Here is a 55,842-nt window from a genome sequence, read left to right on the forward strand (position 1 = left end):
CCGCCCTCCGGGGGCGCTAACGAAATCTGCATGGGTGACGGCCTCATCAGGTCACGCCGCGGTGGCCCGAGATGTTGTGCGATAGGGTAAGGCCGACAGATGGCTGAGTTTGCCCTAGATCAGGACACCTGCGAGGCAGTCCGGATGGGCTATATTGCCCCCTGGGAGGCGGGAGGGGCGTATGGCAACTATCGACAAGCGCTTCAGGCGCTGGCTGGCGGGGGCCACCGCGAGGGCCGTCGTAGATCCGCAAGCTGTCCAGAATCCAGGCCGACGCGCGGAGATGGGCACGGCAGCGGGAGCCCGGGGTGGACACCGGCTCCTGCCCCGACGTGACCGCGGGCATTTCTGCCCTCTGCGCAAGCTCAAGCAGTCGTACGAGGAGAGTCCTGGTCTAGTCCACAAGTAGAGGTATGACCAGTCAGCTCGCGACGATTAGGAGCTACAATGCGCATCCTTTTTGCCACTCACCATAAATACCCTCCTGAAATCTTCGGCGGGCTTGGCGTCAACACACACCGTCTTGCATGCGGACTTCTCGAGCGCGGGCACCACGTGGCCGTGGTCGCGGGGTTGAAAGGTGTTGGTCGCACCGGGTTAAGCGCACGACTCAGGATGAAGCTCTTACGGGACCCATCGCCTCAGGATCGACGCATGGGTTACCCCGTTTGGAGAAGTTGGAATCCTGCTACCGTGGTCGAGAAGCTTTCCGCAAAGTTCAAGCCCGACGTCGCCGTACTACAAGGCGGTGCACATTTCGCGCCCATGCTGCAATCACTGCTGTGCCTGGGGATTCCTGTGGTGGCCTATCTCCACACATCCGACCGTCTTCCAATGCAGCATGATGCCCCCAAGCCGCCACGTCTTTCCTTCTTGGCCAACTCAAGTTACACCGCGTCGCTGCACGGCGATAAATATGTGTCGAGAATCATCCCTCCCTTGGTCCATCCCGAGGACTATCAAACCGAGACGGATCGCTCCTCGGCGATCTTCGTGAACCCGGCAGGCTACAAGGGACTGGACATCGTTCTGGCGCTAGCGCGGGCACGCCCGGACGTGTCCTTCCTTTTCATCGTGAACAGCATGCGCAAGTCCCTTGACATCAGCGGGTTTCACAACATTCGCGTTATCGCCCCCGTTGAAGACATGAGAAAGGTGTATGGCAGGGCGAGAGTCGTGCTGGCGCCCAGCAAGGAGGAAACCTGGGGGCGTATTGCGACCGAAGCGCATGTCAACGGTATCCCCCTTTTAGCTAGCAATGCCGGGGGGTTGCCCGAGGCCGTTGGGCCAGGCGGGATTTGCCTACCGTTCAAGGCGCCCACGGCGGAGTGGGTGCGGGCCTTTTCCCGTCTGTGGGACGACCCGGCTACCTACGCTCATTTTTCGAGGGCTGCTCAGCGTTATTCGCAAAGGAAAGAGATACAGCCTGAATACCTCATTCGAGCCTTTGAGGCCCACTTGGATTCGCTCGTGAAGCCCAGTGATAACCATTGGCAGTGATCTCGTTGTCGATCCGTTCCGCGGTGTGGAGGTCCGTGCTGGGCAAGATCATCCCTTCTGGTGCTGACTATCGGAGTCCGCAGCGCCTGACTGAGGTTTCAGATTTCGGGGCTTCTCTACGGCCGGCAGTGCGCCCGCCGTCGCGGGCCGCTTCCCCATCCCCAGCCGCCTCGCAGCCGGCGCAGTGCGCCGCTGGGCCGAAGGCAGCGCGTCGCGTTTATAGTGTGTTGGATATTATGGACGCTACACACAACAGCGATATGGCGAGGAGGTCTTCGGCATGGCGATCACCACTGAGCAGGTCCACGCCGCCGCCGATGCCATCACCGCGCGAGGAGAGCGCCCGAAGAAGGGGGGATCACGTCCTTAAAGCCCGGCCCGTAAGGGCCGGGCTTTTTTTTACGGGTGGTGCTCGCCCAGGCCCTGACGGCCGACCCAGTCGCGGGCGAACTGCCAGGCCACCCGTCCGCTGCGCGAGCCGCGATCCAGGGCGTAGGCCAGTGCCGCCTGGCGGGTCGTCTCGGTGTCGCCATCGATCCTCCCGCCCAGATACTCGATCCAGCCACGGACGATCTCCAGGTAGCGTTCTTGGGCAAAAGGGTGGAAGGAGAGGCGTACGCCGAAGCGCTCGGACAATGAGATGCGTTCCTCGACCCCGTCGCCGTGATGGAGCTCGCCCCCGCTGAGGTGCGCCTGGCGATTGTCCGCCATGTGCTCGGGGACCAAATGCCGTCGATTGGATGTGGCGTAGAGCAGGGCGTTTTCGGCGCTGGAGGTCAGGGAGCCGTCCAGCACCGCCTTGAGGGCGCGGTAGTGCTGGTCGCTCGCGTCGAAAGAGAGATCATCGCAGAAGATGATGAACCGTTCGGGGCGTTGGCCGAGCAGCGGCAGCAAGCCGGGTAGATCGGTCAGGTGCTCGGGCTCGATCGCGATCAGGCGCAGGCCCTGCTCGGCGTAGGCGGTGTGCAGGGCCTGAATCAGTGACGATTTGCCGGTGCCGCGTGCCCCCCAGAGTAGCGCGTTGTTCGCTGGCAGCCCGGCCAGGTGCTGCCGGGTATTGCGGACCAGGGTCTCTTTCTGGCGCTCGATGCCCCGCAGGTGACGGAGTTCGACCCGCGTCGCGGCGGGGATGGGTTCCAGCCAGCCCTGGCCGGCGCGCCGGCGCCAACGAAAGGCGGTGGCCGCGTCCCAGTCTGGCGCCGCCTCGGCGGGCGGGAGAAGGGGTTCGATGCGTTCGAGGAGTTGCTCGGCGCGGTCGAGGAATTGTTCGAGGCGGTCCATGACCCTCCCTTTCTCGTTGGCGTTGCACGCTTGAGTCCTGGTTCAGTTGTTACCATGGCGATCATGATCCGCTTTCACGATATCACCCTGCGCCGCGGTCCAGAGCCCCTCCTGGAAGGGGCGAGTGCCGCCATCGACCCGGGGCACAAGATCGGGTTGATCGGTGCCAACGGCTCGGGCAAGAGCACCCTGCTGGCTCTGCTTCGCGGTGAGCTGGCCACGGATCGCGGCGAAGTCGAATACCCCGGGGGGTGGCGGATCGCCTCGATGGCACAGGAGACTCCGGCGCTCGAGCGCGCGGCGGTGGACTTTGTCCTCGATGGGGATGCGGTTCTGCGCGCGGCAGAGCAGGAGGTGGCCGCCGCCGGGCGCGCGGGGGACGGGCACCGGATCGCGTCCGCGCATGCCCGGTTCGAGGCGGCGGATGGCTACAGCGCGCGGGCGCGGGCCGAAGAATTGCTGCACGGCCTCGGGTTCGCCCCCGCAGATTCGCAGCGGCCGGTATCGGCGTTCTCCGGCGGCTGGCGGGTGCGGCTGAGCCTGGCCCAGGCACTGATGACGCCGTCGGATCTGCTGTTGCTCGACGAGCCGACCAACCACCTCGATCTGGAGGCGGTTCTTTGGCTCGAGCAATGGCTTCGCGAGTACACCGGGACGCTGTTGCTGATCTCCCACGACCGGGCGTTGCTCGATCGGGTCGTCGACGGGGTGCTGCACATCGAGCAGCGCCGACTCACCCTCTACAGCGGCGGCTACAGCGATTTCGAGCGCCAGCGGGCCGAGCGCCTCGCCCGGCAGCAGGCGCTTTACGAGAAGCAGCAGCGTGAAATCGCGCACATGCAGCGGTTTATCGATCGCTTCCGGGCCAAGGCGAGCAAGGCTCGGGCCGCCCAGAGCCGGATCAAGGCGCTGGAACGTATGGAGCGGGTTGCACCGGCATACGCAGATTCGCCCTTCGAGTTCGGGTTTAGCGACACGCCTGCCGTGGCCAACCCCTTGATCATGCTGGATGGGGTAGATCTGGGATATGCCGCCGACCCCGTCCTGCGCGGGGTGGCCCTAAGTCTGGCGAAACAGGAGCGCGTTGGCCTGCTGGGACCCAATGGCGCCGGCAAGTCGACGCTGGTGCGTGCCCTTGCCGGCGAGCTGGCCCCGCTGGCTGGCGAGATGGTGCAGGCGTCGGGCCTGCGGGTCGGCTACTTCGCCCAACATCAACTGGAGCAGCTGGATCCCGAGGCCAGTCCACTGGAGCATCTTCAGCGCCTTTCGCCGGAGGCCTCGCCCCAGCGGCTGCGGGATTTCCTGGGTGGTTTCGCCTTTGTCGGGGATCAGGCTACCGCCGCGGTGGCGCCGCTCTCCGGTGGCGAGAAGGCCCGGCTGGTGCTGGCGCTGCTGGTCTGGCAACAGCCGAACCTGCTGCTGCTCGACGAGCCGACCAACCACCTCGATCTGGAGATGCGCCACGCACTCACCCGGGCCCTGCAAGGGTTCACCGGGGCGGTGGTGGTGGTTTCCCACGATCGCAGCCTGCTGGGGGCAACGGTTGAGCGCTACTGGCTGGTCGCCGATGGCGGTGTTCGGGGCTTCGATGGCGATCTGGACGACTACCACCGCTGGCTGCTCGAGCGGCGCCGTGGGGGAGACGGACCACGACGAGGTGACGGGCGTGGTGCCCGGGAAGCCACCCCGGAAGCCGCCCATACTGCCGAGCAGCGCAAGGCGCAGCGGCGCCGGCAGGCTCAGCAGCGCGCGGCACTGAAGCCGTTGCGCGAGCGCGCCGAGCAACTGCTCGAGCGCATCGAGGCGTGCGATCAGGCGCTGGCTCGTTTGGAGGCGCAGCTTGCCGATCCGGAACTCTACAGCGGCGACAACGAGGCCCTGACCTGGCTTCTGCAGGAGCAGGGTCGGCTGCAGCGTGAGCGGGATGCGCTGGAAGCGCAGTGGATCGAGGCGGAGGAGGCGGTCGAGGCCGCTCAGGCCGCGGGTCAGTAGCTGTCGTGAAGCGGATGTCAGGCGGGGGTGCCGGCCGGGCGCTGGCTACCCGGCCGGCCAGGGGGTCAGGCGCTCAGGTCGCTACGGATCTGCTCGCGGACCCGGTGGATCCAGACCAGCGCCGCGATGATCAGCGCTGCGCCGAGGCCCAGCACGGCGGCCTGCTCCGGATTGCTGAGCAGCTCCATCTGTTTGCCCGGGGCGAGGTCCGTCAGCACCTTGCGGCTGGCGTCGTCGGCGGTGGCACAGAACTGCGCGAAGGCGAACCCGACGTAGACGACCACGGTGCCCAGAAAGCCTACTAGCGCCGCCTGCCGGATTCGTTCGGACTGCTGGTAGCCACGTTCATAGTCCCAGTAGCCCAGCGCCGTGCGCTGGAACTCGAACTCTGCGGCGCGCAGCTTGTTGCCGATCTTCTCGTAAAGGAAGAAGGCAATGCCGATCAGCACTGCGGCGATGGCCACCCACGGGCTCACCGCCAGGTGCTCGCTCCAGAACTGCTCCACCAGGTAGGCGGTGACGAAGTGCGCCACCAAGAGGATCGCCAGAACGCTGCCCCAAAGCAGCGGGATCCGGCGATTGGTGTAGATCCGTAGCGCTTCGATAATCTCTTCGTTGCGTTTCATAAGCCAATCCTTTCCGTTGTCCGCTCCGGTGCGTGGGGCGAGGGCGCCCGGGGCTTCGCGCGGAGCAATCCGCTAGCAGCGCGGCATTAACCTACTCGCCGGTGTCTGCGGCTGCAAGCAGTCGAGGCGTTTTTCTGCATCCGAGGTATCGGTTTTTCTAACAGTGTCGGTCAGCCGTGGCTGACGTTGCCGAGTCGTTCCTGGAGCGTGTTGAACAACTGGCGTGCCGGCTCGCTGGGCCGCCCGGCGCCACGGTGGAGGGCCAGCTCGATGCTGGGCAGTTCCGGTAGCCCCGTCTCCTGTCCCAGTGTGCGCAGATCCGGATCGAGCATCGAAGGGGTGAGAACCGTCACGGCCAGCCCGGAGCGGACTGCCGCGCGCAGCCCGGCCAGGCTGGTACTGGTATAGGCAATGCGCCAGGGGAAGTCGGCGGCCTCCAGGGCTTCGACGGCTTGCTCGCGGAAGGTGCACACGCCCTGGCGGGAGAGGGCGAGCGGGAGTGGTTCGCGCTCCTCGGCGGCGTACGCCGCCGCTGCCGCCCAGACGAGGGGCTCGCGGCGCAGGACCTCGCCGCCCGGGCTTTTCGGTTGCCTGGTAACGACGGCCAGGTCCAGCTGGCCCGCCTGGACCTGCTCGATCAGGTCAACGCTCAGGCCGCCACTGACTTCGAGCTCGATGCCGGGGTAGCGGGCCTCGAAATCGCTCAGGCTCTCCGGCAGGAACATGATGTAGTCGTCGGGGATTCCCAGCCGAACCCGTCCCTCCATGCGCTCCTCCTGAAGCTCCTGCCAGGCGAGGGCATTTTGCTGCAATAGCCGACGCGCGTGGGCGAGCAGTCGTTCGCCCTTGGTGGTTGTCGCCAGCTTGCGCTGGTCGCGGCGCAGAAGGCGGTGGCCGGCCAACTCCTCCAGGCGGGTAATGTGAGCGCTGACAGTGGATTGGGCAAGGTGCAGCTGTTCGCCGGCGGCCGTGAAGCCGCCTTGTTCAACGACCGCGACGAAGGTCTGGAGCAGCGTTAGATCGAGGATGCGTGTCTTCATGAGCGATCGAGCAACGTGATCGGTTGATTACGAAGATTCGTTTGGAAGATCGAATGATGAGCCCTATATTACGCGGCTCGTTCAGGTCCATCAAAAGGTTAGAGGAGGTCATGCGTTGCTGAACCGTGCGCTGCTTTCGGGTCTTGTGGCTGGTGTTTTTTCGGTAAGCCTGTGGGGCAGTCTGCCGTTGTTGCGCCAACTTACCGAGTTGCCGGCCATGATGACGACGGTAGTGGCCCTGATGGCGGCCGCTGCGGTCGCTTGGTGTTCGGCAATTTTGGTGCGTGAGCCGCACGGCCGAATGCCGGACCCGGATCTGAGCTACTGGCTCGGCGGCGTGCTCTCGCTTGTGGCAGCGCTCTACCTCTACTTCGCCGCGCTGGCCTGGGGGGAGCCAGCACGCGTGACGTTGGTCACGTACCTGTGGCCAGTGGTGTTCGTGCTTGTCGCCAATTGGTTGGCCGGGCGCGGGGTTCAGCCCCGGGTGCTCGTCGGGATGGTCGTGGCGTTTGTCGGCGTGGCGCCGCTGATCCTGGGAGACGCGCCTGCCGGGGCGGAGACTCCGTTGGTCGCTTACGTCTTCGGGGTGATCAGTGGTTGTGCTTGGGCGGCGTTCTCGGTCTACCTCACGCAGGCGGGCTCGATCCCGTTCCGCGGCTATGCGCGAATGTTCGCCCAGGCGGCGCTCATCGCCGTGGTGCTCCAGCTCCTGCTTGGTGAGAGCGTCAGTGCACCTCAGGGTACGGACTGGCTGGCGGCCGCCCTGATCGGCGTGGGTCCGTACGGGATTGCGTTCATGACCTGGGGGCTCGCCCTGCGCAAGGGTCCCACCGGGCTGCTCGGTGTGCTGACCTACATGGTCCCGGTCATCTCGGCGGTCCTGCTGGTTCTCACCGGCTTTACCGAGCCGGAGCCGGCTCTGCTGATCGCGGGCCTGGCCGTGGTCGGCGGTGCGCTGCTGGCGCAGAGCGCCGAGGGTCAGTCCGAGTCGGGTGCCGCCGAGCGGGACCCGGACGCAGTGGAAGAAGCCTCAGCCCGCCGGGCGATGGATCGGGCCAGCCCCGAGAATATGAGGGAGTGAGCTGGGGCTAGGGCGTACCAGTAGAGTAGGCCCCAGACCCCGGCCGGGTGCCAGTGGTTGGCCACCGTGATTTCGGTGCCGCCCCCGGTTCGCGGCGTGAGCTCGATCTCTAGTACGCCGGAGCCGGGGGCGCGCATGCCGAACCACAGGGTCATCCGCCGCTCCGGTTCCAGTTCGATAACCCGCCAAGAGTCGATCATGTCGCCCACGCGTAGCTCCGTCGGGTGGCGTCGGCCATAGTTCCTGCCCGGTCCGCCTACCAGCCAGTCCAGGGTCTCGCGGATTTTCCACAGCGCGTTGGCGTAGTAGTAGCGGTTCTCGCCCCCGATGGCGGTGACCACGGGCCAGACGGCATCGGGCTCCGCGGTGGTGACGGCGGAGCCGTGGGCCTTTTTGGCGTAGTAGCTGTAGTCGATCCGGTAGTTGCGGAACATGAAGGCGCCCTCGGTCCAGCGGGCCGCCACGGACCGCTCGCGCTCGGCGCGGAAGACGTCGCGCACGGCGCCGCGGAAGTCCCGCAGCTGCTGGGGTACCAGGCGGCAGATCTCGCTGTCATCGGCCCGGTAGTCCTCACGCAGCCCCTCGATCAGGGCTCTGGCGATCGGTGTGGGGACGGCGGTGACGAGGCGCAGCCAATAGGAGGAGAGCTTCGGAGTCAGCAAGGGGACCGGGATCACTTTCGGGGGGCGCCGTCCCGCCTCCTCGGCGAGGATGCGCATCATCTGGGCGTAGGTCAGGTGTTCCGGGCCGGCGACGTCCAGAATGGCTCCGGCGGTTTCCTCGCACTGCGGTGCCCGACGCAGGTACTCAAGAAGATCCTGCAGCGCAATGGGCGGCGACTGCGCAAAGACCCAGCGCGGCGTGACCATGATCGGGAGGTGGAGCACTAGGTCGCGCATGATCTCGAACGCCGCCGACCCAGGTCCAACGATGATGCCGGCCCGCAGCTCGGTCACCGGCACGGATCCTTCGCGCAGGGTATCGCCGGTCTGTCGCCGCGAAAGGATGTGCGCGGAACTCGCCGACTCGGGCACCAGTCCACCGAGGTAGACGATTCGACGCACCCCGGCCTCCGCGGCGGCAGCCGCGAAGTTGCGGGCCGCCTCGACATCCAGGGTCCCGAAGGCCTTGCCGGCGCCCATGGAGTGGACCAGGTAGTAGGCCACGTCCGCACCCTGCAGGGCCGGTACTAGGGTCTCGGGCTTGAGGGCGTCGGCAGCGACCAGTTCGGCCCCTTCCCACTCGCGGGCTTCGAGCACCTCGCGGTTGCGGGCAACCGCCCGCACCCGGCAGCCGGCTTCGAGCAGTTCGGCGACCAGGTGGGAGCCGATATAGCCGCTGGCGCCGAAAACCACGTAACGCGAGGAGTTGTTCGCCGCGGAGTCGTGCTGCGGATGGTCCGTGTCCATGATCCTGCTCTTCCCCTGCGTCTGGTCTCCTATCCAGTAGGATGACGAATCAGGGCGATAAGTTCATCGGTTGATTCCGGGCTGTGACACCATGACCCGGTGATGCGGTCGAAGGAGGGGGCGTTGATGGCAAGGGTCCTGGGGCGTTGTCTGCGTGGAGCCGGGGTGTTGCTGCTGCTTGCAGGGGCGCTTTCGATAGCCGGAGGGTGTACCGGACTGCCCGCGGGGGTGGATCCCGTCGATGGGTTCGAGGCGGAGCGGTTTACGGGGCAGTGGTATTCCATCAAACGGCTCGATCATCGCTTCGAGCGGGGCCTGACCGACGTCAGCGCGGAATACTGGATCCGCGAGGACGGGCGCCTCGGCGTACGCAACCGCGGGTACGATCCCAGCGATGAGCAGTGGCAGGAGATTGAGGGTACCGCGCGGTTCCAGGGCGAACCGGATGTGGCCAGCCTGACGGTGACCTTCACATGGCCCATCCGCGGCGGCTACCACGTCATCGCGCTGGATAAGGACGCGTATGAGTGGGCGATGGTCTCCGGTCCGACCCGTGGGTACCTGTGGATCCTCTCCCGGGAGCCGGAACTCGATGAGCAGATTCTGGAAGAGTTGGTCGGCCGGGCCGAGGCGCTGGGGTTCGATGTCGAGGAGCTCCAGCGGGTGGAGCACGGCACGGCGCCATCGGGGTGAGCGGCGGCGGCTGCGGATCCGGCCACTGGCCGGCTCATCGCGGGGCGAATCGGGCGATCAGCGCATCCAGGTCGGCCAGTCGAAACGGCTTGAGCAGGTAGCCGTCCAAGGTGCCATCCGCGGTTTCCAGCGTCTCGTTGGCCGCATCGGCACTCAGCGCCACCACAGGGAGTCGGCACAGCTCGGGATCCGCGCGAAGGGCGCGCAGCACCTCGCGGCCATGCATGTCGGGCAGGTGCATGTCCAGAAGCACCAGATCGGGCTGACACTGCCGGATGCGCGCCAAGCCCTCGGCGCCGGTCCAGGCCTCATCCAATTCGACCCCCGTTTTGCGGCGGATCAGACCGCGGACGACCATCATGTTCAGCTCGTTATCCTCGATGTAGCAGATGCGCATGGGCGCTGCGGGCCTCGTCTCATCGAGGCGCAGGGGGATCTCCGCGCTTGACGGGGAGGGCTCGTTGAGGTGGTGGGGCAGGGTTAGTCGCATGGTGGTCCCGCGTTCCGGGGCGGTGGTGAGCAGGTTCAGGTCGCCGCTCATCATCCGGGCTAGGCGCCGCGACAGCGATAGACCAATGCCACTGCCTTCGATGGAACCGGCCTCGCGTCCGAGCCGCTCGAACGGCTCGAACAGGCGTTCGCGTCGGGCATGGGGGATGCCGCTGCCCGTGTCCGCGACATCGATATGTACGCCGTGCTCGGCGGCGGACCAGGAGACGCTGATCGTGCCCCCCGGGCGGTTGTACTTGATGGCGTTGGAGAGCAGGTTGAGCAGGATCTGGCGGCTGCGGACCGGGTCCGCTCGGGCCCAGGGGGCCGGTTCGGCAGTGTCCTGGCAGTCCACGAAGAGCCCGCGGCGCCGCGCCTGCTCGCCGATCATCGCCAAGCTGTTGCGCACGAGGGCGTCGACGGCCAGCGGCTCGGCGTGAACAGCCAGTTGACCCGCCTCGATCTGCGCGAAGTCGATGACGTCGCCGATCAGATCGCGCAGGTGCCAGCCCGCCGACAGGATCTGGTCAAGGTGGTGATCCCGGTCTGCGGACGCTTCAGGCGGGGTGTGGTGGAGCAGCTGAGCGAAGCCAGTAATGGCGTTCAGCGGGGTGCGCAGCTCGTGGCTCATGGCGGCGAGGAATTCCGATTTGGCCCGGCTGGCTCGTTCGGCGCGCTCGCGGGCCTGGCGCAGATCCTCGTTCAGTTGAGCCATCTCCGCTTCGCCCTGCTTGCGCTGGGTGATGTCGCGGAAGTAGACCGCCAGCCCCTCTTCGGAGGGGTAGGCCCGCGCCTCAAACCAGGTCTCGACCGGCGCGAAGTAGGCCTCGAAGACCACTGGATCCCGCTTGGCCATGGCATGGCGGTAATTTGCCTCGAACGCGGTGCCCAGCGCTTCAGGGAAGACCTCCCAGGCCACGCGGCCGAGGATCTGCTCGCGCCGGCAGTTGAGTTGGCGTTCCGCCTCGCGGTTGAGATAGGTGAAACGCCAGGCTGGATCGACCAGGAAGAAGGCGTCGGTGATGCTCTCCAGCGTGGTCTCCAGGCGCTGTGACAGGCGCCGGGCCTGACGTTCGGCGGCCTTGATGTCGGTCAGATCCTGCAGCGCGCCGCGCAGGCCCAGGATGTTGCCGTAGTCGTCCATCAGCGGTTTGCCCAGCTTGCGGACATGGAGCCGGCGGCCGCTGGTGGTGAGGATATCGACATCGACCTGGAAGGGGCGGGCATGGTGGAGGGCGGCGTGGGTGGCTCGGGTGACCGTGGCCCGATGCTCGGGCGGGTAGAGGCCGAGTCCGGTGCGCAGGTTCAGGGGGCGGTCCGGGGGCAGTTCGAGGAGTCGTCGGGTCTCCATGGACAGGTGGATGACCTGTGTGGAGCGGTCGAGCATCCAGCCACCGATCGCGGTGGTCGCCTGCGCGACCTCGAGGAGGGTTTGCTGATCGGTCACCATGGCGTTGAGCCTTCCCTAGCTGCGGCAGCTTGTCCCTCATCCATACCGTGTAAGGGTGTCCGGTGGCAACCCTCATTGTTCCGGCGGCGGCGTGTCGCGCCCTGTCAGCTTTCCCTGACGCGCGGGCGCGGCTACCATAGCCGGCGTTCTGATCAGGGCCAGCGCGAGAGCCAACCATGAGTGAGACCGTCAAGTATGTGCTCGATGAGGCGCGGATACCGCGCGCCTGGTACAACATCAGTGCCGACCTACCTGCCCCGCTGGCACCGGTGCTCCATCCGGCGACGCGGGAGCCCGTCTCTGAGGGGGATCTGGCGCCGCTGTTCCCCCGTGGCGTGATCGAGCAGGAACTGAGCACCGAGCGGGAGATCGAGATCCCCGAGCCGGTCCGTGACGCGTACCGGCAGTGGCGGCCGGCGCCGCTTTACCGGGCGCGCCGCCTGGAAAGGGCCCTCGATACGCCGGCACGGATCTATTACAAGTACGAGGGCGTCAGTCCCGCCGGGAGCCACAAACCAAACACGGCTCTCCCGCAGGCCTTCTACAACCACGCCGAGGGTGTGCGCCGCATTACCACCGAGACCGGGGCTGGTCAGTGGGGTTCTTCACTGGCCCTCGCTGGTGCCATGTTCGGCCTCGATATCGAGGTCTTTATGGTCGGGGTGAGTTACAGGCAGAAGCCGTACCGGCGCGCTTTCATGGAGAGCTTCGGGGCGCGGTGCATCGCTAGCCCGAGCCAAGAGACGGCCTTCGGGCGCTCGGTGCTGGCGGACAACCCGGACAGCACCGGGAGCCTGGGCATCGCCATCGGTGAGGCGGTCGAGCTGGCCGCGCAGCGCGACGACACGAAGTACGCGCTGGGCAGCGTGCTCAACCACGTGCTGCTGCACCAGACCGTTACGGGGCTCGAGGCCATGGAGCAGCTGGCCATGGCCGATGATTACCCCGACACCGTCATTGCCTGCACCGGGGGAGGCAGCAACTTCGCGGGCATCGTCTTCCCCTTCCTGGGGGCGGCCATGCGCGGCGGGCCGAGCATCGAGGCCATTGCCGTCGAGCCGTTGGCCTGTCCGACCCTGACGCGGGGCCGGTTTGCCTACGATTACGGCGATTCGGCGCAGTTGACGCCGCTGACCAAGATGCACACCCTTGGCTCCGGTTTCATGCCGCCGGGGTTCCACGCCGGGGGGCTGCGCTACCACGGTATGGCCCCGCAGATCAGCCACCTGATGGACCTCGGCTACCTCGACGCGCGGGCCTACGATCAGCTCGACTGCTTCGCCGCCGGGCTGCAGTTTGCCCGGGCCGAAGGAATCATCCCCGCGCCGGAGGCCAACCACGCGGTCAAGGCCGTGATCGATGAGGCACAGGGGTGCCGCGAGCGTGGCGAGTCGAAGGCGATCCTGTTCAATCTCTGCGGCCACGGCAATTTCGACATGCAGGCCTACACGGATTACCTGGCGGGCAACCTCAGCGACCTCGGCGGGAGCCAGGTCGAGACGGCCATGGCGCTGTCCGGACTGCCGTCGGTGGAGGGCTGACGGCGGCCTGCCCATCCCACTTTCAGAGTAAGGAGCGCAGCATGACCAACGAGATCCTCGAGGAGCGGAAACGGTTACTCCAGGAACTCACCAAGTCGACCTGGCTCTCCGCCGGGATCAGCTTCTCGCTGGCGGCGATCGGTGGCGTGATCGCCTACCTCATCGGTATCCAGCGGGATCTGCTCCCCGGTGCGGAGCAGACGCTGGCGGTCATGATCATCGCCATCGCACTGCCGGCCGCGATCTTCGTGCTTGTCGGTCTGCGTAAGATGTTCTGGATCCGGGCCATCAGCGCTGAAACGGAGCGGCTGCAGTCCCGGCAGTTCCTCACCCGCTACGTCGAGGCGCTCGGGCCGATGGGGCTGCGCAGCCTGTCCGTCATTGCCAAGGCGCAGGTGGATCGGGCCCTTGAGCGCGAGAAGAACGGCGAGAAGGCCACTGCCCGGGAGTACGCCGAGGCGCTGCGCTATGTGCTACTAATCGATCCGGTCTGAATCCGCCCCGCTCCGGGCCTCGGTGTGCCGGGGCCCGGGGTGCTGCTGCGGGGTGGTGATACGATAGCCTTCGACCAGCCGGTTGACGTGTGCGGGCACCATGGTCCGGGCGCGCCGGGGCGCCTTATGTCGGAGGTGGATGAGGGTCTCGGCGGCCTTCATCTCCAGCCGCGCCCGCGCCAGCTCCAGCCCGCGTGGGCCGACATACGGCATGAGCCGGCCGACGATCGGCCGCAGCCAGTTCGGCATGCCTCGCGCCGGCATGCCCCCCGCTGCGCGCTCAGTATTGTCGATGAAACCCTGCACCGGGCCAGCGCGCTTGCCCCCGGAGCTTGGCTGGCGCAGGCGCACTTCGTCGCCCAGCAGCTCCAGCATGGCCTCGCCGCGTTCATTGCGCACGATGATCCACTGCTCGCCCCGCCCGGCCATGTAGCCGACGGTGATGTCCGCCAGGGCGTTGGTGTAGTCGACGCAGGTGCGGCAGGTTAGCGGCCAGAAGTCGGCCGGCAGCCTGGAGATCGGCAGCTGCAGGAAGGGGATCTCGCGTTTGCTGCCGTCGCGGAAGCGCAGTTCGACGTAGTAGTCGGCCCGGAACTCCAGGTAGGTCACGTCCTCTGGTGCAGGGGTCAAGAGTTCGAGGAAGCGGTGGAAGTGCTCTGTCGACGTGTTGTCCGAGCACGGCGTGCCGATGATCTCCAGGCGTTCCAGGCCGAGTTCGCGCTCGAGGGCTCTCAGCGGGTAGGTCTGGCAGGGCAGTGCGATCACCCCTAGCCGTCGGTAGCCCTGCGCCAGCGCAGGCTCAAGCAGGGCGAGCAGGGGGGCATAGCCCATGCGCATGCCGCGGCACTGAGTCAGCTGCGCCGGATCGGTGACCAGAACGGGGCGGGGTCGCCAGGGGTCGTCGGCGTTGCCCGTGACGGTCAGGACCGCGTCCACGCGCCCGCTCTCCAGCAGCCGTTCCGCCAGTCGGGTGGTGACGCCGGTCCACTGAGCGCCGGCCCGCGGGCGTCGCAGGGCGGCCTGGTGCATGCTCCGGAAGGGGCCGAAGTGCAGCTCGTCCGGGCGCTCAGGATCCCGGCTGCGGCCGTGCGTCCGGCGCTCCAGTCCAGGGTAGTCCGGACGGATGAACTGACAGGCTCGGCCGCAGCGCTTGGGCTCGGAGCTGCGCGAGAGTCCGCAGTCGGTGCAGAGATCCCGCGGGGCCGCAGCGGCCAGGGGGGGGGTCTGCGCAGTGGCTGGATCCATGACAGGGCCCTCGCTCAGTCGCCCAACGATAAGGAGCTCAAGCTAGAGGGGTGTGCGGGGTGGGTCAAGGGAGGTGCGGCACCGGTCAGTCGGCGTCGTTGTGGGAGGTCATCAGGCCGTGGCGTCGCAGCTTGGAGTAGAGGCTCTGGCGGCTGAGTCCGAGTAGTTCCGCTGCCGAGGCCCGGTTGTCGTGGGTGATGTTCAAGGCCGTCTCGATGCACATGCGCTCGATCAGGTCGGTCGCTTCGCGGACCAGATCGCGCAGGGGCACCTGGCCGACCAGGGCCGTAGTCTGCTCGATGGAGCGCAGGCGGTTGTGTTCACGCGGCTGCTGGCGCAGTGCGGCGCAGGGGCGCAGGTCCCGGCCCACCGCGGCGATTCGTCCGTCGCCGAGCGGGATCAATCGGTAGCGCACCGGGATCGGGTTTCCGCGCTCGTCGATGTGCTGCAGGGTTGCGCTCTGCTGGTCGACGAGCAAACGGTCGACGGTCTGCTGCTCCGTCGCACCGACCACCTCGCGCCATTGCCGGCCCCGCCAGCCAGCGGCGGCGCGGACACCCGGGTCATCGCTGCCCACCGCCACGTCGTGGATGGTTCCTTCAGCATCCACGATCAGGGCGATATCCGCGGCGGCCTTGAGCAGCCGGGCGACCGTCTCCGCGGGCAGATCGCCCAGCGTCTGTTGCGGCGCGTTCATCGATTTCAACTTCGGCCGTCCTCTGGGGCTTTGATCGGGTTTTTCGGGGGATTCGGGGCGTTGAATTCGGACCGATTTCATCGAGAATACTTGCGCACTCAATATTGACGCCATCCGGCGCGGATAGTTCAAGGGCGTAACGCGGGAATGCGACGATCTGTCGTCCTGCGCGACCGAATGCTAAGGCCCTGTATTGAAAGGTTGTGTCAATCGTGAGGCACGTCCAGCCAGCTTGACACACCCCGGGGGGCGCTTTAGATTCGCCGAGAAGTCACTCCCGTAAAGTGGGGATGCAGCGCAATGCAGCATCAGGGTTCCATGAAATCACCTCCCGCCGGTCTATACACCGACGAAGAGCGCCGCCGTCGAGACGAGTCGCCCTGGACCCTCGTCCAGGGGATTCTGGCTCCCACGCAGTTCATCGTGTTTCTGGCCAGCCTGGGGCTGGTTCTGTGGTATCTCGCCACCGGCGAACTGCTCGAGTGGGCAGCCTGGTCGATCATCATCAAGACCCTGATCCTCTACACGATCATGGTCACCGGGGCGATCTGGGAGAAGGAGGTCTTCGGGCACTACCTTTTCGCTCCCGCGTTCTTCTGGGAGGACGTGGTCAGCATGGGGGTGATCGTCCTGCACACCGCCTACCTCGTGGTCTGGTTCGGTGACTTCCTGACCCCGGTCCAGCAAATGTGGATCGCGCTGGCCGCCTACGCGGCCTACGTCGTCAACGCCATGCAGTTTCTCCTCAAGCTCCGCGCCGCGCGCCTGCAGGAAGAGCAGATGCGCGCCGCCGGGCAGGGAGGGGCGGAATGACGCAAGCGGATCGCTGCAATGCCGGCGGGGTCTGCGGGGGGCTGGCCCAGGAAGAGGGGCAGCGCCAGGTCTTTTGTGGCCTGACGAGCATCGTATGGCTGCACCGGAAGATGCGCGACGCCTTCTTCCTGGTGGTCGGGTCGCGGACCTGCGCCCACCTGCTGCAGTCGGCGGCAGGCGTGATGATCTTCGCCGAGCCCCGCTTCGCAACCGCGGTGCTCGGCGAGCGCGATCTCGCCGGGATGGCCGACTGCAACGAGGAACTAGATCGGGTCGTCCACGAGCTCCTCGCCCGCCGTCCGGAGATCCGCACGCTGTTTCTGGTCGGCTCTTGCCCCTCGGAAGTCATCAAGCTCGACCTGGACAAGGCCGCGGAGCGGCTGACGGCGGCCCACGAGGGGCGGGTCCGCGTGCTCCCGTATTCGGGCAGCGGGCTCGAGACAACGTTCACCCAGGGCGAGGATCAGTTCCTGGGCACGCTGGCGCATGAGCTTCCGCCGAGTCAGGAGGACACGCCCTCGCTTATCGTTCTCGGCACCCTCGCGGACGTGGTCGAGGACCAGTTCCGGCGCCTGTTCGATCAGCTGGGAATCGGTCCCGTTCATTTCCTGCCGCCGCGCATCGGGGCCGAGCTGCCGCCGGTCGGCCCCGGGACCCGCGTCCTGCAGGCTCAGCCGTTCACTGGCGAGGCGACTCGTGCGCTCATTCGCCGCGGCGCAGAGCGGATCGATGCCCCGTACCCTCTGGGGATTGAAGGAACGCGCAGCTGGCTCCAGGCGGCCGCCCGATCCTTCGGGGTCTCCGATGAGCGGCTTGAGACGGTCATCGAAGCGCCCATCGCGCGGGCACAGGCAGCGCTGGAGCGGCAGCGGGAAGTGCTGCGCGACAAGCGCATCACCTTCCTGCCGGACTCGCAGCTGGAACTGCCGCTGGCGCGATTCCTCAGCGTGGAGTGCGGCATGCAGCCAGTTGAGGTAGCCACGCCGTACTTCGACCGCGAGTTCCACGGCCGGGAGCGGGATGCTCTCGCAGAGGGGGTTCGCTTGGTCGAGGGGCAGGATGTCGACGCCCAGCTGGACCGGTTGCGCGAGGACCGTCCCGATCTGACGGTCTGCGGGTTGGGGCTGGCGAACCCGCTGGAGGCGGAAGGCCTGCGCACGAAATGGTCCATCGAGCTGGTCTTCTCGCCCATCCAGGGCTTCGAGCAGGCTGGCGATCTCGCCGAGCTCTTCGCCCGCCCGCTGGTCCGCCACGAGACGCTGAAGGTGTAGAGGATGCAGCTGACGCTCTGGAGTTATGAAGGCCCTCCCCACGTCGGCGCGATGCGGATCGCGGCGTCGATGAAGGGGGTCCACTGCGTCCTCCACGCTCCTCAGGGTGACACCTACGCCGATCTGCTATTCACCATGATCGAGCGCCGCCCCGGGCGTCCGCCGGTGAGCTATACCACCTTCAATGCGCGGCACCTGGGCCGGGATACCGCCGAGTTGGTGCGCGAGACGGTGACCGCTGCCTACCGGCGCTATCGGCCGGAAGCGCTGTTGGTCGGCGATTCCTGCACGGCGGAGCTGCTGCAGGATCAGCCCGGGGATCTGGCACGCGGCATGGACCTGCCGGTCCCGGTGATCGGGCTGGAGCTGTCGGCATACTCACGCAAGGAGGGGTACGGCGCCAGCGAGGCCTTCTACCAGCTGGTTCGCGGACTGCTCGAGGGCGACAGTGGAGGCGCCGCTGCACAACCGGATACGGCGCGTGCCCCGCGCGCCAATCTGCTCGGTCCCACGTCGCTTGGTTTCCGCTGCCGGGATGACGTGCAGGAGGTTGCCCGGCTGCTCGAATCGGTCGGTGTCGAGGTCAACGTGGTTGCTCCGCTCGGGGCTAGCCCAGATGACCTGCGCCGCATCCCCGAGGCCGATTTCAACGTCTGCCTCTATCCCGAGGTGGCGCGCACGACCTGCGACTGGCTGCAGCGCCGTTTCGGGCAGCCGACCGTCACTACGGTGCCCCTTGGCCTGGGCGCTACCCGCGATTTTCTGGCCGAGGTCGGGCGGGTGACCGGCCTGGACGTCAGCGAGGTGCTGGCCGAAACCGATGCGCGCATGGCCTGGTACAGCCGCTCGGTCGATTCCAACTACCTGACCGGAAAGCGGGTGTTTATCTTTGGTGACGGTACGCACGCCGTCGCCGCGGCGCGTATCGCCAGCGAGGAGCTCGGCTTTCAGGTCGTCGGACTGGGGACCTACGCCCGCGAAGAGGCGCGGGAGGTGCGTCGGGCCGCCAAGGCCTACGGGGTCGAGCCGCTGATCACCGACGACTACTTGGAGGTGGAGCGTGCCGCGGCCGAGGCCAGCCCGGAGCTGGTGCTCGGCACGCAGATGGAGCGGCACATCGCCAAGCGCCTGGGACTGCCGTGCGCGGTGATCTCGGCACCGGTGCACGTACAGGATTTCCCGGCGCGCTATGCGCCGAACATGGGCCTGGAAGGGGCCAACGTCATCTTTGACACCTGGGTCCACCCGCTGATGATGGGCCTGGAAGAGCATCTGCTCGGGATGTTCAAGGAAGACTTCGAGTTCACGGCTGACGCACCGTCCCACTTGGAAGCCGGCGCAGCGCCGGCTTCGGGCGGGGCGGCTCGGGAAGAGGGACAGACCGAGACGACGGCTGCCGTCGCCGAGTCGGAGCAAGGCGCTGAGATACGCTGGACGCCGGAGGCCGAAGCCGAACTCAAAAAGATCCCGTTCTTCGTGCGGGGCAAGGCCCGGCGCAACACCGAGCGCTTCGCCGCCGACCGAGGCATTGCGACAATAACAGTGGAGACAATTTACGATGCCAAAGCCCACTTCAGTCGCTGACCCGACGCCGGTGCGCGTCGCCATCATCACGCTGGACAGCCACATGGCGGGCGCCGTGGAGCGCGCGCGACCGGCCCTGCAACGCGATATCCCGGGTCTCGAGCTCAGCTACCACGCCGCCTCGGACTGGAACAACAACCCCGCGGCGCTGGAGCGCGCGCGGGAGCGGATCGCCTCGGCGGACATCATCGTCGTCACCATGCTGTTCATGGAGGAGCACATCGAGCCCGTGCGCGAGGACCTCGAGGCGCGCCGGGACGACTGCGACGCGCTGGTTGGCATCATGTCCGCCGGCGAGGTGATGAAGCTCACGCGGATGGGCAAGTTCACCATGGACGGCAGCTCCCGTGGGCCCATGTCCCTGCTCAAGAAGTTGCGCGGGAAGAAGGGCAAGGCAGAGCAGCAGGATGACGACGACGACAGCAGCTCGGGGGAGAAGCAGGCTGCGATGCTGCGCCGCATCCCTCGGATCCTGCGCTTCATCCCGGGCACGGCGCAGGATGTCCGGGCCTACTTCCTGACCTGGCAGTATTTTCTGGCCAGTTCCGACGAGAACGTCGAGAACATGGTCCGTTTCCTCGTCAATCGGTACGCGGCGGGCCCGCGCAGCGGCCTGCGCGGAAAGCTGGAGGTGCAGGACCCCATCGAGTATCCCGATGTCGGCGTCTACCACCCGCGCATGGAGCGGCGCATTGGCGACAGCCCGGCCCATCTTCCGGAGCCGGAGGGTGGCGCCTCGCGCGGGACGGTCGGACTGCTGCTGATGCGCTCGTACGTACTGGCCGGTGATTCGGCGCATTACGACGGCGTCATCGAGGCCCTGGAGAGCCGCGGTTATCGGGTCATCCCGGCCTTCGCGAGCGGCCTCGACAACCGTCCGGCTGTCGAGCGGTTCTTCATGGCGGACGGCCGCGCCTGTGTCGATGCGGTGATCTCGCTGACGAGTTTCTCGTTGGTGGGGGGGCCGGCCTACAACAACTCCGGCGCCGCCGAGCGGCTGCTGCGCAAGCTCGACGTGCCGTATCTCAACGCCCAGGCGCTGGAGTTCCAGTCCCTGGAGCAATGGGAAGGTTCCGATCGCGGCCTTACCCCGGTAGAGACCACCATGATGGTGGCCATCCCCGAGCTTGATGGTGCCACTGGACCGGTGGTCTTCGGTGGCCGTGCGGCGATCCCTGGGGCCGACGGTGTCTGCCGCATGGAGGCCCACCCCGAGCGGGCCGCGATGCTGGCCTCCCGGGTCGATCGGCTGATCCGCCTGCGGCGTAGCCCACGCAGCGACCGCAAGCTGAGCATCGTCATCTTCAGCTTCCCGCCGGAGGCCGGCGCCTTGGGCTCGGCGGCATACCTGTCGGTATTCGCATCCCTCTACAACACCCTGGTGGAACTCGATGATGCCGGCTATCGGGTCGATCTGCCCGAGTCCGTGGACGATCTGCGCGATCGCATCATCAAGGGCAACGCCGGCAGCTATGGGGCCCACGCCAACGTCCACCACCGGGTGACGGTGGACGACTATGTTGCCCGCGAGCCCTATCTCAAGGAGATCGAGGAGCAGTGGGGACCAGCTCCGGGCAAGGCGCAGAGTGACGGACAATCCATCCACGTCCTCGGCGCGCAGTTCGGCAACGTCTTCGTGGGCGTGCAGCCGGGCTTTGGTTACGAGGGCGACCCGATGCGGCTGCTCTTCGAGAAGGGGCTGACACCGACCCACGCCATGTCGGCGTTCTACCGGTACATCCGAGAGGATTTTGGGGCGGATGCGGTGCTGCACTTCGGCACCCACGGTGCCCTGGAGTTCATGCCGGGCAAGCAGTGCGGCATGAGCGCGGGTTGCTGGCCCGATCGGCTGATCGGCGATCTGCCCAACTACTACCTCTACGCGGCGAACAACCCCTCCGAGGGGTCCATCGCCAAGCGGCGCTCTGCCGCCACGCTGATCAGCTATCTGACCCCGCCGGTTGGCAAGGCGGGCCTGTACAAGGGGCTGCTCGAGCTCAAGGCTTCCGTGGAGCGCTACCGCTCTGCGCCGCCGGACAACGTGGAAGAGCGCACCGAGCTGGCCCGCCTGATCCAGGCCCAGGCCGCCGAGGTGGATCTGGCCGAACTTGAGCCCGAGTGGGCCGAGGAGGAAGCGGAGCGGCGCATTGCGCAGCTCAGCGAGGACATCCTCGAGATGGAGTACACCCTCATCCCCGAGGGGCTCCATGTGGTGGGTCAGCCCCCGTCCCGCGAGGGCCGGGTCGACCAGCTGGTGACCATGGCGGAGACCACCCACGGTGTGACCGTGGAGCGGGCCTGTGTCGAGGCACTGGTTGACGGCTGTTCGCCACGGGAGGCGCTGGCCCGGGCCGAGAACGATGACCCGGAGGTCACCGAAGAGGTTCTGGAAGGACTGGCCGACACGGCACGGAAGTTGGGGGATAACCAGGAGCTGCAGGGCATCGTCCACGCCCTGGATGCCCGGTTCGTGCCGCCGGTCTCGGGTGGTGACCTGCTGCGTAGCCCGCAGATCCTGCCTACCGGGCGGAACATGCACGGCTTCGACCCCTACCGCCTGCCCAGCGCCTTCGCCGTCCAGGACGGCGCACGGCAGGCCGAGCGGCTGCTCGAGAAGCACCGCGAGGAGGGCCAGGAGCTGCCCGATTCCATCGCTATGGTCCTCTGGGGGACGGACAACCTGAAGAGCGAGGGAGCCCCCATCGGTCAGGCCCTCCACCTGATCGGTGCCCGGCCGCGTTTCGACAGTTACGGTAAGCTCGCCGGGGCGCAGCTCATCCCGCTCGAGGAGCTAGGTCGCAAGCGCATCGACGTGGTGATTACCCTCTCTGGGATCTTCCGCGACCTGCTGCCCCTGCAGACCCGGGTGTTGGCCGAGGCAGCGTACCTGGCTGCGTCCGCCGAGGACGAGCCGCCGGAGATGAACCCGATCCGCCGCAACGCCCTGGCGTATCAGGAGCGGCACGGGTGCGATTTCGAAACCGCCGCGCTGCGGGTGTTCTCCAACGCGGACGGGGCCTACGGCTCCAATGTCGGCTCGATGATCGACCAGGGCGCCTGGGAAAACGAGGACGAACTGGCGGATACCTATACCCGGCGCAAGTGCTACGCGTACGGGCGCAGCGGTGAACCGAAGCGCCAGGAGGAGCTGCTCGGCAGCATGCTCTCCGGGGTTGAGCTGACCTACCAGAACCTGGAGTCGGTGGAACTCGGCGTGACCACGGTCGATCACTACTTCGACACCCTCGGGGGCATCAGTCGCGCGGTCGCGCGCTCCCGCGGAGGTGAGCACGTGCCGGTCTACATCGGCGACCAGACCCGGGGGGAGGGCAAGGTGCGGACCCTCTCCGACCAGGTGGCGCTGGAGACCCGCACCCGGATGCTCAACCCGAAGTGGTACGAGGGGCTGCTGGAGCACGGCTATGAGGGGGTGCACCAGATCGAGGTCCACCTGACCAACACCATGGGCTGGTCGGCGACCACCGGCCAGGTACAGCCCTGGGTGTATCAGCAGTTTACCCAGACCTTCATGCTCGACGACGAGATGCGCGAGCGCATGGCGCAGCTCAACCCGGCGGCGTCGGCCAAGCTGGCGAACCGGCTGCTGGAAGCCCACGAGCGCAACTACTGGAACCCCGATGAGGAGACGCTCGAGGCCCTGCGCCGGGCCGGGGACGAGCTCGAGGACTACTACGAGGGCGTCAACGAGGAGGAGCAGGCCGCATGAGCAATGGCTCGGTGCCGGTGTCCGGGATCGGAGGCCGAGGCGATGGCGAGGGGAGCTCGCAGGTCCACATGGAATCCACCGGCGGCATGGACCGGGCCAAGGTCTTCGCTGTCTATGGCAAGGGCGGGATCGGCAAGAGTACGACCTCTTCCAACCTTGCCGTCGCCTTCAGCCAGCTGGGCAAGCGCGTGCTGCAGATTGGCTGCGACCCCAAGCACGACTCGACCTTCACGCTCACCAAGCGTCTGGTGCCAACGGTGATCGACAGCCTCGAAGAGGTGGACTTCCACATGGAGGAGCTCCGCCCCGAGGACTATGTCTACGAAGGCTACAACGGCGTGCTCTGTGTGGAGGCCGGTGGCCCGCCGGCCGGAACCGGGTGCGGCGGTTACGTCGTGGGGCAGACGGTCAAGCTGCTCAAGCAGCACCACCTGCTGGAAGAGACCGATGTGGTCATCTTCGACGTGCTCGGCGACGTGGTCTGTGGCGGGTTCGCGGCGCCTTTACAGCACGCGGACCAGGCGCTGATTGTCACCGCCAACGACTTCGACTCGATCTTCGCCATGAACCGGATCGCCGGTGCCATCCAGGCCAAGGCAAAGAATTACAAGGTGCGCCTCGGCGGGGTGATCGCCAATCGCAGCGAGCGGACCGATCAGATTGACCGGATCAACGAGCGCATCGGGCTGCGTACCCTGGCGCACGTGCCGAACTACGACGTGGTGCGGCGCAGCCGTCTTCACAAGGCCACGCTGTTCGAACTCGACGAGCAGTCCGATGAACTCGACCGCGTGCGCGACGAATACCTCAGCCTGGCGGCTGCGCTGTGGAATGGCGTCGATCCGTTGAACCCCGCGCCGTTGAAGGATCGCGAGGTCTTCGATCTGCTGGGGTTCGACTGATGCCTACGGAGTCGTATCAACAACGGCGCAGCCGGGTCACCACCTACTTCGACCGAACGGCCACCAAGGCCTGGGAGCGGCTGACCTCGGATGCCCCGGTCAGCGGTGTCCGGGCCACGGTGCGCGCCGGTCGGGCCGAGATGCGGCAGACGCTGCTCGACTGGCTTCCGGCCGATCTCACCGGTGAACGCATCCTGGATGCCGGGTGCGGCCCCGGTGAACTGAGTGTCGAGGCCGCGCGCCGGGGCGCCCATGTGGTTGGTGTCGACGTCTCGCAAAACCTGATCGATATCGCCCATCAACGGATGCCGGATGACGTGGGTGCCGGACGGTTGGCGTACCACGTCGGCGACATGCTCGATCCGGACTGGGGAGAGTTTGATCGGGTCGTGTCGATGGATGTGCTCATCCACTACCCCTGCGCGGACGCCGTGGCGGCGCTGGCGGGCCTGGCCAGGCGTACACGACAGCAGATGGTGTTCACCTTCGCGCCGCGCACGCCGCTTCTGGCGACCATGCACGCCGTCGGCAAGCTCTTCCCGCGGGGCGATCGCTCTCCGGCGATTGAGCCGGTTGCCGAGCGCCGGCTGCGCCAGGCCATTGGCAACGAGCCGACCCTGGGTAGCGGCTGGCAAGTCGGTCGGACACGCAAGATCGCACGGGGGTTCTACATTTCTCAGGCGTTGGAGCTGCAGCGACCATGACGGATACCGCGTCTCTTCTCAAGGCGCGCCTGCGCCGCCTGGCCGTCCCCTTCGCCGATGTCGGGACCCGGGAACTGCCCATGACGCAGATCCTGCGTCTGTCCCTATTCCAGGTCACTGTGGGCATGCTCTACGTCATGTTCACGGGGACGCTCAATCGCGTGATGATCTACGAGCTGGGCATTGCAGCCTCCCTGCTCGGCGCGGTCATCGCCCTGCCGATCCTGTTCGCACCGCTGCGCCTGCTGATCGGGCACCGCTCGGACCACCGGCGGTCGGCGCTGGGGTGGCGGCGGGTGCCGTACCTCTGGATCGGCACGCTGCTGATGTTTGGCGGCCTGGCGGTGATGCCGTTCGGGCTTCTGGTCCAGGCCGAGTACGGCGCCGATGCGCCCTTCCTGGCATCCCTGGGTGCGGCGCTGGCGTTCTTCCTGGCCGGCCTCGGTGTCCACGTCACCCAGACGACCGGCCTGGCCCTGACCAACGACCTTGCGCCGGAGGGAAAACTGCCGCAGGTGGTCGGCGTGATGTACGTCATGCTGCTGCTCGGCATGGTCATCTCCACCGGTGTGTTCTATCTGCTGCTCTCTGACTTTAGCCACGAGCGCCTGGTGCAGGTGCTTCAGGGGGCCGCTCTGGTGGTCTGGGCGCTCAATGTGTTCGCGCTCTGGCGCCAGGAGCCACGGGATCCCGAGCGCAGCCGCGTCGATCGACCGCGTCCACCGTTAAGCGAGTCGTGGCAAAGTTTCGTAGAGAGGGGGCCGGTGGTTCGCCTCCTGGTGGTCATCGGTATCGGTGCCGCCGGTTTCGGGATGCAGGACATCATCATCGAGCCCTACGGGGCCTCAGTCCTGGGCCTGGAGGTCGCCGGTACCACGCTGCTGACCGGCTTGTGGGCGATTGGCATGCTCATCGGCTTCTGGTTCGCCAAGATGGCCCTTGAGCGCGGGATCAACGCCTACGGTGTGGCGACCATCGGTGCCCTGGTTGGCGTGCTGGCGTTTTCGCTGGTGATCGTCTCGGCACCCCTCGACTCGCCGACGGTCTTCAGGATCGGGCAGGTCGTGATCGGGGTCGGAGGGGCCCTGTTCTACGTCGGGACGCTCGCCGCAACGATGTCGATGGCGACGCGCGAGCAGAGCGGGATCGCCATCGGTGCATGGGGTGCAGTGCAGGCAACCGTGCTCGGTGCCGCACTGGCTGCTGGTGCCGGGATCTCGGATCTGGTCCCGGCGTTGGCGGAAGCCGGCCGGATGCCGGAGTTGTATCTGCACCCGGCGGCAGGGTACAGCGTGGTCTACTCGGTGGAGATCGTGCTGCTGCTCGCCATGGTCGTCGCGGCGTGGCCGCTGGCGCGGTTTGCAAGAGAGGGGGGGAGGAGCGTATCGCCGTCGACAGCAACGTCCAACGAGTCGGGTTACTAGCGACTGCGGTCGCACACGGGCCCTTGGCGCGCCCAGCGTGGCAGGGTTAGGCAAACGTCATCGTCGTCTCGTACAGGCCACGCCGTTCAATCGGTAAGGCCCTTTCGAGTGGAGGTTCGTTATGGAAGGAACTGGCGCTCTTACTGACTACATGAACGTAGCTCAGATGACGCTCTACGCGTTCTGGCTCTTTCTGGCCGGCTTGATCGTCTATCTGCGGATGGAGGACAAGCGCGAGGGGTATCCGCTGCAGGCGGAAGCCAACGAAAACTGCAACCGGACCCCGGAGAAGAAGCTCGGCTTCCCGGCTCCGCCGAGTCCCAAGGTCTTCAAGCTCGCGGACGGCCGCAGCATCCAGGTGCCGCGTGCCGAGAAGACCGACTATGAACTCAACACCCAGCTGCGTGCGGAGCCGACCGCGCCTTGGGACGGTGCGCCCCTGGAGCCGACCGGCAACCCGATGGTTGATGGCCTTGGTCCCGCCGCGTGGGCCAAGCGTGAGGACGAGCCGGAGGTCACCCACGGCGGCAAGCAGAAGATCTGCCCGCTGCGGGTTGCCACCGAGTTCGAGGTGGGCATGAGTCGTGATGTCGCCCGCTTCTGGCCGGAGATTGATCCTGACCCGCGTGGCTACCAGGTGCTTGGTTGCGACGGCAAGGTCGCCGGTAAGATCGTGGATATCTGGGTCGATCGTGGCGAGCTGCGCCCGATGTACCTGGAGATGGACCTCTCCGGCGTGGGTTCCAGCGGCGACCGAGTCCTGCTGCCGATCAACTTCGCCCGCGTCGGCTACGACAGCAAGGTGCGCGTCAACGCCATCACGGGGCAGCAGTTCACCGATGTCCCGCGGCTGCGTGAAGCGGATCGCATCTCGCCGCAGGAAGAGGACTTCATCACCGGGTACTTCGGCGGTGGTGTCCTGTACGCGGTGCCTGGCCGCACGGAGCCGTTCCTTTGAGGACGCACGAGTTCGAACCCATCCCGGGGCTCCCCGAGGAGCTCCCGGATGGGGAAGAGATCCTGTGGCAGGGAAAGCCCGCTTGGTGGTCGCTCGCCAAGCGGGCGCTTCATGTCCGCAAGGTTGCCGCCTACTTCGTCATCGTCGGCACGTGGTTCGCCACGGACGCGCTGCTCCAGGGCGAAGGGGCGGTGGCCGCGGGCGGTTACGCCCTGAACCAGCTGCTCATCGGTGCGGTTGCAGTGGGCCTGCTCATGGCACTGGCTTGGTGGATGGGCACTACCACGCTCTACACCATCACCAACCGGCGTGTGGTGATGCGTATCGGGGCGTCGTTACCCACGACGGTCAATCTGCCGTTTGACCGCATCGAGGCAGCGAACCTGGCCCAGCACAGGGACGGCACGAGTGACGTTTCCCTGCGGCTGGATGAGGGCGAGAAGGTCCGTTTTCTGCTATTTTGGCCCCACGTTCGGCCCTGGCGGCTGAGCCCCCCCGAGCCGACCCTCCGGGTCATCCCGGATGGCGACGAGGCGGCGCGGATTCTGGCCGAGGCGCTGGAGGCCCACCGGGCACGGGAAGAGGGTACGCAGACCGCCTCCGGGGTCGATCAGGAAGCCGCCGCGCACTCCTGAGTGCGGCGGCATTGACCTTCGCCGGAGAGACGATCTGACCATGGCTTCTTCCGACAACGACGAGCATCTTAAGGCAGGACCGATCTCCAAGGTCATTATGCCGGTGACCGCCTTGGGGCTCATCCTGATGCTGACCGTCTACGTGCTTTACACCGAGTTGGTCCTCGGCACGACCGGGACGGATTTTCAGCCCCCGGTGGCTGAGCGTGCGCTGTCGTTCCACGATGTGGATGGCGAGATCGTCGTCCGTGATGGCCGCACCGGCGAGGAGCTGGCGAGGGCTGGCGAGGGCGAGGAGTCGTTTATGCGCCAGACGGTTCGGCAGCTCGCCCAGTCGCGGGTCCGGACGGGCGGCAGTGACGAGGTCCCATTCATCCTCAAGGGGCGCGCGGACGGACGGCTCATCCTCGAGGATCCGGTCACCGGGCAGGGGGTCGACCTGGCCGCGTTCGGTGAGGACAACGCCGGCGCCTTCGTCCGTTTCCTGGACACTGAGGACGAAGAGAACGGCGTCGAGGGGCCGTAATGGTCGAATACCTGCTGCCAGCGCTCTTCGCGCTGTTTCTCTGGTGGTTCAGCACCGGCGTGGTGATCTATCTGGACAACCTCCCGGTGCATACCTTCCGCTGGAGCATGCTCGGTGGGACCGTCGGGCTCGGGATGGGGCTCTACGGGGTGGCGATTAGCAGCACCGACACCTCGGTTGGCGGTGCCTACATCGCCTTTACCAGCGCTTTGCTGATCTGGGCGTGGGTGGAGCTGAGTTACTATACCAATTACCTTACCGGGCCACGGCAGATCCGTTGCCCGCCGGACTGCTCGGGCTGGCGTCACTTCGGTCATGCGCTGCAGAGCAACGTCTACCACGAATTGGCCATCCTAGTGCTCGGCGTCGTGCTGGCGATCCTGACCTGGGGGGACGGCAATCTGGTGGCGCTGTGGACCTTCCTGGTGCTGGCCTGGATGCACGAGAGCGCGCGGGTGAACGTATTCCTCGGGGTGCGCAATCTCAACGAGGAGTTCGTGCCGGAGCACATGCAGTTCCTGCGCGGTTTCATGCGGCGGCGCCCGATGAACCTGTTTTTCCCGTTTTCGGTGAGTGTCTCTACCGTTGCGCTGGTGCTTCTGGTTCAGGCCGCTATGGCCCCGGGGGTTGATGCGTTCACCGCCGTGGGGCTGACGCTGGTGGCGACTCTGATGGCGCTAGCCATCCTGGAACACTGGTTCCTGGTCATCCCCATGCCCACCGCCTTCCTTTGGCATTGGGGCCTCAAGGCGCGCAACCGGGGCACGCGGGAAGTGGCTGCCAAGCCGGCCGACGCGGACGCCTCCTCCTCCTCGGGGTGACCGCCGAAGATGGCTGGCAGTGGACGCTCTGCGCGGTGGGATCTGGGGCTGGCACTGGCTGCGCTGATCGCTATCGGCGTGGCGCTCCATCAACTTTTCGGCGACGAGGTCGGCATTGAGCGCGAGGTGCTGACCATCGCTGATACACCAGCTACGATCTATCGGCCGGAAGCCGGTCAACCGGGGCCGGTCGTGCTTGTCTCCCACGGGTTTGCCGGCTCGCGCCCCCTCATGGATCCCTTCGCCCTGACGCTGGCCGGTAACGGCTATACCGTGGTCAGTTTTGACTACCTCGGCCACGGTCGGAATCCACGCCCGTTGCACGGTGACATCACCGCACAGGATGGCGCAGCTCAGGCGCTGGTGGAGCAGACGGAGCGGGTGGCCGACTACGCTTGGGCGGAATTGATGGGCGAGGCTGAGCCCATGGCCGTCCTTGGCCACTCCATGGCGTCGAACATCATCGTACGGTTCGCGCAGCAGCGGGACGATGTGGTGGCCACGGTGGGGGTGTCCATGTTTGCGCCGACCGTGGATGCCGAGACCCCGGCCAACGTAATGAGTGTGGTTGGGGGGTTCGAGCGTCGTCTGCAGGAGGAGGGTCAACGCGTGGTGGCGATGGCCTTTGCCGAGCTCGAGCCCGAGGACGTGGAGTTCGGGCGGACCTACGGCGACTTCGGCGACGGCACTGCGCGGCGCATTGCGGTGGCGCCGGGGGTCGAGCACGTGGGTGTGCTGTACAGTCAGGTCAGCCTGAAGGAGGCGGTGGCCTGGCTGGATCAGGCGTTCGAGCGCGACAGCGACGGTTGGGTGGCGGCCCGCGGGCCGTGGGTGGCCCTCCTGCTGGCGGCGGTGATCACCCTGGCGCGGCCGGCTGCGCGCCTGCTGCCGCGGGTGGCCGTGGTCGGGCAGGGAGCGGGTGCCGGATGGCGGCGTTTGGCCGTTGTTGCCGGTGTCCCGGCGCTGGCGACGCCACTGGTGCTTGCGCCGGTGCCTACCGACTTCCTGCCGGTGGTGATCGGCGACTACGTTGCCATCCATTTCGGGGTTTACGGGCTGCTGAGTACGGTCCTGCTGTGGTGGACCGCGGGGCGGCCCGGCGTGCGGGATATCGCCGCCGCCGTCGGCGTGTCCGGACGCACCGGGGGGCGCTGGCTGCTCGGCGCTGCTGCGGTCACCGCCTACTGCCTGGTCATCCTTGGTGCGGTGCTCGATCAGTTCGTGACCGTTTTCTATCCCTCCATCGAGCGGCTGCCGCTGATGCTAGCGATGGTGGCCGGCACGCTGCCGTACTTCCTCGCCGATGAGTGGCTGAGCCGGGGGCAGGGGATGCGCCGCGGCGCCTACGCCGCCACCAAGGTGCTCTTCCTGGTCTCGCTGGGACTGGCGGTGGCACTCGATCCGCAAGGGCTGTTCTTCCTGCTGCTCATCGTCCCGGTGGTGGTGGTCTTCTTCGCGGTCTACGGGCTGTTCAGTCGGTGGGTCTACCGGCACACGGGGCATCCGCTGGTGGCCGGCTTGGCCAACGCGGTGGCGTTCGCCTGGGCGCTCGGAGTGACCTTCCCCATGTTGGGCGGTCCGGCCGGCTGATATCGCGGCGGGCGGAGAGAAGTCAGCGGTAGCGCAGCTCGAAGACGCAGCGTTCGTCACCAGCGGCCGCGCAACGGGTCTCGCGGATGGTGGAGTCGCCGTGGACGAGCGACCGGAACAGGTGCTCAAAGGCGGCGGCATGCCAGTGGCAAACCGGCCCTTCGGCCCGCTCGCCGGCGATGACCGGGTTGTGGGCCAGCTCCAGCAAGCAGGGTCGACCCTTGCGAATGGTCAGCTGTCCGGAGCCGACAAACGTCCAGGCGTGCTGGGAGATGGCCTTGAGCAGCATTGGTCCGGCCAGGACCGGCGGAAGAAACCGCAGCAGGGCCCGGATCGGGGCGGGGATGCGGTTGTTCAGGACGTACTCCCCGGTCCGCTCGCCTGCCTCGCGCATCACCCGCGCGCCCCGGTCGGCGCCGAGTTCGCGTCGTACGCACTGGTGGAGTGCGGCGACCGTTGACTCCGGAACCATCGCCTCTGGGGGATGCTCGAGCCAGTCGGATAGCCCAGCGGCGTCAAAGCACCGCCGGGCGGTATCCTCGTCTTCGAGGGCGGACAACGCCGCCGCAACCTGAAGGATCGCGTTCGGCCCGATGCGGGCCTCTTCATGTTGCCCGGTCGCTGCGTCCACTCTGGAACCCTCAGACTTCGTCGGTCTCAGCAGCCTTCTGCTGCTTGTCCTTGCCGGGGACTCCGTCCCGGTGGACCTGCACGGTGGCTTCCGCCGGGGTGCGTTCCGTCTCCGTGCCCGCCTTGTGAGACCGGGCAGCCTTGATTTCTTCCTTGGATGCGTGCTCCTCGTACTCCGCCCGCTGTGCCTCGGAAAGGGTCCGCGATTTGTCGAAGTTCTTCTCGATGTTCTCGCTGACCTTCTTCCGGGTTTGCGGACCCCAGTAGCCATGCTTGCCCAGGTCGTAGAACTTGCGCTGGAAGCCAGCCTTGAGGAAGGCCTTGAGGCAGCCGAAGAGATACTTGCGCCGGTCACCGGTCCCCGCCCACGGGTAGGAGAACAGCGCCTTGCGCATGTAGAAGCGCCGGTAGTTGCTCATCGTACGATCGAGCAGCTCGCCGCGGTCCATGGCCTGCGGCTTGATGATCGGCGTCACGAAGTTGTACTTCTCGAAGTCGTACACCTCCACGGTGTCCTTGAGCTCGCGGAACAGGTCCGAGAACGGCCAGGGGGTGTACATGGCCCAGTTGGCCAGGTCCGGCTTCCAGTCCTGGGCCATCTGGTAGGTCTCTTCGAGCGTCTCGGCGGTTTCGTTCTCGAGACCAACGATGAACTGAGCCTCGACCACGATCCCGGCGTTGCGCAGGAGTTCGATCGCCTTCTTGTTCTGGGCGACGGTGGTCTCCTTGTTGAACCGGTCCAGCTTGAGCTGCGCGGCTGCCTCTGTGCCCAGCGAGACGTGGATCAGGCCGGCCTTGCGGTAGAAGGGCAGGAGTTCCTCGTCGCGCAGCACGTCGGTGACACGGGTGTTAATGCCCCAGAGGATGCCGCGTTCCGGGAGTCCGCGGTCGATCAGCTCCTGACAGAACTCGATGAACTTCTTGCGGTTGATGGTCGGCTCTTCGTCGGCAAGGATGAAGAATCCGACGTCGTGCTCGTCGGCAAGCTTCTCGATCTCGTCCACGACCTTCTTCGGATCGCGGATCCGGTAGTCGCGCCAGAACTTCCACTGCGAGCAGAACGAGCAGGTGAACGGGCAGCCCCGCGCCATGTTGGGGATGGCGACTCGGGTGTTGAGCGGGATGTAGGTGTACTTTTCCCACTCCAGGATGCCCCAGTCCGGCTCGATGCTGTCGAGGTCCTTGATGGTCGGCGCCGCCGGCGTGGCGACGATCTGCTCGCCGTCGCGGTAAGCGATCCCGAGGATGGACTCGCGCTCATCGGGCCAGCGCCCCTCGTCAACCGCGCGGGCGAGGTTGACCATGATCTCCTCACCCTCGCCACGGACCACGGCGTCAATCCAGGGCGCCTCGCTGAGGACCTGCTTGTACATGAAGGTCGGGTGGATACCGCCGATGAGGGTGACGACCTCGGGGTCAACCTCCTTGGCGATCTCCAGGCTTCGCTCGGCGACGTAGATCGAAGGCGTGATCGCCGTCGTCGCCACGATGTCCGGTTTTTCCTTCTCCAGTTCCTCGCGGATGTACTCGTCGGAGAAGTTGTTGGTCATCGCGTCGATGAACCGAATGTTGTCGTAGCCGGCGCGCTTGAGATGGCCGGCCAGGTAGGCGACCCATGCCGGGGGCCAGTTGCCCGCGATTTCCGCACCGCCCGAAGAGTAGTTGGGATGGATAAAGACGATACGCATGGGTCGAGCCTCCGCGACTGCCTTGGTAACTGCGTGATTCGGTCTATCCGCGTAACTTGCACGGCTAGACCGCCTGCTGTCTAGGGTCCTTGACGCTGGATCTTCGATGGTTGACCGATATCGTGATCGGCCGCGCCAATAAGACGTCGCCGGGCGCCTGGATCAGGCAGCCCGGCGGTCTCTGGCGCAGCAACCGGGGCGCTCCCGCCCGGCTGGTTCACCCCGTACCTGAAGCGGTGGGGTCAGCCCCGCCGCAGCTGGTCCGCGGGGACGTCGCGGGGACCCACCTCGGCGGCATCACCGGCGTCTTCCCAGGCCCAGCACCAGCCGTTGGCATTGACCAGGCGCTTCTCGTCCATGCCGAAGGCGGCGCAGTAGCCGTGGTCTCCGTCCTCCTCGTGGGGGACGTAGAGCAGGCAGTTGGCGCAGAACTGGTGGCTTTCGAAGCGGGGATGGTCCATGTCGGCGTCGGCCTGATTATGCACGTAGCCGATGCCCTTGGCCTCCGGCGCATCCTCGCTGATGATCTCCCAGGTCCGGTCGTTGCCGTTGTTGTTGTCATCCGCCATGGCCTTGGAGCCGAACAGGCTCGCGGCCGGGATCGCCGCCGTGCTCATTAGGCCCAGGCGCAGGAACTTGCGGCGGGAGCGGTCACACGGTTTCTTGCTCATCATTCTGGCTCCTCTCACGTCAGGGTCGAGGTGACCTTCCAATGCACCACCCCGGCCGACTCAGGGGGCCGGTGATGGATCTTTCCAGTATACGGTTCTGTGCGACGTAACGGCGCATTTGCCAGCGTTTAGAGAATGGTCGTACTATCGCGCCAGGCGCAAGGGGGGCGCGACGATGTTGCCCAATGCGCGCCGAGGTCTCTAGCGGGGAGGACACGATGGAGCACGTGGTGATCGTCGACCCGGAAGGGCAGCGCGTCGGCACCGAAGAGAAGATCCGCGCCCACGCCGACGGCGGGACCCTGCACCTGGCGTTCTGCGTGCTCGTGTTCAGTCCGCGCGGTCATTTGCTCCTGCAGCGTCGCGCCGATAGCAAGTACCACTTCTCGGGGCTCTGGTCGAACTCCTGCTGTGGCCATCCGCGGCCCGGCGAGGGCGTCACCGAGGCGGCCGAGCGCCGCCTGGGCGAAGAGTTCGGTTTCACGACCCGCTTGCAGCCGGTTTCGCAGTTTACCTACCACGCCGAAGATCCTCATACCGGGCTCGCCGAACATGAATACGCCCATGTGCTGATTGGCCGCGCCCTGGACGATCAGCCCGCCCCGGATCCGGCCGAAATCGGCGCATGGGCCTGGGCGGCCCCGTTGCGGATTCAGGCGGATACCGAGCAGCATCCCCGGCGTTACACGCCGTGGTTCCGGCGTCTGATTCGTGAGCAGCCGGTCGCGGAGTGGGCGGCCCGGTAGGGCTGTACCGGGCGTGTCCCTCTGTTAATCTGCGCGCGGGCCGGGCGGCCCGTTTCCGCAAGGTCACTGACTCCAAAAACTGGGACGGCACAATCCATGGCACCAGCGTTTCCCTTCTCGGCGATCGCCGGGCAAGACGAGATGAAGCTCGCGATGACCATTGCCGCGGTGGACGGCTCCATCGGCGGTGTATTGGTCTTTGGCGACCGCGGCACCGGCAAGTCGACGGTAGTCCGTGCCCTGGCCGGGCTGCTGCCGACGATTCGCGCAGTGTCTGACTGCCCGTACCACTGCAACCCGGATCACGACGATACCCTCTGCGATCACTGCCGGGAGCAGACCCAGGCGGGCAAGCAACTCAACGTGCAAGAGATCAACGTGCCGGTGGTGGACCTGCCGCTGGGGGTGACCGAGGACCGTGTCGTCGGTGCCCTCGACCTCGAGCAGGCGCTGACGCGGGGGGAAAAGGCCTTCGAGCCGGGGCTTCTGGCACGCGCCAACCGCGGTTTTCTTTATATCGACGAGGTGAACCTCCTCGAGGATCACATTGTTGATCTCCTGCTTGACGTGGCCGCCAGCGGCGAGAACGTGGTCGAGCGCGAGGGGCTCAGCGTGCGCCACCCGGCCAAGTTCGTCCTGATTGGCAGCGGCAACCCTGAGGAGGGAGAGCTTCGCCCGCAGCTGCTCGACCGTTTCGGGCTGTCGGTGGAAGTCTCCACGCCGGAAGACCTGCACACGCGCATGCAGGTGGTCCGCCGGCGCGATGAGTACGAGTCCGACCCGAAGGCGTTCGTGCGCAAGTGGGCGGATCATGACGCCGAGGTGCGGGAGCGCATCGAGCGCGGACGCCAGCAGCTGCCGCACGTCGAGGTCACCGATGAGATCCTTGAGCGCACGTCGACGCTGTGCATCGCCCTGGGCACCGACGGGCTCCGCGGTGAACTGACCCTGATCCGTGCCGCCCGCGCTGCCGCTGCCCTCGAGCAGGCGGGTCAGGTCGAGGTCAAGCACCTGCGCCAAGTGGCGAGTGTGGCGCTGCGCCATCGGCTGCGCCGCGATCCCCTCGACGAGTCCGGGTCCACCACCCGGGTCCAGCGAGCCGTGGAGGAGCACCTGCCTGCATGAGCGCCGCGCTCGATTACACCAACGCCGAGTCCGCCTGGGAGGATGCGACGTGCGCCGCGGCGCTGCTGGCGATCGACCCCCCCGGCGTGGGGGGGGTATGCCTGCGCTCGCTGCCCGGGCCGGTGCGCGAGCGCTGGGTGCAGATCGCCCGTGAGCTGCTGCCCGCGGGTACGCCCTGGCGCCGCATCCCGATCAATATCTCGGACAGCCGCCTGCTAGGCGGGCTCGACCTGACCGCTACGCTGCGTTCCGGCCGGCCAGTGGTCGAGCGCGGGGTGTTGGCCGAGGTCGATGGCGGCGTGGCCGTGCTGGCGATGGCTGAGCGCATTGCGCCGGCCACGGCCGGCAAGCTGGGGGCCGTGCTCGATAACGGCGAGGTCCGGCTGGAGCGGGACGGCCTGGCCGATCGGATGACGAGTCGTTTCGGGGTGATCGCCCTGGACGAGGGGGCCGAGGAGGACGAGCGGCCGGTGGGACCGCTCCGGGACCGCCTGGGTTGCCATCTCGAGCTTAACGGGATTCCGGTCCACGTCGCTGGCGGCTGCGAGTACACAGCGGAGGATGTCGCTGCGGCCCGCGAGCGCCTGGACCAGGTCACTTGCTCCGACGACCTCGCCGAGGCCCTGTGTGCCGGCGGGCTGGCGCTCGGCATCGGCTCGCTGCGCGCACCGCTGCAGGCCCTGCGCGCCGCCCGGGCGGCCGCAGCGCTGGATGGGCGGACCGAGGTCAGCCAGGAGGATGTTGCCCTGGCCACCCGCCTGATCCTGGTGCCGCGGGCCACCCGCATTCCGGAGATGCAACAGCCGGAACAGGAGCAGCCCGAAGAGCAGCAGGAGCCTGAACAGCAGGAGGCCGAGCAGCAGGAACAGGAGGAGTCGCCCCCGCCGCCAGAACAGGAGACGGATGAGGAGCGGCCGGAGGATGACGGCGGCGAGCAGGACCAGCCCGAGGAAGGGCCGGACGAGGAGGACGACGAAGAGCAGGCGCCGGCGGAGATCCCCGCCGAGGTGGTGCTCGATGCAGCGCGTGCCGTACTGCCTGACAACCTGCTGCAGCAGATGAAGATCCGGGAACTGGCCCAGCGCAACCGCTCGCAGACGCCGGGGCGGGCCGGTGCCCTTCAGCAGGGCGGTGGGCGCGGCCGGCCGGCCGGGGTGCGCCCGGGCAGTCCCGGTGGCGGGGCTCGGTTGAATGTTGTGGAGACCCTGCGCACGGCGGCCCCCTGGCAGCCCCTGCGGCGCCAGCACGACCAGACCGGCCGCCGGGTGATCGTCCGCCCCGAGGACTTTCGTATTACCCGGTTCAAGCAGCGCAGTCAGACGACGACCATCTTCGCGGTGGACGCCTCGGGGTCATCAGCCATGCACCGCCTCTCCGAGGCCAAGGGCGCCGTGGAGCTGCTGCTGGCCGAATGCTACGTGCGTCGGGACGAGGTGGCGCTGGTTGCCTTCCGGGGCCGAGGGGCTGAGGTGCTGCTGCCGCCGACGCGCTCGCTGACCCGCGCCAAGAAGGGGCTTGCCGGGCTGCCCGGGGGAGGCGGCACGCCGTTGGCTGCAGGCATCGATACCGCCCGACAGCTCACCGACGAGGTCCGCCGCAAGGGCGCCACCCCGGTGTTGATCCTGCTCACCGACGGCCGCGCCAATGTCACCCGTGAAGGGGTGGGCGGTCGGGAGAAGGCGCAGCAGGAGGCCACCGAGTCGGCTCGCGCCATCCGGGTGATGGGGATCCGGGCTCTGGTGGTGGACACCTCGCCGCGGCCGCGGCCGATGGGTCGTGAGCTGGCCGAGGCCATGGGCGCCGAATACCTGCCCCTGCCGCGTGCCGATGCCTCTTCGATCAGCTCAGCGGTGCAGGCGGTGACCGGTACCGGGCGCTAGACCTAGGAGGGAGGCCATGGGAGCGGGTTTGGCCTGGGAGCGGGAGGCTGCCGGGTGGCCGAACCACAAGGCGAGCCGTTTCGTCGACGCGGGCGGGTTGCGCTGGCACGTCCAGGTCTACGGAGAGGGGCCGCCCGCCCTGCTGCTGCATGGCAGTGCCGCTTCCGTTCACTCCTGGCGCGATTTCGGCCCGCGGCTGGCTCGGCACTATACCGTGGTCGCGCCGGACCTGCCGGGTCACGGATTCAGCGCCCCGCCGCCGCGCCGCCTGCAGACTCTGGGCGGGGCCGGGCAGGGGATCGCCGAACTCCTCCATGCGCTTGAGCTGTGTCCACGGGTGGCTATCGGCCACTCGGTGGGCGCAGCGCTGCTGGCGCGCATGGCCCTCGACGCGCGGATCCGCCCGGATGTGCTGATCAGCATCAACGGCGCCTTTCTGCCCTTCAGCGGCATCGCCGGCCACCTGTTTCCCACCACCGCCCGTCTCCTGACTTACAACCCGCTGGTCCCCTTCTGGCTCGCTTTTCGTGCCCGCAACCGGGATTTCCTCGCGGATGTGCTGGCGCGCACCGGATCCCGGATCGACGAGGCGGGTATCGACCTCTATCAGCGGCTGGCCACCCACCCAGGGCATGTGGCCGCTGCGCTGGGGATGATGGCCCGCACCCATGACGGTCTCTACGCGCTGATGGAGGATCTGCCGCGGCTGACCGTGCCGCTGGTCCTGTTCGCAGCCAGTGGGGATCGCACCGTGCCCCCGGCGCAGGCCGAGCGGGTTCGGCTGCGGGTGCCGTCGGCGCGACTGGAAACCCTCTCCGACCTTGGCCATCTGGCGCACGAGGAAGCACCGGATCGGGTGGCCGAGCAGGTCCTGGCCGCCATCCGCACGACCGCGCCAAAAGGTCGCGGTGAAGCGGATGTTCGTTGACATAGTCCCGACCGTACTTAAGGTGAAACCTATGCGAATGAATCCTGATGCTCCTGCACCCGCTGTCGGCGGTCAGTCTCCCCACGCCGTGGTCATCGGGGCCGGCTTCGGCGGGCTGGCGGCGGCCATCCGTCTCGGCGCGCGTGGCTACCGGGTCACCGTGGTGGACCGTCTGGACGGACCAGGGGGGCGGGCCTACGTGCATCATCAGGACGGATTCACCTTCGATGCCGGGCCGACCATCGTGACCGCGCCATTTCTCTTCCGGGAACTCTGGGAGCTGGCGGGTCGGCGCTTTGAGGACGACATCGACCTGCGCCTGATGGACCCCTTCTACCGGGTCCGTTTCGATGACGGCAGTCACTTCGACTACACCGGCGATCCGGAGCGGATGCGGGCCGAGGTGGAGCGCTTCGCACCCGGCGATGTCGATGGCTACCACCGCTACATGGCGGCCAGCGAGGAGATCTTCCGGATCGGCTTCGAGGAGCTCAGCTACAAGCCGTTCAACCGGTTTACCGACATGCTCCGCGTGGTCCCGGACCTGATCCGGCTGCAGAGCTACTACAGCGTTCATGGGCTGGTTTCGCGCTACGTCAAGGACGAGCGGCTGCGTCAGGTGCTCAGCTTCCACCCGCTGCTCATCGGCGGCAACCCGTTTTCGGTGACCTCGGTCTACTGCCTGATCGAGTACCTTGAGCAGCACTGGGGGGTCCACTACGTCATGGGTGGTACGGGCAGGCTGGCCAGCGGCATGGCCGATCTGATCGCCGGGCAGGGGGGCGAGGTCCGTTACAACGCCGACGTCGAGGCGATCACCGTGGATCAGGGGCGGGCGACCGGCGTGGAGCTGAGCAGCGGCGAGCGCATCGCGGCCGATGTCGTTGTATCCAATGCCGATGCCGCCTGGACCTACCGCAAGCTGGTGCCGGCCAGTGCCCGCCGCCGCTGGAGCGATCGCCGCCTGGACCGGGCGCGCTACTCCATGGGTCTCTACGTCTGGTACTTCGGTACCCGCCGCCAATACCACGACGTGCCGCATCACACCATCCTCATGGGGCCACGGTACAAGGAGCTGATCCGAGACATCTTCGAGCGCAAGGTGCTGGCGGAAGACTTCAGCCTGTACCTGCATCGGCCGACGGCCACCGATCCGTCCCTGGCGCCGGAGGGGTGTGACGCGTTCTATGTGCTCTCGCCGGTGCCCCACCTCGGTGGGGACGTGGACTGGGAGGCGCAGGCCGAGCCCTACCGGCAGGCGATCTCGCAGTACCTCAGCGAGACGGTCCTGCCCGGGCTGGAGGAAGAGCTCGTGACCTCCCTGGTGGCCACGCCGCTTGATTTCCGCCACCGGCTGAAGTCGTGGCTCGGCACCGGCTTCAGCCTGGAGCCGGTGCTCCAGCAGAGCGCCTGGTTCCGCCCGCACAACCGCAGCGAAGACGTCCAGAACCTTTTCCTGGTCGGTGCCGGTACGCACCCCGGCGCCGGCCTGCCCGGTGTAGTCTCATCCGCCAAAATCCTCGACGAGGTAGTCCCAGATGCTCGTACCTTCGCCTGATCCAAGCCTGGCGCCGGAGCCGTACCTGCTCCATACCGATCGCCGAGCTTGTCGGGCCCTGCTCAGCACCGGGTCGCGGACCTTCATGGCGGCTTCCTGGCTGCTCCCGCGGGAGCAGCGGGATGCCGCGACGGCCCTTTACGCCTTCTGTCGCGAAGCGGATGACGCCGTGGACGAAGGACCGGGTGATGCGGCGGCCCTGGCCGCGCTCCGTGAGCGCCTGGAGGCGGCCTACGCCGGCCGGCCCCAGTCGCACCCGGCGGACCGTGCCTTTGCCTGCGTCGCCCACTACTACAACATCCCGCAAACCTTGCCGGGGGCCCTGATCGAGGGGTTTCGCTGGGACGCCGAGGGACGCGGCTACGAGACCATCGAGGAACTCTACGAGTACGCCGTGCGCGTTGCCGGGACCGTCGGCGTAATGATGTCGCTGCTTATGGATGTGCGCAGTCCGTCCGCCCTGGCTCGGGCCTGCGATCTTGGGATCGGCATGCAGCTGACCAACATCGCCCGCGATGTGGGTGAGGACGCGCGGCGTGGCCGGCTCTATCTGCCGCGGCAGTGGATGCGCGAGGCCGGCGTCGACCCGGACGCCTTCCTCGCCCGGCCGCGGTTCTCGTCGGAACTCGGCGGCGTCATCCAGCGACTGCTGCGGGACGCCGATCGCCACTACGAACGGGCGATGCCGGGATTCCACGCGCTGCCTCGCCGGGTGCGTCCCGGCCTGTGCGCAGCACGTCTGCTCTACGCCGAGATCGGCCGCGAGCTGGAACGCCGCGGCTGTGACTCGGTGAACCAGCGGGCCGTGGTCAGCGGGCAGCGCAAAGTGCGTGTCCTCTCTCAGGTTGCCTCGACGCTGGCCGCCGCGCCGCGGGACGATTCGGCGCCGGCCTTGCCTCAGGGGCAGTACCTGATCGATGCTGTCAGGCAGGTTCCCGAGGCCGTCGGCCCGCCGGGGCGCTTAGAGGGGCAGGTCGCCTGGGTGCTGGGCCTGTTCGAGCGCCTCGAGCGGATGGACGCGGAGCGCCTGGAGCGTATGGACGCCGCCCGCTCCGGGCGTCAGGTCTCCGGATAGTCCGGGCGGCATCGCTGCGCGGAGGGGCGGTCGATGGATCTGCCCGGTTTCATCATCTTCAAGCTCGCACTCGTGGCTTTGGCCATGGCCTACGCCGTACGCGAGATCGTGATCATGCGCCGCGACCTGCGGCAGATCCGCGAGGAGCGCGAACGCGATCGGGACGGCGCCGGACGCTGACAGGCCACGGGCAGCCGGGGCTGCTCGTGGCGACGGTCGCCGCTTGCCCAGTACCTCAGCCGGTACGCGTCACGCGGCGAGGCATCCGGAATGGCAGCAAGGGTTTGACCCAGGCGCTGGCGAAGCGGTTGAGGTCTAGGCTTTCGTGGACCGCTCGCAACGGGCGGCCGTCCACCGCCGTATCGACCAGGGAGCGCGCGTAGAACGGCGTGTCCTCCAGGGTCTCGATGAGTCGGGCCTGCTCCGGGGCGTCGGCCGGGATGCGCCTGCGGATGCCCCACAGCGCCGTTGGCAGGGGGGCCGATGCCGGAGCAGGGGCCTCGCTGACCGCCCCCTGCCGGTCGAAACGGATCGTCTTGCGGTACGCCTCCCCCTGCCGGGGGGTGACGTCGTAGAGCACCGTGGTGCCGTCGGCATCGCTGGCGCGCGACCAGTGCCAGCCGCTGAATCCGTCCTCCAGCGGTTCATCGCCGGCGTTGGTGTCGAGGTAGCCCTCGCCCTCCCAGCGGACCCGCGGCTTCTCCAGCTCGACCTGGACCCGGGCGCAGGGGGCCAGGGCACACCAGCGGTGGCGGCCAGCGGGGTCGAGAACCAGCGCCTGGTCGTTGGCGACCCGGGGGGTCAGGCGAATGCGGCCGCGCAGGTACGCCGGGCGCGGGAAGGTTAGCTCGTCGATGTCCAGCAGGAGCTCCCCGTCCACCCACCGCGCCTGGCTGGGGCCGACGACCAGGGTGTCACGGTCGCGTCGCAGCGCGTGTCGGTCCCGTTCGGTCATGCACCAGTGTCCGCGCTTCTCGCCGTAGAGGGCGACGTTGAAGGCGCAGTGGTCCTCCGGAATGGGCGTCCCGCGCTGCCGTGCCCACGCATAATAGGGTGAGAAGACGCTGCCGACGAACAGGATGACCGTCAGCCCGTGACGGCCGTCATCGCTCAGGGCGTCGAGGTACCACCAGACGTAGCCCCCCGAAGGGACCGTGTGACGGAAGTCAGGTCGGCCAGCACTTGCGCCGCCGCCAGGCGCCCGGACATCATCGCCATCGGCAGACCCGCCCCCGGGTGCGTGCTGCCCCCCGCCAGATAGAGCCCCGGCACCCGCGTGCGCGCCGCTGGACGCTGAAACGAGGCCCGCCACCCGTGGCTGGCCATCCCGTACAACGCCCCGCCCGTCGCCGGGTAACGCGCCTCGAAGTCCGTGGGCGTGTGGATGACCGGCGTCTCTTCCGTGGGCTGGATGCTGAGGCCGCAGCGCTCCAGGAGCGAGAGGGTCTGGTGCTGGCATTGTTGGATCTCCGTGTCGCTGAAGCTTTTCCGGTCGCCTTGGGCCGGCGCGTTGATCAGGCAGAGGAGGCGCTCGGGGCCGGCAACCGACTGCTGGTCGTGGCGATCCTGGGCGCAGATATAGACCGTTGGTTCCGGGGGCGGCTCGCCGCGGCGGAAGACGGCCTGGAACTCGTCTGCGTAGTCGCTGCTGAAGAAGACCGAGTGATGGTGAAGCGGGAACCCCCCGGTCTCGGCCCGCCAGTTCCAAGTGATCGCGGACTGCGAGCGGGTCCGGGGCGGCTGTCTGCGCACCGCCGAGCGCAGGTGGTCGCCGAAGAGCCCGCTGGCCAGGGCGGCGGCATCGCCGTTGCTGACGACCGTCCCGGCTGGCAGGAACTCGCCGTGGGCCAGTTCGACGCCGCTGACCCGGCCTCGGGCGGTTTGGATGGCCCGTGCCCGGGTGGCGCAGCGCAGTTCGACCCCGCACCGTTCAGCGAGCCCGGCCAGAGCGGTGGCCAGACGGTGCATTCCGCCCTCGACCTGCCAAACTCCTTCCGACTCCACGTGGGCGATCAACATCAGTGTGGCTGGTGCCTCGAACGGGGAGGAGCCGCAGTAGGTTGCGTAACGGCCGTAGAGTTGTCGCAGGCGCGAATCGTGGAAGTAGCGGCCAAGAGCTTGCCAGAGGGTGGTGAACGGACTGATGCGCAGCATGGCGCCGAGGTTGCGGTACCCGACGCGGTGGAAAAGACCCAGCGGGGTAGTGCGCTGTGCGCGCATGAACGTGTTGTCCAGCGTGTCGTGGATCTCCGCGGCGCGGCGGCAGAAGGCACGGAAGCGCCGCGCCTCGGCGGGGCCTGCGAACTCGCCGATCGCCTCGGCGGATTGTCGTGGATCGGCAAACAGATCCAGCTGCCCGCCTTCGACCCAGGCGTGCCGGGCCAAGCGCTCAACGGGGCGCAGTCGCAAATGGTCCTCAAGGCGTTCCCCCGCGTCGGCGAAGAGTTCCTCGAAGGCACCGCGCATGGTGAAGACCGTCGGCCCGGCGTCCAGCCAGGCGTTACCGATGCGCACCGGGCGCAGTTTCCCTCCCGGTGTCGGTGCCTGTTCAACCAGGGTGACTTGCAGTCCGGCGCAGGCCAGGTCGATGGCGGTGGCGAGCCCGCCGACACCGGCGCCGATCACCACGGCGTTCTGTTCTCCTGCGGCTGGGCTTCGCATCGACGTTGACATGGGGTGGGTCCCTGACTAGCGTACTCGACGACTCACGTCTTCCCTGGAACGCAAGCCTACACGCCGCCGGCGGGAGGGGGCTACATGGAACCAAGCAAAAGAATCGAAAGCGCCCTGGAGGCCGCAGTGGCCCGGGCAACGGCTGCCCCGGCCCCGCCACAGCTGGCGCATGCCGTGCATCATGCCGTATTTGCCGGCGGCGCCCGCGTCCGGCCGCGCCTGTGCCTGACCGTCGCTGCGGCCTGTGGCGATGATCACCCCGAGCTGGCCGACGCGGCGGCCATCGCTATCGAGTTGATGCACTGTGCCTCGCTGGTCCACGACGATCTGCCGTGCTTCGACGATGCGGCGACGCGTCGCGGGCAGCCGTCGGTGCACGCCGCCTACGGCGAGCGCTTGGCTGTACTGGCCGGCGATGCGCTCATCGTCCACGCGTTGGAGACGTTGGCGCTGCAGGTGCCCCAGGCCCCGCAGCGGGCCGGTGCCCTGCTGGCCACGGTGACCCGGGCAACCGGTATGCCCTACGGCATTACGGCCGGGCAGGCCTGGGAGTCCGAGCCGGAAATCCCGGTGGCGGAGTATCACCAGGCCAAGACCGGCTCGCTGTTCGCGGCTGCCACCGTTGCCGGAGCCATCGCCGCCGGCGCCGAGGAGCAGGCCGATCGGTGGCGGACGGTAGGCGAGCGGTTGGGCGAGGCGTATCAGGTCGCCGATGACCTGCGTGACGCTGTCGGGGCCGAGGATGAACTCGGCAAGCCCACCGGCCAGGACTCGTCCCACGGCCTGGCTAACGCGGTCTCGGAGCACGGCCTTGAGGGGGCCAAGGAGCGTCTGGATCGGCTGGTGCAGGAGGCGGTCGACGCGGTTCCGGACTGCGCCGGTGCCGAGCAGCTGCGCGCCGGTATCCTCGAAGAGATGGAGCGGGTCCTGCCCAAGACGCTGGGCCGCAGCGCGGCGTGATCCGTAGCTGGCGAGACAGCCGATGGCGGGATCGCCTGCATGACTGGCGAGACCGCCTGCTGGCCAGCCCCCGTTTCCATCGGCTGGCGGCACGCTTCCCGCTGACCCGGCCAATCGCCCGACGGCGCTCCAGCGAGCTGTTCGACCTGTGTGCCGGGTTCATCTACTCGCAGGTCGTTCTGGCCAGCGTGCGCAGCGGCCTGCTGGATCTGCTCAACGAGGGGGCGCAGCCCCGGGAGCGTCTGCTGAACCGCCTCGGGCTGCCGGAGATGGCGGGGCAACGGTTGCTCGAGGCAGCCGAGGCCTTGCGCTTGGCAGAGTCTCGCAGCGCAGGGCGGTACGGTCTCGGTGACCTGGGGGCCGTGCTGGTGGCCGCGCCGGGCATCCGCGCCATGGTCGATCACCACGCCCTGCTTTACGAGGATCTTCAGGATCCGCTGGCGCTGCTGCAGGGCGAGCGTGGCGAGACCGCCCTCGGGCGTTATTGGGCCTATGCCGGCAACCAGTCGCCGGACGCGCTGACGGGCAGCGAGGTGGATGGCTACAGCGGGCTGATGGCTGCCTCGCAGCCGATGGTGGCCACCGAGGTGCTCGATGCCTATCCGCTGCGCCGGCACCGGAGGTTGATGGATGTGGGCGGGGGCGAGGGGGCCTTCCTGATCGCCGCTGCCCGTCGATGGCCCCACGTGCATGGGCAGGTGATCGATCTCCCCGCCGTAGCCGAACGCGCCCGTGCCCGTATCGCCGAGGCAGGCCTTGAAGAACGCCTGACCGCCGCGGGGGCCGACTTCTTCCGGGACGCTCTGCCCGCCGATGCGGATGTGGTCTCGCTCGTGCGCATCCTGCACGATCACGACGATGAAGAGGCAGCCCGGCTGCTAAAGAACCTGCACCGCAGCCTGCGCCCCGGAACCACGGTCCTGGTGGCCGAGCCGATGTCGGGGACACCGGGGGCCGAGCGGGTGGGCGGTGCCTACTTCGGGATCTACCTTTTCGCGATGGGGCGTGGGCGGCCCCGAACCGTGGCCGAAAACCGCGGGCTTCTCGAGGGGGCCGGGTTTGAGCAGATCCGGTTATTGCCAGGCTGCAATCCGCTGCAGGCCCGTGTAATTGCGGCTAAAAGCCGCAGCCTATCCCGGTGATCGACCAGCTTGACACACGGGGAAGTCAAGTTAGGCTGACACCATGTCTGACCCAAGCCCTGTATCGAATGCCGATCCGGGTGGGCCGTCCGGCGGCCCGTACTCGGCTCGTGCGGTCCTTTTCGAGGCCCCTGAGCGCCTCGCCCTTCAGGATGTGGCCTTGACGGACCCCGGGCCGGGGGACGTCGTGGTCGATATCGACTTCAGCGGGATCAGCACCGGCACCGAGCGCCTGCTCTGGAAGGGCACCATGCCCCAGTTTCCGGGGCTGGCCTACCCGCTGGTTCCCGGCTACGAGTCCGTGGGCCGGGTCATCGCGGCCGGGGCCGAGTCGGGGCGGCAGGAGGGCGAGGCCGTGTTCGTCCCCGGCGCCCGCTGCTACCGGGAGGTCAGCGGGTTGTTCGGCGGGGCCGCCTCGCGCCTGGTGGTCTCCGGCGAGCGGGTCATCCCGTTGCCGGATGGCCTCGGCGAGCGTGGCGTGTTGTTGGCCCTGGCCGCTACGGCGTGGCACGCGGTGGCCGAGGCACCCCCGGATCTGGTGATCGGCCACGGTGTGCTGGGCCGGCTGATAGCGCGCATCGGGGTGTCGCTCGGCCATCCTCCGACGGTCTGGGAGACCAACGAGGACCGGCGAACCGGTGCCGACGGCTACACGGTGCTGGAACCGGACAGCGATGAGCGCCACGACTACGCGCGCATCTGCGATGTCAGTGGCGATGCCGCGCTCCTCGATACCCTGATCGGGCGGCTGGCGCACGGAGGTGAGGTGGTGCTGGCCGGTTTCTACAGCGAGCGCCTGTCGTTCGCGTTCCCGTCGGCCTTCATGCGTGAGGCCCGGCTGCGTGTGGCGGCCGAGTGGCAGCGGGACGATCTGCAGGCCGTAACGCGGCAGATCGAGTCAGGGGCGCTCAGCCTCGACGGTCTGATTACGCACTGCCTCGATGCCGCCGAGGCGGCATCGGCCTACCGGATCGCCTTCGGTGATCCCGACTGTCTCAAGATGGTCCTCGACTGGAGAAACAGCTGATGAGCAGCGAGCAGCCGGCGAAAGAGACCCAGATCATCGCCATCTACGGCAAGGGCGGCATCGGCAAGAGCTTCACGCTCTCCAACCTCTCCTACATGATGGCGCAACAGGGCAAGAAGGTCCTGCTCATCGGCTGCGACCCCAAAAGCGATACCACCTCGCTGCTCTTTGGCGGGCGGGCCTGCCCCACGATCATCGATACCTCCTCGCGCAAGAAGGCCGCCGGCGAGACGTTGAGCATCGGCGACGTCTGCTTCAAGCGCGATGGGGTCTTCGCCATGGAGCTCGGCGGCCCGGAGGTGGGCCGCGGCTGTGGTGGACGCGGGATCATCCACGGGTTCGAGATCCTGGAGAACCTGGGGTTCCACGACTGGGACTTCGATTACGTCCTGCTCGATTTCCTCGGCGACGTGGTCTGTGGCGGGTTTGGCCTGCCCATCGCGCGTGACCTGTGCCAGAAGGTCATCCTGGTGGGGGCGAACGATCTACAGTCGCTCTACGTCGTCAACAACGTCTGCTCGGCGGTGGAGTATTTCAGCCGCCTGGGCGGGAGTGTCGGCGTCGCCGGGCTGGTGGTGAACAAGGATGACGGTACCGGCGAGGCGCAGGCACTCGCCGAGCAGGCTGAGATACCGGTGCTCTCGAGCATCCCCGCGGACGACGAGATCCGGCGCAAGAGCGCCAACTACGAGATCATCGGCTACCCGGGTGGTCCCTGGGGAGACCTGTTCGGGCAGCTGGCGCAGAACATCGCCGGTGCCCCGCCGGTCATGCCTCAACCCCTGAGTCACGACCAACTGCTCGGGCTGTTCAAGAGTGACGAGGTCGGCGGCGAGGTCGAACTCGTGCCGGCCACTCCGGAGGACATGTGCCCGCAGGGGGCGACCAGGAAGCCATCCCTGGAGATCGTCTACGACGATACCTGAGCCAGACCCCGGAGTAAGGGCCATGAACGATCGAGCGGGACCCCATGATCAACCCCAGACCATGTGCCCGGCCTTCGGGTCGTTGCGCGTGGGGCTGCGCATGCGCCGCACCGCCACCGTGGTGGCGGGTTCGGCTTGCTGCGTCTACGGGCTGACCTTCACTTCGCACTTCTATGGTGCCCGGCGCAGCGTTGGCTACGTGCCCTTCGACTCCGAGTCGCTGGTGACCGGGGGGCTGTTCGAAGACGTCCACCAGGCGGTGTACGACCTTGCCGACCCGGCGCGCTACGACGCCATCGTGGTCATCAACCTCTGCGTGCCGACGGCCTCCGGCGTGCCCCTGCGGCTGTTGCCCGAGGCGATCAACGGTGTCCGCGTGGTGCCGCTGGAGGTGCCCGGTTTCGGCGTGCCCACTCATGCCGAGGCCAAGGACAAGCTGGCGGCCGCCATGCTGCGTTACGCCCGGCAGGAGGCCGAACAGGGCCCTGTGGCGGCGCCGCGAAGTGGCCGGGGCGATCTGCCCACGGTGGCGCTGCTCGGCGAGATGTTCCCGGGCGATCCGGTCAGTATCAGCCGTTTGCTCGAGCCCATGGGCCTGGCGGCGGGGCAGGTGGTGCCGACGCGCGAGTGGCGCGAGCTTTACGCGGCCCTCGATTGCCGCGCGGCTGCCGCAATCCACCCGTTCTATACGGCGTCGCTGGCGGAGTTCGAAGCAGCGGGGCGGGCGCTGGTGCCCTCGGCCCCCGTCGGACGGGATGGCACCGCAGCCTGGCTCGAGGCGGTCGGAGCGGCCTGCGACGTCGGGCGTGCCGAGATCGACACGGCGAAATCGGCTGCGCTTCCCGCCATCGAAGAGGCCATCGCGGCTGCGCCGGTGCACGGCCGGATTACGGTCTCCGGATACGAGGGCTCCGAGCTGCTGGTTGCCCGGCTGCTCGTCGAATGTGGCGCGGACGTGCGCTACGTGGGCACGGCCGTGGGTCAGACGCGGTGGTCGGATCCGGATCGCGAGTGGCTCGAGGCGCGAGGGATCCCAGTGCGTTTCCGGGCGACGCTGGAGGACGATACCGCGGCGGTGGACGAGCACCAGCCCGATTTGGCCATCGGCACCACACCCGTGGTCCAGCACGCCAAGGAGCAGGCCATTCCCGGCCTGTACTTCACCAATCTGATCTCTGCGCGACCGTTGATGGGGCCGTCGGGGCCAGGGGCGCTGGCTCAGGTTATCAACGCCGCGATCGGGAACAAGGAGCGCTTTGACGCCATGAACGCATTCTTCGCCGGCGTGGGTACGGGCGAGACCGGCGGCGTGTGGAGCGAATCGCCGCAGATCCCGCCGCGGGTTGAGATCAAGGCGGGCGGCGTCGGGCGTTGTGGGGAGGGACGCTGATGCTCATCCCCGATCTTGATCGTGCTGGCGGATACTGGGGGGCGGTGTACGCGTTCACGGCCGTCAAGGGCCTGCAGGTGATCATCGATGGCCCGGTCGGGTGCGAGAACCTGCCGGTGACCGCCGTTTTGCACTACACCGACGCCCTGCCGCCGGACGAACTCCCGGTGGTCGTCACCGGCCTCTCCGAGGAAGAGCTCAACCGAGAGGGCACCGAGGGCGCCATGAAGCGGGCCCACGGCACCCTCGATCCCCAGCAGCCGACTGTCGTCGTAACCGGTTCCATTGCCGAGATGATCGGCGGCGGCGTGACGCCTGAAGGCACCGGGATACGCCGTTTCCTGCCGAGAACCATCGACGAGGATCAGTGGCAGGCCTCGGATCGGGCGCTGCGCTGGCTCTGGGAGCAGTTCGGCATGCGCCGCGGGCGCGCGCCGCGTCCGCGCGAACGGGAGGCCGGCGCGCCGCCGCGGGTCAACATCATCGGCCCGGCCTACGGGATGTTCAATATGCCCTCGGACCTGGCCGAGATCCGCCGGCTGGTCGAGGGCATCGGCGCGGAAGTCAATCTGGTCTTTCCTCTTGGTTGCCACGTGGATCAGATCCCGCGGCTGGTGGATGCTGACGTCAACATCTGCATGTACCGGGAGTATGGGCGCGGGCTCTGCGAGGCGCTCGGACGGCCCTATCTGCAGGCGCCGGTCGGCCTGCACAGTACGACGCGATTCCTGCACGCCCTCGGCGAGCAGCTCGGGCTCGATCCGGAGCCGTTTATCGAAAAAGAGAAACACACCACACTAAAACCGCTCTGGGATTTGTGGCGTTCTGTCACACAGGATTTTTACGCCACGGCCAGTTTCGGGATCGTTGCAGCACAAACCCATTCGCTGGGCATTCGGAAATTTCTTGAAAATGACCTGGGGATGCCCTGCAATTTCGCCTTCTCTCGGGCGCCCGGCGTCAAGATCGATAACGACGCCATTCGTGCCGCGATCCGCGGCAATCCGCCACTCGTGCTTTTCGGAAGCTACAACGAGCGGATGTATCTTGCGGAAGTAGGAGGACACGCCAGATATATCCCCGCCTCCTTCCCCGGTGCGGTCATACGCCGCCACACGGGGACCCCGTTCATGGGGTACGGTGGATCCTGTTACATCGTGCAGGAGGTTTGTAACGCGCTCTTCGACGCCCTGTTCCATATCCTGCCGTTGGGTACGGAAATGGATCAGGTGGAGGCCACTCTGGCCCGCGGCGTGCAACCGGAAAAAACGGCGCAGAATGTCGCAGCCGAATCCGAAGCCGCCCCGGCCGAGGCCTCCGAGACCCTGACCTGGGACGAAGAGGCTCGAGCGATACTTGACCGCTGGGTTCAGGAGCAACCGATGCTGGTCCGCATCTCGGCCACCAAGCGGTTGCGCGATGCAGCGGAACAGCGGGCCAAGGAGGCCGGCGAGACTCGAGTCACCGCAGCCCGGGTCAAGAGCTGCAGCGACGTGCTGCCAGGGTCGGGTCCGGGGCGCGGCAACTAAAGCACGAAAAGGGCGCGGCGAAAGCGCGCTATCCCGTTGAAGCCTTACGCGTTGTGCTTTGTTATAGACGGGTAGAGGCGCAGCGGAGAGTTCGACGAGAGGAGGCACTCCGATGGCACACGCAGTCAAAGCACGGCCGAACTCAGCGCGAGCCCGCCGCAAGGAAGAGGCGCAGTACCGCCTGCTGATGGCCGTCAGCTTCGCGGTCTTTCTGGTCGGCGCTCTTCTGGCCCGTCTCGTCCCGGCACGCTGGCGTGCTGCGCAGCAAAAGGGCGAGCGGCAGTCGGTAATCGCCGAGGCACGCGCGGCGGCGCAGACCTCGGTCCCCTTTGCCTTCATGAGCTGATGCGCGGCATTGGGCCGCAGCTCGCAGGGGAAGAGAGAACGAATAACCGATTTTTCTGATCGAGGATCCATCCTCGGTCGGGAAAAAAGCACCACCAAAGCGTGGTGACCAACCCGAGCCGCGCGGGGGCGCGCGGCGCAGGCGAAAAGTCGAACGGAGGAAGTAATTATGGCTGACGAGATGCGGAACGTTAGCGACGAGGAAGCCAAAGAGTTTCACGCGATGTTCTCTCAGGCCTTCACCGTCTACATCGGTGTTGCCGTTGTGGCGCACATCCTGGCCTGGGCCTGGCGTCCGTGGATCCCGGGTGACGAGGGCTTCGGTGCCGCTCTGATCGAGGGTGCCAACGCCGTCACCGCCGCTGTTCAGTCCATCGCGCCCATCGCTGCTTAAGGAGACGTAATCATGTGGAGAATGTGGAAGATCCTCGACTATCGCCGTACGGTGGTTCTGGCCCACGTGGGCATGGCCGTCCTGGCTCTGCTTATTCACTTCATCCTCCTGAGCACGGAGAACTTCAACTGGCTCCAGGGTAACCCCTACGGCGACGCCGAGTCGGCTGCCGAGGTCGCCGATGCTGCGGTCATGCCGCAGCAGCGGGAGGTCTAAGCACCCGAGCCCCCGGCTCTTCGGGAGGACCGCCCCGGTGTGCTTCACACCCGGGGCGGTCGCTCGCCGAAGGCTTCGGGATCCCTGAGGCGCCGTGTTGCCCGTGATGTGAGGACCCAGCCATGGCGATGCTCGACTTTGAAAAAAAATATCGTGTCCGAGGAGGTACACTCCTCGGAGGGGACTTGTTTGACTTTTGGATTGGGCCGTTCTACGTGGGCATCTTCGGGGTGCTTACGGCGATCTTCGCGGTCCTTGGCACCGTCCTGATTATCTACGGTGCTTCCCAAGACACCTTCAATCTGTGGCAGATCTCGATCGCCCCGCCCGACCTTAGCTACGGGCTGGCCCTTGCGCCCATGATGGAGGGCGGCCTCTGGCAGATCATCACCGTCTGCGCTCTGGGCGCGTTCATCACCTGGGCCCTGCGGCAGGCGGAGATCTCCAAGAAGCTCGGCATGGGGTATCACGTGCCGGTGGCGTTCGCGGTCGCGATCCTCGCCTACGCGACGCTGGTGGTCTTCCGGCCGCTGCTGATGGGCGCCTGGGGCCACGGGTTCCCGTACGGGATCCTGAGCCACCTGGATTGGGTGTCGAACGTGGGGTATCAATACCTCCACTTCCACTACAACCCGGCCCACATGCTGGCCGTCACGTTCTTCTTCACGACCACCCTGGCCCTGGCGCTGCACGGTGGCCTGATCCTCTCGGTCACCAACCCCAAGAAGGGTGAGCCGGTTAAGACCGCGGAGCATGAGAACACCTTCTTCCGTGACGTCATCGGCTACTCCATCGGCAGCCTGGGCATCCACCGCCTCGGCCTGTTCCTGGCCCTGAATGCGGGCTTCTGGAGCGCGGTGTGCATCATCATCAGCGGCCCGTTCTGGACCCGCGGTTGGCCCGAGTGGTGGAACTGGTGGCTCAACGTCCCGATCTGGTCCTGGGGGGGGTAATCAGAAATGGCTGAGTATCAGAACATCTTTACCCGCGTTCAGGTCCGGGGCCCGACGGATCCGGGCGTCGAGCTCCCAGCCGCGGATTGGCCCCGGACCAAGGGAGCGACGCACTCTTGGCTGCTCGGGAAGATCGGCGACGCCCAGGTCGGTCCGATCTATCTCGGCACGACCGGTGTGATGTCGATCCTCTTCGGCATCGTGTCCATCGTCATCATCGGCATGAACATGCTGGCGTCGGTGGACTGGAGCCCGCTCGAGTTCATCCGTCAGTTCTTCTGGGTGGCCCTGGAGCCGCCGCCGCCGGAGTACGGCCTGAGCCTCCCGCCGCTCAATGATGGCGGGTGGTGGCTGATCGCCGGGTTCACGCTGACCCTGTCGGTCCTGCTCTGGTTCGCGCGGACCTACAACCGGGCACGGGCGCTCGGGCTCGGCACCCACGTGGCCTGGGCCTTCGCTGCAGCGATCTTCCTGTTCCTGGCGATCGGCTTCATCTGGCCGGTGCTGATGGGCAGCTGGGCGAAGAGTGTGCCGTTCGGCATCTTCCCGCACCTGGACTGGACCACGGCGTTCTCGCTGCGGTACGGCAACCTGTACTACAACCCGTTCCACATGCTGTCGATCGTGTTCCTGTTCGGTTCGGCTCTGCTGTTCGCGATGCACGGCGCCACCATCCTGGCGGCGGGTCGCTACAACGCGGAGCGCGAGATCGAGCAGATCACCGACCGCGGTACCGCTGCGGAGCGTTCGGCGCTGTTCTGGCGCTGGACCATGGGCTTCAACGCTACGATGGAGTCCATCCACCGGTGGGGTTACTGGTTCGCCATCCTCTGCGTGATTACGGGTGGCATCGGTATCCTGCTGACCGGCACCGTGGTCGAGAACTGGTACCTGTGGGGTGTCCACCACGGCATCGCCCCCGAGTATCCGGAGTTCTTCACACCGGCAGTGGATCCGGCAGCAGGGGGGACGGAGTGATGAGCAGTAAAATGTATCTGAACCGATCCTTGGCAGTTGGTGCCCTGTCCGCCGGTCTCGCAGTCGTCGTCGGGTGTGAGCGTCCGCCGGTAGATACCGAGCAGAAGGGCTACCGTGGCACCGGCATGGAGGAGGTCAACAACCCGCGGCTGCGGGACGATGACCTCCATCTGGCGCCGGAGGCCGCGGATCCGGTCTCGGCTGAAGGGCCCCGCGCCGGCGAGATCTACCAGAACGTGGAGGTGCTCGACGACCTGAGCGTGGCGGAGTTCACCCGGCTCATGCAGAGCATGACCGACTGGGTGTCGCCGGACGAGGGTTGCACCTACTGCCACGATGGCAACGATTTCGCCAGCGAGGAGCTGTACACGTACCAGGTCTCTCGTCAGATGATCGAGATGAACCGGTATGTGAACGCCAACTGGGACAGCCACATGGATGACACGGGTGTGACCTGCTACACGTGTCACCGTGGCGAGAACCTGCCGGAGGAGAGCTGGTTCGCCGAGCCGACTCCGGATGTGAACATGGCCGGCCTCGGCAACACCATGATGCAGAACCTGGCCAGCGAGAAGACCGAGTACACCTCGCTTCCGCGGAATGCGTTCGAGCGGTACCTGCTCGGGCACGACGATCTGCGGGTCGAGGGCGACACGATCCTGCCCCACCTCGATGAGTGGGACGTCTCGCTCCAGGACACCGAGGCTTCCTACAGCCTCATGATGCACATGTCCGCTGCAACCGGCTCCAACTGCACCACCTGCCACAACACCGGCCGGCTGGGGCAGTGGGACGAGAGCCCGGAGGAGCGGGAGATCTCCTGGCACGGCATCCGGATGACGCGTGATATCAACGCCAACTGGATCGAGCCGCTGGAGGCTGGTCAACCCGAGGTTCGCCTGGGGCCGACCGGTGACATCGCCAAGGTCCAGTGCGCCACTTGCCACTACGGTGAGCAGCTGCCTCTGGACGGGGCCAAGATGGTCGATGACTATCCGGGCCTGATGGGCGAGGAGGACGCGGACTTCGACTTCCTGCAGTTTGGCGATCTCGGTACCGACGGTCTGCGCGACCGCAACGCCGAGTAAGAGGCAGGAAGCGATCCCGGGGGCCTCGGCCTCCGGGCCCGTCCTGAAGAAAACGGCGCCTTAAGGCGCCGTTTTTCTTTTTGTGGTGCGCCAGCGCCTTGGCTGGCTCTATTCGGGGAACTGTGGTGGTTGCCGGATGACTTGGAGGTGCGAGTCTTCTACCGGCCCGGCAAGAGGAAGGTTAGCCGAACGGCAAGGGTGTCCATCGTGAGGTGGAACCTGAAGGAAGCCGAAGGCAAAGCATTGGCCCGACAACTAGAAGTCGGTGCAAGGATAAGTGGGCGAAGTGTCCGTCGCGTACGGCGTATTGGCTGAGTCAGAACTGCGGCGAGCCACGGTAGAGGGTCGGGTCCGGGGGCGGAGGTAGGAGCGGAGCGAGTAGGGGCACGAGCGGCCGGGTTCGGCCGCCGCACCCCTTGCGCGGTCAGCGGACCGGTGCCAGCCCGGTCAGGTGCGCGATGTTCTTGAAGAAGATGCGCATATGTGCGAGCGGACGTGCTCGAACCAGGCGCTTGTTCATGTACGCATCCCAGGTCAGTGCCTGCACGTCCGGGTCGGCACAGATCCGCACGAACCGCTCCCGGCGGTTGTTGTTGGTGTACCAGAAACGCTGCATCACGCCGAGTACCCGGAAGACCTGGCCGTGGTCCCTGGTGAAGGCCTTCTCCGCCTGTGCGAGGGCCGCGCCGTCGCCGGTGTCCAAGGCCTGCTTCACGGCCTGGGCGGCATTTTGTCCCCCAACCATGGCGTAGTAGATCCCCTCGCCGGAGGCGGGAGCCACGGTCCCGGCGGCGTCGCCGGCTAGGACCACATTGCGCCCGTTGTCCCAGCGCTTGAGCGGGTGCATCGGGATCGGTGCCCCCTCCCGGCGCAGGGTTGTCGCCTGTTCCAGTCCGGCGTCCTGGCGCAAGCGCTCCACGGCCGAGCGCAGGGAGAAACCCTTGACCGCGCTGCCGGCGCCGACACTGACCGTGTCGCCATGGGGAAAGATCCAGCCGTAAAAGTCGGGAGAGATCGAGCCGCGGTAGTAGACGTCGGCCCGGCGTGGATCGAAGCGGTCGTCGTCGTCGGCAGCCGGGGCTTCGATGATCTCATGGTAGGCGGCGACCTGGGGGATCTCGGTCGCCCCCTGGATGGCCTGCCGGCCCACGGCGGAGTTGGCGCCATCAGCGCCGATAACGAACCGCGCCCAGACTTGCCGGGGCTCGGCCTCCGGGCCACCCCGACCATCGGTGTAGCGGAGGTAGACGCCGCCGTCGCCCTCCTCAAGGTGCTTGAAGGTGGCCTCGCGTCGCTCGGCGCCGGCCTCGGCGGCACGGTTGCGCAGCCATTCGTCGAAGACCTCGCGATCGACCATGGCCACGTAGCCGTCCTGGATCGGCATGTCCACGTGGCGGTCGGAGGGCGAGACCATGCGGGCGGAGCCC

Annotated in this window: 50 protein-coding genes (1 of these 50 only partly in view); 37 read left to right on the top strand and 13 right to left on the bottom strand. The window is 67.0% G+C overall.

The window, feature by feature from the left end:
- The first annotated feature begins 447 nt into the window (after nucleotides 1-447).
- Nucleotides 448-1,500: a glycosyltransferase gene (locus LRF89_RS07325; RefSeq protein ID WP_238634414.1), complete on the top strand. Its 1,053-nt coding sequence runs from the start codon at nucleotides 448-450 to the stop codon at nucleotides 1,498-1,500.
- A 399-nt stretch (nucleotides 1,501-1,899) separates the two neighbouring features.
- On the opposite strand, the gene LRF89_RS07330 is transcribed toward LRF89_RS07325, so the two are convergent.
- Nucleotides 1,900-2,781, bottom strand: coding sequence for an ATP-binding protein (locus tag LRF89_RS07330; protein WP_201242179.1), 882 nt, complete (start codon nucleotides 2,779-2,781; stop codon nucleotides 1,900-1,902).
- Nucleotides 2,782-2,844: 63 nt separating this feature from the next.
- Between LRF89_RS07330 and LRF89_RS07335 the strand changes: the two genes are divergently transcribed.
- Nucleotides 2,845-4,773 carry an ABC-F family ATP-binding cassette domain-containing protein gene (locus LRF89_RS07335; RefSeq protein ID WP_238636855.1) on the top strand — a complete coding sequence of 643 codons (1,929 nt, stop codon included), beginning with the start codon at nucleotides 2,845-2,847 and terminating at the stop codon, nucleotides 4,771-4,773.
- A 65-nt stretch (nucleotides 4,774-4,838) separates the two neighbouring features.
- Here LRF89_RS07335 and LRF89_RS07340 read toward each other — a convergent pair whose 3' ends face one another.
- On the bottom strand, nucleotides 4,839-5,399 hold the full coding sequence (locus tag LRF89_RS07340) for a hypothetical protein (RefSeq protein WP_238632499.1): 561 nt from the start codon (nucleotides 5,397-5,399) through the stop codon (nucleotides 4,839-4,841).
- Between the two features lie 170 nt (nucleotides 5,400-5,569).
- Complete coding sequence (locus tag LRF89_RS07345; RefSeq protein ID WP_201171089.1) at nucleotides 5,570-6,439, bottom strand: LysR substrate-binding domain-containing protein; 870 nt, start codon at nucleotides 6,437-6,439, stop codon at nucleotides 5,570-5,572.
- Nucleotides 6,440-6,584: 145 nt separating this feature from the next.
- Between LRF89_RS07345 and LRF89_RS07350 the strand changes: the two genes are divergently transcribed.
- Nucleotides 6,585-7,520 (top strand): DMT family transporter, encoded by a 936-nt coding sequence (locus LRF89_RS07350; RefSeq protein ID WP_238636856.1) that lies wholly within the window; start codon nucleotides 6,585-6,587, stop codon nucleotides 7,518-7,520.
- On the opposite strand, the gene LRF89_RS07355 is transcribed toward LRF89_RS07350, so the two are convergent.
- Complete coding sequence (locus LRF89_RS07355) at nucleotides 7,418-8,929, bottom strand: SDR family oxidoreductase (RefSeq protein ID WP_238636844.1); 1,512 nt, start codon at nucleotides 8,927-8,929, stop codon at nucleotides 7,418-7,420. The genes LRF89_RS07350 and LRF89_RS07355 overlap by 103 nt on opposite strands.
- A gap of 126 nt (nucleotides 8,930-9,055) precedes the next feature.
- Between LRF89_RS07355 and LRF89_RS07360 the strand changes: the two genes are divergently transcribed.
- Complete coding sequence (locus tag LRF89_RS07360) at nucleotides 9,056-9,622, top strand: lipocalin family protein (protein WP_201171082.1); 567 nt, start codon at nucleotides 9,056-9,058, stop codon at nucleotides 9,620-9,622.
- 34 nt (nucleotides 9,623-9,656) lie between these two features.
- Here the strand turns inward: LRF89_RS07360 and LRF89_RS07365 are convergent, their stop codons facing one another.
- On the bottom strand, nucleotides 9,657-11,561 hold the full coding sequence (locus LRF89_RS07365) for an ATP-binding protein (RefSeq protein WP_238636845.1): 1,905 nt from the start codon (nucleotides 11,559-11,561) through the stop codon (nucleotides 9,657-9,659).
- Nucleotides 11,562-11,737: 176 nt separating this feature from the next.
- Here LRF89_RS07365 and LRF89_RS07370 point away from each other — a divergent pair, with 176 nt between their 5' ends.
- Entirely contained in the window at nucleotides 11,738-13,102 is a 1,365-nt protein-coding gene (locus tag LRF89_RS07370) for a TrpB-like pyridoxal phosphate-dependent enzyme (RefSeq protein ID WP_238636846.1), read from the top strand.
- 41 nt (nucleotides 13,103-13,143) lie between these two features.
- Nucleotides 13,144-13,596: a hypothetical protein gene (locus tag LRF89_RS07375; protein WP_201171072.1), complete on the top strand. Its 453-nt coding sequence runs from the start codon at nucleotides 13,144-13,146 to the stop codon at nucleotides 13,594-13,596.
- On the opposite strand, the gene LRF89_RS07380 is transcribed toward LRF89_RS07375, so the two are convergent.
- On the bottom strand, nucleotides 13,579-14,841 hold the full coding sequence (locus LRF89_RS07380; RefSeq protein ID WP_201171069.1) for a coenzyme F420 hydrogenase/dehydrogenase beta subunit N-terminal domain-containing protein: 1,263 nt from the start codon (nucleotides 14,839-14,841) through the stop codon (nucleotides 13,579-13,581). The genes LRF89_RS07375 and LRF89_RS07380 overlap by 18 nt on opposite strands.
- Nucleotides 14,842-14,926: 85 nt before the next feature.
- Nucleotides 14,927-15,538 carry a helix-turn-helix domain-containing protein gene (locus LRF89_RS07385; protein ID WP_238632491.1) on the bottom strand — a complete coding sequence of 204 codons (612 nt, stop codon included), beginning with the start codon at nucleotides 15,536-15,538 and terminating at the stop codon, nucleotides 14,927-14,929.
- A gap of 300 nt (nucleotides 15,539-15,838) precedes the next feature.
- Here LRF89_RS07385 and bchF point away from each other — a divergent pair, with 300 nt between their 5' ends.
- The 12 genes from bchF (at nucleotide 15,839) to LRF89_RS07445 (ending at nucleotide 30,493) form a co-directional block, all read left to right on the top strand.
- A complete protein-coding gene (gene bchF / locus LRF89_RS07390; protein WP_201171060.1) occupies nucleotides 15,839-16,351 on the top strand; it encodes a 2-vinyl bacteriochlorophyllide hydratase in 513 nt (170 codons plus the stop codon).
- Nucleotides 16,348-17,622: a ferredoxin:protochlorophyllide reductase (ATP-dependent) subunit N gene (locus LRF89_RS07395; protein ID WP_238636847.1), complete on the top strand. Its 1,275-nt coding sequence runs from the start codon at nucleotides 16,348-16,350 to the stop codon at nucleotides 17,620-17,622. Before bchF ends, LRF89_RS07395 begins: the two co-directional genes overlap by 4 nt.
- A gap of 3 nt (nucleotides 17,623-17,625) precedes the next feature.
- A complete protein-coding gene (bchB, locus tag LRF89_RS07400) occupies nucleotides 17,626-19,206 on the top strand; it encodes a ferredoxin:protochlorophyllide reductase (ATP-dependent) subunit B (RefSeq protein ID WP_201171054.1) in 1,581 nt (526 codons plus the stop codon).
- Nucleotides 19,181-22,933 carry a magnesium chelatase subunit H gene (locus LRF89_RS07405; RefSeq protein WP_238636848.1) on the top strand — a complete coding sequence of 1,251 codons (3,753 nt, stop codon included), beginning with the start codon at nucleotides 19,181-19,183 and terminating at the stop codon, nucleotides 22,931-22,933. Before bchB ends, LRF89_RS07405 begins: the two co-directional genes overlap by 26 nt.
- A complete protein-coding gene (gene bchL, locus LRF89_RS07410; protein WP_201171042.1) occupies nucleotides 22,930-23,835 on the top strand; it encodes a ferredoxin:protochlorophyllide reductase (ATP-dependent) iron-sulfur ATP-binding protein in 906 nt (301 codons plus the stop codon). Before LRF89_RS07405 ends, bchL begins: the two co-directional genes overlap by 4 nt.
- Nucleotides 23,835-24,539, top strand: coding sequence for a magnesium protoporphyrin IX methyltransferase (gene bchM, locus LRF89_RS07415; RefSeq protein ID WP_238632487.1), 705 nt, complete (start codon nucleotides 23,835-23,837; stop codon nucleotides 24,537-24,539). The genes bchL and bchM overlap by 1 nt, the downstream gene beginning before the upstream one ends.
- On the top strand, nucleotides 24,536-25,963 hold the full coding sequence (locus LRF89_RS07420; protein ID WP_201242187.1) for a BCD family MFS transporter: 1,428 nt from the start codon (nucleotides 24,536-24,538) through the stop codon (nucleotides 25,961-25,963). Before bchM ends, LRF89_RS07420 begins: the two co-directional genes overlap by 4 nt.
- Before the next feature lie 121 nt (nucleotides 25,964-26,084).
- Nucleotides 26,085-26,921, top strand: a complete 837-nt coding sequence (puhA, locus tag LRF89_RS07425) for a photosynthetic reaction center subunit H (protein ID WP_238632486.1) — start codon at nucleotides 26,085-26,087, stop codon at nucleotides 26,919-26,921.
- Nucleotides 26,918-27,556 carry a photosynthetic complex putative assembly protein PuhB gene (puhB, locus tag LRF89_RS07430; protein WP_201242189.1) on the top strand — a complete coding sequence of 213 codons (639 nt, stop codon included), beginning with the start codon at nucleotides 26,918-26,920 and terminating at the stop codon, nucleotides 27,554-27,556. The genes puhA and puhB overlap by 4 nt, the downstream gene beginning before the upstream one ends.
- A gap of 40 nt (nucleotides 27,557-27,596) precedes the next feature.
- Entirely contained in the window at nucleotides 27,597-28,082 is a 486-nt protein-coding gene (gene puhC / locus LRF89_RS07435; RefSeq protein WP_201242190.1) for a photosynthetic complex assembly protein PuhC, read from the top strand.
- Nucleotides 28,082-28,903 (top strand): putative photosynthetic complex assembly protein PuhE, encoded by an 822-nt coding sequence (gene puhE / locus LRF89_RS07440; protein WP_201242191.1) that lies wholly within the window; start codon nucleotides 28,082-28,084, stop codon nucleotides 28,901-28,903. Before puhC ends, puhE begins: the two co-directional genes overlap by 1 nt.
- Nucleotides 28,904-28,912: 9 nt before the next feature.
- Complete coding sequence (locus LRF89_RS07445) at nucleotides 28,913-30,493, top strand: alpha/beta hydrolase (RefSeq protein ID WP_238636849.1); 1,581 nt, start codon at nucleotides 28,913-28,915, stop codon at nucleotides 30,491-30,493.
- Nucleotides 30,494-30,515: 22 nt separating this feature from the next.
- Here LRF89_RS07445 and bchJ read toward each other — a convergent pair whose 3' ends face one another.
- The 3 genes from bchJ to LRF89_RS07460 form a co-directional block, all read right to left on the bottom strand.
- Nucleotides 30,516-31,124: a bacteriochlorophyll 4-vinyl reductase gene (gene bchJ, locus LRF89_RS07450; protein WP_201171023.1), complete on the bottom strand. Its 609-nt coding sequence runs from the start codon at nucleotides 31,122-31,124 to the stop codon at nucleotides 30,516-30,518.
- A gap of 10 nt (nucleotides 31,125-31,134) precedes the next feature.
- A complete protein-coding gene (gene bchE / locus LRF89_RS07455) occupies nucleotides 31,135-32,811 on the bottom strand; it encodes a magnesium-protoporphyrin IX monomethyl ester anaerobic oxidative cyclase (protein ID WP_201171021.1) in 1,677 nt (558 codons plus the stop codon).
- Nucleotides 32,812-33,053: 242 nt separating this feature from the next.
- Nucleotides 33,054-33,482 (bottom strand): high-potential iron-sulfur protein, encoded by a 429-nt coding sequence (locus LRF89_RS07460; protein WP_201171020.1) that lies wholly within the window; start codon nucleotides 33,480-33,482, stop codon nucleotides 33,054-33,056.
- A gap of 218 nt (nucleotides 33,483-33,700) precedes the next feature.
- Between LRF89_RS07460 and idi the strand changes: the two genes are divergently transcribed.
- From idi to LRF89_RS07495, 7 genes are all read left to right on the top strand, one after another.
- The gene (idi, locus tag LRF89_RS07465) at nucleotides 33,701-34,228 is read left to right on the top strand and encodes an isopentenyl-diphosphate Delta-isomerase (RefSeq protein WP_238636850.1); all 528 of its coding nucleotides are present in this window, start codon (nucleotides 33,701-33,703) and stop codon (nucleotides 34,226-34,228) included.
- Nucleotides 34,229-34,324: 96 nt separating this feature from the next.
- Nucleotides 34,325-35,353, top strand: a complete 1,029-nt coding sequence (bchI, locus tag LRF89_RS07470; protein ID WP_238636851.1) for a magnesium chelatase ATPase subunit I — start codon at nucleotides 34,325-34,327, stop codon at nucleotides 35,351-35,353.
- Nucleotides 35,350-37,233, top strand: coding sequence for a VWA domain-containing protein (locus tag LRF89_RS07475; RefSeq protein ID WP_238634403.1), 1,884 nt, complete (start codon nucleotides 35,350-35,352; stop codon nucleotides 37,231-37,233). Before bchI ends, LRF89_RS07475 begins: the two co-directional genes overlap by 4 nt.
- A gap of 16 nt (nucleotides 37,234-37,249) precedes the next feature.
- Nucleotides 37,250-38,161 carry an alpha/beta fold hydrolase BchO gene (gene bchO, locus LRF89_RS07480; protein WP_201171011.1) on the top strand — a complete coding sequence of 304 codons (912 nt, stop codon included), beginning with the start codon at nucleotides 37,250-37,252 and terminating at the stop codon, nucleotides 38,159-38,161.
- Between the two features lie 31 nt (nucleotides 38,162-38,192).
- On the top strand, nucleotides 38,193-39,719 hold the full coding sequence (locus LRF89_RS07485; RefSeq protein ID WP_201242196.1) for a phytoene desaturase: 1,527 nt from the start codon (nucleotides 38,193-38,195) through the stop codon (nucleotides 39,717-39,719).
- On the top strand, nucleotides 39,700-40,794 hold the full coding sequence (locus tag LRF89_RS07490) for a phytoene/squalene synthase family protein (protein ID WP_238634402.1): 1,095 nt from the start codon (nucleotides 39,700-39,702) through the stop codon (nucleotides 40,792-40,794). The genes LRF89_RS07485 and LRF89_RS07490 overlap by 20 nt, the downstream gene beginning before the upstream one ends.
- Before the next feature lie 33 nt (nucleotides 40,795-40,827).
- Nucleotides 40,828-40,974, top strand: coding sequence for a hypothetical protein (locus LRF89_RS07495; RefSeq protein ID WP_201171005.1), 147 nt, complete (start codon nucleotides 40,828-40,830; stop codon nucleotides 40,972-40,974).
- A gap of 55 nt (nucleotides 40,975-41,029) precedes the next feature.
- Here LRF89_RS07495 and LRF89_RS07500 read toward each other — a convergent pair whose 3' ends face one another.
- Together LRF89_RS07500 and crtD are read right to left on the bottom strand one after the other, a co-directional pair.
- On the bottom strand, nucleotides 41,030-41,749 hold the full coding sequence (locus tag LRF89_RS07500; RefSeq protein WP_238634401.1) for a carotenoid 1,2-hydratase: 720 nt from the start codon (nucleotides 41,747-41,749) through the stop codon (nucleotides 41,030-41,032).
- A gap of 155 nt (nucleotides 41,750-41,904) precedes the next feature.
- Nucleotides 41,905-43,467, bottom strand: coding sequence for a 1-hydroxycarotenoid 3,4-desaturase CrtD (gene crtD / locus LRF89_RS07505; RefSeq protein WP_201242198.1), 1,563 nt, complete (start codon nucleotides 43,465-43,467; stop codon nucleotides 41,905-41,907).
- Between the two features lie 84 nt (nucleotides 43,468-43,551).
- Here crtD and LRF89_RS07510 point away from each other — a divergent pair, with 84 nt between their 5' ends.
- The 12 genes from LRF89_RS07510 to pufC all read left to right on the top strand — a co-directional run bounded on the left by LRF89_RS07510 (nucleotide 43,552) and on the right by pufC (nucleotide 54,415).
- Complete coding sequence (locus tag LRF89_RS07510; RefSeq protein WP_238632477.1) at nucleotides 43,552-44,427, top strand: polyprenyl synthetase family protein; 876 nt, start codon at nucleotides 43,552-43,554, stop codon at nucleotides 44,425-44,427.
- Nucleotides 44,424-45,569 carry an acetylserotonin O-methyltransferase gene (locus tag LRF89_RS07515; protein ID WP_238634398.1) on the top strand — a complete coding sequence of 382 codons (1,146 nt, stop codon included), beginning with the start codon at nucleotides 44,424-44,426 and terminating at the stop codon, nucleotides 45,567-45,569. The genes LRF89_RS07510 and LRF89_RS07515 overlap by 4 nt, the downstream gene beginning before the upstream one ends.
- 43 nt (nucleotides 45,570-45,612) lie before the next feature.
- Nucleotides 45,613-46,596, top strand: coding sequence for a chlorophyll synthesis pathway protein BchC (bchC, locus tag LRF89_RS07520; RefSeq protein ID WP_201242201.1), 984 nt, complete (start codon nucleotides 45,613-45,615; stop codon nucleotides 46,594-46,596).
- Nucleotides 46,596-47,522, top strand: coding sequence for a chlorophyllide a reductase iron protein subunit X (locus LRF89_RS07525; protein ID WP_238634397.1), 927 nt, complete (start codon nucleotides 46,596-46,598; stop codon nucleotides 47,520-47,522). The genes bchC and LRF89_RS07525 overlap by 1 nt, the downstream gene beginning before the upstream one ends.
- Before the next feature lie 22 nt (nucleotides 47,523-47,544).
- The gene (bchY, locus tag LRF89_RS07530; protein WP_201170984.1) at nucleotides 47,545-48,912 is read left to right on the top strand and encodes a chlorophyllide a reductase subunit Y; all 1,368 of its coding nucleotides are present in this window, start codon (nucleotides 47,545-47,547) and stop codon (nucleotides 48,910-48,912) included.
- Nucleotides 48,912-50,441, top strand: coding sequence for a chlorophyllide a reductase subunit Z (bchZ, locus tag LRF89_RS07535; RefSeq protein ID WP_238636852.1), 1,530 nt, complete (start codon nucleotides 48,912-48,914; stop codon nucleotides 50,439-50,441). The genes bchY and bchZ overlap by 1 nt, the downstream gene beginning before the upstream one ends.
- 112 nt (nucleotides 50,442-50,553) lie before the next feature.
- On the top strand, nucleotides 50,554-50,787 hold the full coding sequence (locus tag LRF89_RS07540) for a hypothetical protein (protein WP_238632474.1): 234 nt from the start codon (nucleotides 50,554-50,556) through the stop codon (nucleotides 50,785-50,787).
- A gap of 168 nt (nucleotides 50,788-50,955) precedes the next feature.
- Nucleotides 50,956-51,180, top strand: a complete 225-nt coding sequence (pufB, locus tag LRF89_RS07545; RefSeq protein ID WP_201170961.1) for a light-harvesting antenna LH1, beta subunit — start codon at nucleotides 50,956-50,958, stop codon at nucleotides 51,178-51,180.
- A 12-nt stretch (nucleotides 51,181-51,192) separates the two neighbouring features.
- Complete coding sequence (gene pufA, locus LRF89_RS07550; protein WP_201170958.1) at nucleotides 51,193-51,396, top strand: light-harvesting antenna LH1, alpha subunit; 204 nt, start codon at nucleotides 51,193-51,195, stop codon at nucleotides 51,394-51,396.
- 122 nt (nucleotides 51,397-51,518) lie between these two features.
- Nucleotides 51,519-52,349 (top strand): photosynthetic reaction center subunit L, encoded by an 831-nt coding sequence (gene pufL / locus LRF89_RS07555; RefSeq protein WP_201242203.1) that lies wholly within the window; start codon nucleotides 51,519-51,521, stop codon nucleotides 52,347-52,349.
- A 6-nt stretch (nucleotides 52,350-52,355) separates the two neighbouring features.
- Nucleotides 52,356-53,327, top strand: a complete 972-nt coding sequence (gene pufM, locus LRF89_RS07560) for a photosynthetic reaction center subunit M (RefSeq protein ID WP_201242204.1) — start codon at nucleotides 52,356-52,358, stop codon at nucleotides 53,325-53,327.
- Entirely contained in the window at nucleotides 53,327-54,415 is a 1,089-nt protein-coding gene (gene pufC, locus LRF89_RS07565; protein WP_201242205.1) for a photosynthetic reaction center cytochrome PufC, read from the top strand. Before pufM ends, pufC begins: the two co-directional genes overlap by 1 nt.
- A gap of 424 nt (nucleotides 54,416-54,839) precedes the next feature.
- Here pufC and LRF89_RS07570 read toward each other — a convergent pair whose 3' ends face one another.
- Nucleotides 54,840-55,842: the 3' portion of a geranylgeranyl diphosphate reductase gene (locus tag LRF89_RS07570; RefSeq protein WP_238636853.1), read on the bottom strand. It continues 215 nt past the right edge of the window; the window shows 1,003 of its 1,218 coding nt (coding positions 216-1,218); its start codon lies beyond the right edge, outside the window — the gene reads right to left on this strand; its stop codon occupies nucleotides 54,840-54,842.

Origin of the sequence: Halorhodospira sp. 9621 (genome assembly GCF_022228055.1) — a bacterium.
GTDB classification, from domain to species: Bacteria; Pseudomonadota; Gammaproteobacteria; order Nitrococcales; family Halorhodospiraceae; genus Halorhodospira; species Halorhodospira halophila_A.

What these genes read in the sequence shown, in the direction of transcription:
- LRF89_RS07540 (WP_238632474.1), top strand. Translation starts at nt 50,554, where the DNA reads ATGGCACACGCAGTCAAAGCACGGCCGAACTCAGCGCGAGCCCGCCGC.
- LRF89_RS07475 (WP_238634403.1), top strand. Translation starts at nt 35,350, where the DNA reads ATGAGCGCCGCGCTCGATTACACCAACGCCGAGTCCGCCTGGGAGGAT.
- puhA (WP_238632486.1), top strand. Translation starts at nt 26,085, where the DNA reads ATGGAAGGAACTGGCGCTCTTACTGACTACATGAACGTAGCTCAGATG.
- LRF89_RS07375 (WP_201171072.1), top strand. Translation starts at nt 13,144, where the DNA reads ATGACCAACGAGATCCTCGAGGAGCGGAAACGGTTACTCCAGGAACTC.
- LRF89_RS07345 (WP_201171089.1), bottom strand. Translation starts at nt 6,439, where the DNA reads ATGAAGACACGCATCCTCGATCTAACGCTGCTCCAGACCTTCGTCGCG.
- LRF89_RS07365 (WP_238636845.1), bottom strand. Translation starts at nt 11,561, where the DNA reads ATGGTGACCGATCAGCAAACCCTCCTCGAGGTCGCGCAGGCGACCACC.
- LRF89_RS07495 (WP_201171005.1), top strand. Translation starts at nt 40,828, where the DNA reads ATGGATCTGCCCGGTTTCATCATCTTCAAGCTCGCACTCGTGGCTTTG.
- LRF89_RS07460 (WP_201171020.1), bottom strand. Translation starts at nt 33,482, where the DNA reads ATGAGCAAGAAACCGTGTGACCGCTCCCGCCGCAAGTTCCTGCGCCTG.
- LRF89_RS07355 (WP_238636844.1), bottom strand. Translation starts at nt 8,929, where the DNA reads ATGGACACGGACCATCCGCAGCACGACTCCGCGGCGAACAACTCCTCG.
- bchI (WP_238636851.1), top strand. Translation starts at nt 34,325, where the DNA reads ATGGCACCAGCGTTTCCCTTCTCGGCGATCGCCGGGCAAGACGAGATG.
- LRF89_RS07335 (WP_238636855.1), top strand. Translation starts at nt 2,845, where the DNA reads ATGATCCGCTTTCACGATATCACCCTGCGCCGCGGTCCAGAGCCCCTC.
- bchL (WP_201171042.1), top strand. Translation starts at nt 22,930, where the DNA reads ATGAGCAATGGCTCGGTGCCGGTGTCCGGGATCGGAGGCCGAGGCGAT.
- LRF89_RS07385 (WP_238632491.1), bottom strand. Translation starts at nt 15,538, where the DNA reads ATGAACGCGCCGCAACAGACGCTGGGCGATCTGCCCGCGGAGACGGTC.
- pufL (WP_201242203.1), top strand. Translation starts at nt 51,519, where the DNA reads ATGGCGATGCTCGACTTTGAAAAAAAATATCGTGTCCGAGGAGGTACA.
- LRF89_RS07360 (WP_201171082.1), top strand. Translation starts at nt 9,056, where the DNA reads ATGGCAAGGGTCCTGGGGCGTTGTCTGCGTGGAGCCGGGGTGTTGCTG.
- bchM (WP_238632487.1), top strand. Translation starts at nt 23,835, where the DNA reads ATGCCTACGGAGTCGTATCAACAACGGCGCAGCCGGGTCACCACCTAC.
- idi (WP_238636850.1), top strand. Translation starts at nt 33,701, where the DNA reads ATGGAGCACGTGGTGATCGTCGACCCGGAAGGGCAGCGCGTCGGCACC.
- pufB (WP_201170961.1), top strand. Translation starts at nt 50,956, where the DNA reads ATGGCTGACGAGATGCGGAACGTTAGCGACGAGGAAGCCAAAGAGTTT.
- crtD (WP_201242198.1), bottom strand. Translation starts at nt 43,467, where the DNA reads ATGTCAACGTCGATGCGAAGCCCAGCCGCAGGAGAACAGAACGCCGTG.
- LRF89_RS07445 (WP_238636849.1), top strand. Translation starts at nt 28,913, where the DNA reads ATGGCTGGCAGTGGACGCTCTGCGCGGTGGGATCTGGGGCTGGCACTG.
- LRF89_RS07340 (WP_238632499.1), bottom strand. Translation starts at nt 5,399, where the DNA reads ATGAAACGCAACGAAGAGATTATCGAAGCGCTACGGATCTACACCAAT.
- LRF89_RS07500 (WP_238634401.1), bottom strand. Translation starts at nt 41,749, where the DNA reads ATGACCGAACGGGACCGACACGCGCTGCGACGCGACCGTGACACCCTG.
- puhC (WP_201242190.1), top strand. Translation starts at nt 27,597, where the DNA reads ATGGCTTCTTCCGACAACGACGAGCATCTTAAGGCAGGACCGATCTCC.
- LRF89_RS07490 (WP_238634402.1), top strand. Translation starts at nt 39,700, where the DNA reads ATGCTCGTACCTTCGCCTGATCCAAGCCTGGCGCCGGAGCCGTACCTG.
- bchE (WP_201171021.1), bottom strand. Translation starts at nt 32,811, where the DNA reads ATGCGTATCGTCTTTATCCATCCCAACTACTCTTCGGGCGGTGCGGAA.
- LRF89_RS07395 (WP_238636847.1), top strand. Translation starts at nt 16,348, where the DNA reads ATGACGCAAGCGGATCGCTGCAATGCCGGCGGGGTCTGCGGGGGGCTG.
- LRF89_RS07525 (WP_238634397.1), top strand. Translation starts at nt 46,596, where the DNA reads ATGAGCAGCGAGCAGCCGGCGAAAGAGACCCAGATCATCGCCATCTAC.
- bchO (WP_201171011.1), top strand. Translation starts at nt 37,250, where the DNA reads ATGGGAGCGGGTTTGGCCTGGGAGCGGGAGGCTGCCGGGTGGCCGAAC.
- bchZ (WP_238636852.1), top strand. Translation starts at nt 48,912, where the DNA reads ATGCTCATCCCCGATCTTGATCGTGCTGGCGGATACTGGGGGGCGGTG.
- puhE (WP_201242191.1), top strand. Translation starts at nt 28,082, where the DNA reads ATGGTCGAATACCTGCTGCCAGCGCTCTTCGCGCTGTTTCTCTGGTGG.
- bchB (WP_201171054.1), top strand. Translation starts at nt 17,626, where the DNA reads ATGCAGCTGACGCTCTGGAGTTATGAAGGCCCTCCCCACGTCGGCGCG.
- pufM (WP_201242204.1), top strand. Translation starts at nt 52,356, where the DNA reads ATGGCTGAGTATCAGAACATCTTTACCCGCGTTCAGGTCCGGGGCCCG.
- LRF89_RS07380 (WP_201171069.1), bottom strand. Translation starts at nt 14,841, where the DNA reads ATGGATCCAGCCACTGCGCAGACCCCCCCCCTGGCCGCTGCGGCCCCG.
- LRF89_RS07325 (WP_238634414.1), top strand. Translation starts at nt 448, where the DNA reads ATGCGCATCCTTTTTGCCACTCACCATAAATACCCTCCTGAAATCTTC.
- LRF89_RS07405 (WP_238636848.1), top strand. Translation starts at nt 19,181, where the DNA reads ATGCCAAAGCCCACTTCAGTCGCTGACCCGACGCCGGTGCGCGTCGCC.
- bchF (WP_201171060.1), top strand. Translation starts at nt 15,839, where the DNA reads ATGCAGCATCAGGGTTCCATGAAATCACCTCCCGCCGGTCTATACACC.
- LRF89_RS07510 (WP_238632477.1), top strand. Translation starts at nt 43,552, where the DNA reads ATGGAACCAAGCAAAAGAATCGAAAGCGCCCTGGAGGCCGCAGTGGCC.
- LRF89_RS07330 (WP_201242179.1), bottom strand. Translation starts at nt 2,781, where the DNA reads ATGGACCGCCTCGAACAATTCCTCGACCGCGCCGAGCAACTCCTCGAA.
- LRF89_RS07370 (WP_238636846.1), top strand. Translation starts at nt 11,738, where the DNA reads ATGAGTGAGACCGTCAAGTATGTGCTCGATGAGGCGCGGATACCGCGC.
- LRF89_RS07420 (WP_201242187.1), top strand. Translation starts at nt 24,536, where the DNA reads ATGACGGATACCGCGTCTCTTCTCAAGGCGCGCCTGCGCCGCCTGGCC.
- bchC (WP_201242201.1), top strand. Translation starts at nt 45,613, where the DNA reads ATGTCTGACCCAAGCCCTGTATCGAATGCCGATCCGGGTGGGCCGTCC.
- bchY (WP_201170984.1), top strand. Translation starts at nt 47,545, where the DNA reads ATGAACGATCGAGCGGGACCCCATGATCAACCCCAGACCATGTGCCCG.
- pufC (WP_201242205.1), top strand. Translation starts at nt 53,327, where the DNA reads ATGAGCAGTAAAATGTATCTGAACCGATCCTTGGCAGTTGGTGCCCTG.
- LRF89_RS07485 (WP_201242196.1), top strand. Translation starts at nt 38,193, where the DNA reads ATGCGAATGAATCCTGATGCTCCTGCACCCGCTGTCGGCGGTCAGTCT.
- pufA (WP_201170958.1), top strand. Translation starts at nt 51,193, where the DNA reads ATGTGGAGAATGTGGAAGATCCTCGACTATCGCCGTACGGTGGTTCTG.